The sequence below is a fragment of the Agarivorans sp. D1326 genome (genome assembly GCF_056958115.1).
Map to the genome: position 1 here is coordinate 1 of NZ_JBTWEN010000010.1, position 57,671 is coordinate 57,671.

A 57,671-nucleotide genomic window follows, 5' to 3' on the forward strand; every position below is an offset into this window, starting at 1 on the left:
ACTGCGTTAGAATTTTTGATTGTAGAATAACTACTTATCTAAAGATTCTGTCTTATTCTCGAGTATTTTTCCTGCGCTATTTCTGATCACTGACTTAGTGTGATTGGTATAACTAATCGCGTGGTGCTTGGCGACGATCTTGCTCTAGAAATTTTAGGCTTTCTTCAATTGCCACTTTGGTTTTTTCAACCAATTGTTCCCGTTCTGCATCACTAATTGCACTTAGTACATCCACGTCATGACGAATATAACGTGGTGGTAAACGATTGAGCACTAAGCAACATAAATCTTGCAGAGTATCTAGGTCACAGCGCTTATGGATCTCTAAGGCATGAATTTGTTCACCTAGTAGGAACTCAGTAAAATTATGAATTTCCTCTGATAAGCGCATTATCTTTCCCTCAAGTAAATGTATACATTCAGGTTATATAAGAAAAGCCAGAGTCGCCACTCTCTAGCTGTTTAATCTTATTGATGTTGAACCGGATTCACATTTAAGGCGTCATTATACAAGGCTTCGTATTGCCAAACTGACTCCTTCCAATGGAATCGAGACAGCATTGCGCGATGGCGCATCGCCTGAAACTCTTCCGGATGTTCTAAATAAAGTAACAAGGCCCGGCGCAAAATGTTTAGTAAATCGGCTGGCTCGGGATCATAGAAGATATGCCCGGTGGCGTTTTCTGCATCTTCATCGTAATCACTTACCGTGTCTCTTAGGCCGCCAACGCCACGCACAATTGGCAAGGTGCCATAGGCTAGGCTGTACATTTGGTTTAGGCCACATGGTTCAAACAACGAAGGCATTAAGAAGAAGTCTGCGCCCGCTTCCACTAAATGGGCCATCTCATTGCTATAAGCATGAATAAACCGCAGTTTATCTGGCCATTGCTTTTGCATTGACTCAAGCTCAGCTACGATGCCGCTATCACCAGTGCCTACTATCACCACTTGTACATTGTGACGTAAAAACTGCTGTAGGGCAGGTAGCAACAGGTAAAAGCCTTTTTGCTCGGTTAAGCGACATACCATGCCAAAAATTGGCACGTTTAGCTGGGCTAAATCTGTTTCAACTTGAAGTTCTTGGCGACAAACAGCTTTACCACTCATATCAGCGGCAGAGTAGTTTGTTGGAATATACTTGTCGGTTGCTGGATCCCAGTCGGAGTATTCACAACCGTTTAATATGCCTACCAAATCGCCGCGGCGCTGCTCAAAATAATCACAAAGGCCGTGTGAGCCTAAACGTGTGAGTAATTCCTGAGCGTAATTTGGGCTTACCGCATTGATTTTATCGGCAAAGCGAATGCCAGCTTTAAGCAAGTTAATGCAGTTGTAACCATCAAGTATTTGATCAACTAAGCCATCGGCTAAACCTTCTAAAAGCTGGAACTGGTGCTTCTCAAAAATGCCTTGGAAAGCAGCATTATGGACAGTAAGTACCGATTTGCTGTTACAGAAAAATGGGTGATGAGCAAATTTTTGCTTGAGCAAGTAAGGTATAAGCGCAGTGTGCCAGTCATTACAATGGAAAATGTCTGGTTTAAACTCAAGGGCTTCGGCCACTTGGAATACTGCACGAGAGAAGAAGGTAAAGCGTTCGCCGTTGTCATCGTAGGCAAACTCACCTTCGCTGTACAATTGGTCCCGCTCAAAATAATCATTTTGCTGAATTAAGTAAACGGGCACATCTTCGAGCATCAGCTTGAAGACTGCGTAATCAATATCTTGGCAACCATGGCTAGTTTGAAGGCTAAGGTCGAGAATTTTCTCGGCTTCATCATGACGATTTATAGTTTTATAAAACGGCATAATAATTCTTACGTCTTGGCCATGTTCCTTCAGAGCCAGCGGTAAGGCTTTAGCAACGTCGGCTAAGCCACCTGTTTTAGCTAAGCTTTCTACTTCAGAAGCTACAAACAGAATCTTGACAGGATGGGCTGTCACAGAGCACTCCTTAACGATTAAGGCACCGAAGGGTGCCTTATGTGAAACAATATTAGAGTAATTGCTTATTTGTTTTCAAGGCAATTTGCAGCTTAAAAGCCTACCTTGGCGTTTTTCGGTATCACAACAATCCCTTCTGGGGATACCGTAAAGCGCTTGCGATCTTCCTCGAGGTTCTCACCAATAATGGTGCCCGGTGCAATTTCAGCGTTTTTATCGATGATAGTACGGCGGATCTGACAACCTTCACCAATTCTACAATTACCAATAAGCACCGATTCACTAACTACCGAACCTGGACGTACGTGGCTTCTAAATCCAAACACACTGCGGTTAACCTCTGAGCCCAAAATAAAGCTACCAGCAGAAATTAGTGATTGGCTAACGCTGACCTTTTTGTCGCCAACATCTTTAAATGTGGCCGGTGGTAGCGGTGGGTAGTGGGTATGTAGTGGAAACTTGGGGTTATATAGTGAGAATGGTGGTTCTTCATCTAACAAGTCCATGTGGGCTGCCCAATAAGCATCTAGGGTACCTACATCACGCCAGTAGCCACTTACCGTTTCGCCAGGAATGGTATTTTGGGTGAAGTCATAAGCAAATACTTTTCCTTTAGGGTAAAGCTTTGGAATGATGTCGTGGCCAAAATCGTGGGTTGAGCTGTCTTCTTTGGCATCGTCGTATAAGGCTTCTAATAGGGTTTTACGTTCAAATACGTAGTTACCCATAGAAGCAAGAACGTGGTCAGGGTCGCCAGGAATCGTTTTAGGGTTCACTTTAGGTTTTTCTTCAAAACCTATCATGCGGCCTTCTTCATCTACTTCAATAATGCCAAATTGATCGGCTTGTTCTTTAGGTACTTTAATCGCCGCTACAGTAAGTGCAGCCTCTTTGCGGCGGTGTTCATCTACCATTTGGCGTACGTCCATTTTGTAGATATGGTCGCTACCAAAAATACATACATGCTCAGGTTCGTTAATTTCAATGAAGCGGGCATTTTGGTAAATAGCATCAGCTGTGCCGTCGTACCAACGTTTGCCGACTCGCATCTGCGCAGGAACTGCATCAATAAAGCGATCGGTAATACCTGATAGGTGCCAAGCTTGGCGCAAGTGAATGTTTAACGATTGCGATTTAAACTGAGTTAGCACGTAGATTTTTAAGAAGTCAGAGTTAACAAAGTTATTTAAGGCAAAGTCGATCAGCCTGTAACTTCCTCCAAACGGAACCGCTGGCTTGGTGCGGCTATCGGTGAGTGGATAAAGGCGAGTACCTTCACCACCAGCGAGGATCATTGTAAGAATTCCTGCCATGAGACTTTGTACCTCTGTAATTGTGTCAGTTTCGTGAAATCGTTTTCAAAGTGGCTTGGCTTAGTTTCCAGATATTTACCTTAATGTAAATAGCAGAAACTGGGTTTTAGTAATTCCACATTAAAAAAAAGTTCTTTCTATACACAACAACGCAAAATCTTGAATTTTTTGTTGTCGAGTACACTTTCAAAGCGGGAGAAGTGCTGCTTTATTAGTGCTTCGTATTGTAAGAAACTATTGGCGACTAACCACAGTTCACCGTTGGCGTTTAAGTGCTGTTTTGCCTGAGCAAGAAACGTCTCGGTGGTTTCATATTGGGTATCAATTCCAGCATGAAAAGGTGGATTGCTTACAATAAAATCGAAGCGCTGTTTCACCTCGCTTAAACCATCCGAAGCAATTACCGTTCCAGTGAGTTGATTTTCTTGCAGAGTAGCCTTACTGCTTGCAATGGCATATGCACTCACATCGAGCAGGCTTATGTCTACATTGTGTAACAGGGCCTGGCTTGCACCAATAATGCCCGCACCACACCCAAAGTCGAGCACGCTGCCATGCAAAGTGGGCAGGTGTTCCAATAACAATTGGCTGCCTTCATCGAGTTTTCCATGATTAAATACCCCTGGAAGGGACTTTACTTTAAGTGAAGCATTAGGAAGTGCTACCTCAAAGCTGTTTTGCCATTGGCTAGCATCAAACTGTGGTGCAGCTTGACTGAGCACGCCAAAATAGAGCCCACAACGGCGTGCACTGTCGATTTTATTTACTTTAATACCAAATTCCGCCAGCAGCTTTTCGCAACTTTTTACGCCGCCGCGGTTTTCGCCCACTACAAATATCTCGGCGCCAACTTCAAGCTGCGGCAAAATGCAGGCAAATAAATAGGCGGCTTCTTGTTTGGCTTTAGGCATAAATAGCAGCAAAGCATTGCTGTTGCTGGCTAAACTTGGTGCTGCGCTAAATTGACTGGAGAGCTTGCCGTTTGCTTGCTTCGCAAAATATTGATGGTGGCCAAAATGACTACAACATACCTGCAACGAAGCCACCTGTTCCAACAAGTTCAACGGGTAGTTATCTGCTAACTGGCCAGCCACTACAAGATGTTGTTGAGAGAACAAGTCATCATGGCGAGCAAGAACTTGGCTAGTAGCGTGTGGAGAGGTATTCATAATCTGGCTTGGTTGGGGCGTGGTTGCCCGCAATAATAAAAAGTTTTAAGGGAAAAGGCTATCTCATGAGAACTTATGCGGATTTATTTTTCAGGTTACTTGACTTTTACCGCGTGCTAAGGAAACTAGCTAGCAAGAATTTTGATTGTTAAGGACAACACCTTGTTGCCATTTTCTTTAGAATTGAAGAAATATAAACGGCCCGAATTAAAACGCGGGTGGTTAACGGCTGGGTGTAACTAAATCGAAAAAACGTTTTTGAACCCGGCCACTGTGACCGGGTTTTTTTATTTTTGAAGTAAGTGATGGAGCGGGCATGTTTAAAGGATCGATAGTAGCGTTGGTTACTCCCTTTATTGAAGGTGAAGTAGATTATGCAGCGATTCGCGAGTTAGTTGAGTGGCATATTGGCCAAGGTACTCACGGTATTGTGCCTGTAGGTACAACTGGTGAAAGCCCAACCTTAACTCACGATGAGCATATTGCTGTAGTTAAAGCGGTAGTAGAGCAGGCAAAAGGGCGAGTGCCTGTTATTGCTGGTGCTGGTTCAAACAACCCAATCGAAGCCATCGAATATACTAAGGCTGCTCAACAAGCTGGCGCCGATGCTACCTTGCATGTGGCGGGATATTACAATCGTCCAAATCAAGATGGCTTGTTCCAACACTTTAAAATGCTGCACGATGCCACCGACATCCCCATTGTTTTATACAATATTCCACCACGCGCAGTGGTAGATTTAAGCCCTAGCACTATTGCTAAGCTGGCGCAGTTACCACGCATTGTTGGTGTTAAAGATGCAACTGGCGATTTATCTCGCCCATTGTTTGAGCGCCAATTAATTGAGCAAGACTTTTGTTGGTTAAGTGGTGAAGATGCCACTGCAGTATCTTACAACGTGAGTGGTGGCCAAGGCTGTATTTCGGTTACGGCCAATGTAGCGCCAAAATTGTGTGCTCAAATGCAACAAGCCACCCTAGACGGTGATTACGCTAAAGCCAGTGAGATTCAAGATAAGTTGATTCCTTTGCACCAAGCGATGTTTGCCGAGCCTAGCCCTGCAGGTGCTAAATATGCGATGTCTTTGTTGAATAAATGCCAAGCAGAATGCCGTTTACCGGTAACTGAATTGTCAGAGTCAACCAAGACCCGTATCCGCAATGTGATGCAGAACTTAGAACTCATTTAGTAATAATATAATTATTGATAAGGCCGAGCTTGCTCGGCCTTTTTATTTACTTAGCGTTTATTCAACTACCGCTTTCCCCCGCTTAAGCTAAGCCCCTGATTTAACTCTGCTATACTGATTATCACGCAAACTTCAGGGACGTAGTAGTGGCAGAAATAGATCTGGTGAGTTTTTTTCATGGCATTGTAGAAGCCGATAGTGGGTATTGGTTACTGCAGCCTGATAACGGCCAAGTGTCGGTGCGCTACCCCTGGCAAGATGGTCGTTCTGAGCAGCTTAGCCTAGAGCAATGGTTAGAACGAATTGACGTACGTTGTCGCGCTGCTTTTCAACAAGCCTTACATACCAGTCTGCAAAGCCAACAAGCCTTTTTTTGTCACTATTGCCACAGTGATGATGAGTGGTTACGGATTCACGGAATGCCGGTTGAAATTCAACAGCAGCAGTATTTATTGGCGAGTGTATTACCCTTAACCATGCCAGTGATAAACGACGAAGCTAAACTGCGTGATCCGCAAAGCGGTTTACTTTCTGCCTCGCTGTTTCGAGAACTGCTGATTCAAGCCATGCGCTTAAGCCAGCGTAATCACGAGCCTTTTGCCATTCTCACTTTGCATTACGCCAGCAATGATAGCTCTCTAGTCTGCGCTATTGTTGCTAAAGTTTTGCAAGAACAGTTGCGCCGTTCAGACAGCATTGCCCAGTTTAAAGAAGGTGAATTAATCGCTTTGTTGTATGGCACCAGCAGGGGAGCGGTAAGTACCGTTGCCAGTAAACTCAGTAGTGAGTTACAAAGGCAGCTTGAGGGGGTGGCTTTGGATAGTTTAAAAATGGGCTGGGCTTATTACCCAGAGCATGGTGACAATGTTGATACGTTATTGGCCCATCGATTAGACGCAGTGGAAGCACTGCGCCTTTCTTAGGCCAAGGCAAGAGTGCTCCTAGCTTTATCGCCAGTAGGAGCACATCTCAATGTTTTATTTAGCTTGCTGAACCACGGTAGTACTGCTTTTCAGCATATCTAAATACAGCTCTTGGTAGTCATCGGGAGTGATGATGAAACCATTGGCATCACTAAAGGTGCCACCCTGACCTGTTTCTGCGATGCCTCTACTATCAAGGTATTTAGCCATAAAGTAATCTTGTTGCGAGCTTGCTAATTCGCCATCTATTAAGGCCAGCTCTAGGCCTTCAAGATCTTGAATCGATAGTTCAATAGCGCTGCTCTCTAAAAGCGGTTGCTGCGCTTTTGGCTGGGCATAAATACTTTGATAGAAGGCGCGGTTATTATTGGTTAGTACTTTTATGTGGCTGCGTTGCAGGGCAAAGTCCTCTTCAGAGAAGCTGCCAGCATTGTCGATACAGAACTTAGCGTTATCGAGTGCGGTAGGGCATTGCTGCTGAATATCTACACCAGTTATTGGCGCTAACTCAGGTAAACTTACCTCTAGGTTACTATCTTGCTCATCTATCGCCATTACGCTCTCAAATTGCCAAGAGCTATCATTGCTGATGCCTGAGAATAAACCTAACCAGTGGCTAACCTCATTGTAGTCAGCGGCAATCGTAAACTCATCAACATCATGATAAAGGGTTTGCCATTGATAGCTTTGATTGTTGTGGATTGCCAAGATGGCGCTGCCTTCGTCAAGATCTAGGTTAGCGGCACTTTGCCAATACATTGGCATGAGATCTTGATTGCTCAAACTAGCGGCTACAATCTCATCGTAGTCTTCAGTGTCGTAAACAAAGCTAGGCTCAATAAAGCCATAATAGGCTAGGTCTGTATGTTGGTCGTTATTGCTGGTGTAAAAAGCGGTAACTAGGGTATCTCGGGCGGCGGGAAGCGGTGAGAGTACCGGAATGTGGGAGGCGATCTCTCTGCCCGACACCGCATCCGCAGAATAGCTAGTTTGGTAGTAACTTACGCCACTTTCTTGAAGTACTGTTAATGCGGCTGAATCGGCGGTATCACTGATTGAGCGGTAGTCTTTGCCCTTGTAGCACTCGCTGCCAGTTTGCGCTGAGCGTACATTTAACACCTTGTGGCTTAATAGGTCTTTTTCCACACTAAACATGTATACGTCAGGGTTACCGCTTAAGTTGCTATCAACCTCTTCTAAAGATACATAGCCGTCATCTGGCACTAAGCCACTATCTATAGTCACAATGCCGCTGCTAGGAACATCTATCGCTGGAATAGTGTGTTCTTCAATAATCGAACCATCTGCATTGTGGAACAAAACATTGTATCTAGCGTTAGCGACCGATGCGGTAATTACTCGGCTAGCATCGCTTTCAGAAGTGCCATAAATAATACAGCCCGATTTTACATCGCTCTCTTTTAGAGTATGCAATTGGATTATTTGCCAATTGTACTTAGGGGTACTCGGAGTAGAAGGTGAGCTGTCACCTCCTCCGCAGCCACTTAACACAAGGGTGGCAACCAAACTGGGTAACAAAGCTTTATTCACTTAAAAGTCCTCAAACTGCGAGTCAAAATATTGATATTGCTGTATACAAAGCAATTATCAAGCCTTTTTGATTGTTTTGTGGATTTAAATACTGGTATTTATATATTTTTTAGAATTAGTTGCTGGTTGATGGCTGCTAACTTTGGTACTTAGTTAAGTAAAAGTGTGTTGGATAAGGCATTTCTGCATGATGATTGTTTAGTGGGTCTCATGTTTATTTTATATTTGCTTGATGGTTGTTTAAGGTGTGCTAGATGTTACAAACAAGGATGTATCTATGGGGCTTAGTAGTACTGTGCCCGCTATTTACTAGTGCTAAGCAACTTACAGAGATTAAAGTTGGCGGTTACGATTATCCTCCCTATGTCATTCACGACATATCCACCAACCGTTATAGCGGTGTTACCTTAGATATATTAAGGGCGCTCAATCATCTTCAAGATGAGTATTCGTTTCGCTTTGTATCTACCTCACGCCACCACCGCCATGCTGCGTTCTCACGGCAACGCTTTGAGCTGATCTTATTTGAAAATCTAGAGTGGGGTTGGCAGCAGCTCAATGTACAACAAAGCCTTCCTCTGGTTTTAGATAGAAATTTATTGCTCACTCACCAACAGCATAATTATGAGCAAGATGGCCTGTTTATGCCTGAGCATAATTACAGCGTGGTATTGTTTGATGAATTACATCAGCGTGAGCATTTATCCGATGAAGGGTTCGCAGTAAGTACCTGTTCCCATGTGATGAATTGTATAAAAATGGTGTTAAAGCGCCGGGTAGATTTTGCCATGGTTAACGAAAGCTATTACCTGCCACTTACTCGCCAAAGGCCTAGTTTATTAAGCTCACTTAAGTTGGTCGATAATTTTAGCCCCGTATATAGCTTGCATGCTCTCGTGCGCAGTGAGTCATCGCTAACCATTGAACAGCTAAATGTGTATTTTCAGCAGTTAAGCTTGTCGGGAGAATTGCAGAAAATTATGAATAAGTATCAGTTGGCGCTTGCTAATTAGCGTTTAGGCTCGAGCCAGTAATTGTGGGCCTCGGGCGCCTTTTTCTTCCATATATTGAAAGTATAAACGAATGTGGGTTGCCGATTGGTCCACACTGCGCCCCATTGCTTCTCGAATTGCCTTACGGTTAGCTTGCTTGGCGTCGTCACTGTCACGTAGCTGAGTGGCGGTTAATCCGGGTTGAACATCGTTATTACCAAATACCGCAGTACCTGGATTAGTCATTTGGCGCTGCGCCGTATACTCGGTAATGGTTTGACGTGGCGCGGTGCTCTCGATGCGCTGACGAGCTTGATAGGTAGATTCTAACGAGGCGGCTTGTAGATTGTAATTAACCTGCATATCTGAGCTCTAACCCAAGTGCATAAATGACTATTGGACTTATATCGGCTGAATCAAAACAAACTTTACTGTAATGAAGGCTGAGTAGCTAAAAATCTAGCTACAGGCCAGGTAGTGAGCAATGTGTTGATTGGCCGGCGATTGTTGCAGTTCATCAACGGTAGCAAATTGCTGGGTTTTACCTTGTTCAATAAACGCCACTCGTTGGGCAACTCTCAATGCGTCTTGCCATTGATGCGTGACCATCAACACCGCTAGCTGGTATTGCTCAGCGAGTTGTTTAACTAGTTCTAAACACTCTAAACGTAACATCGGATCGAGCGCACTAAAGGGTTCATCTAACAATAGAATAGGGCGGTGACGAATTAAGCAGCGCGCTAGCGCGGCGCGCTGTTGTTGGCCTCCAGACACTTGGTCGGGGCGTTTATCCAAAATTGCTGAGATGCCAAGGTTTTTGGCAATTTCTGTAACTTGTTGCTGCTGATTAGGGCTTAGCCTTAGCTGTTGGCTAATACCCAAAGCAATGTTCTGCTTGAGGCTTAAGTGATGAAATAAATTATGCTGCTGAAATAGTGACGTTACCGGCCGTTGATTGATCGGCAGTGTTAACAAGTCTTCATTTTGCCAGTTTAAACTGCCCGAGCTAGCCTGAACAAACCCGGAGATAAGCTCCAGTAAGGTGCTTTTCCCGCTGCCGCTGGCACCCAACAAGGCCACCACTTCACCGGGCTTTACTTCTAGAGAGTAACTAAAGTGCTGGTTATGGCGTTGGCACTGTAGCTTAGATATGTTCAGCATTGTCTCGTCCGAGGCTAATATCGAGTAAGTAAAATATAACACCGCATAGCAGTAGCATGATTAGCCCTGTGGCACTGGCTAAAGCGTATTGATAGCTACTTAGTTGTTGAAATAGCAAGAGTGGTAGGGTGGTGACTTCAACACTGCCGATTAGCGCAATAACTCCCATATCCCCCAAAGATAAAACCATGCACAAGCTAATCGCCACACTTAAGGGTTTGCGCATTAAAGGCCAATAAATAAAACGCACTTGGCTAAGTGCTGGCAGGTCTAAACTTTGATTAAGTTTGGCGTATTGCTTTACGCTGTCGTTGAGGGCCGGTTTTAGGCTACGCATATAAAACGGTAAGCTCATTAAGGCGTTAATTAACGCAACTAAGGGCACTGTATAGCGGCTAATGTCGGTGCGGCTAAGCAGTAGAAAAAACAATCCAGTGGTAATCACCATGGCTGGTGCTAATAGCATCACAGACGCAAGTAACTCTTGGCCTTTGTGTCTTTTAGCGCCTTTGTTTTGGCTTAAGTTGCTGCTGTATTGCCACAAAAGAGCGCTGCCCAGTATTAATACCCAAACCACACTTTGCAGCGCAATGTTTAACGACCACAAGCTGCTTTCTATCCACTGTTGCCAAGGTAAGGCTTGCCAGCTAAGCGCTAACAGCGGGCTAAACATGCCTAAGACAACTGAGATTATAAACAGATAGTAGCTGGTAATAATTAGCCGGTGCCAGGTAAGTGACAGGGTGGAATGTTGATGAATGCTAGTTAAGCTTTGTTGGTGGCGAATACTATCTTGTTGTTCTCGCCCCAGTAATAACCAGCCAAGGCTAGTTGCTATAAGCAGTTGTAATAAGGCGCATTGAAGTGCGAATAAGGGATCAAAATCGTAGCGAAGCGCTTGATAGATCGCCACCTCAAGAGTTGTACTTTGCGGTCCACCACCTAGTGCCAGCACAATCGTAAAGCTGCCAAAACACAATAAAAACACTAAGCCAAACAAACCCGCCAAGCGAGAGCGCAACATTGGCCATTCAATTAAGCGCCAATAACTAAACTGGCTGAACCCAAGTTGCTTGCCTTGGCGCCAATAGCTGGCAGGAATGGCTTGGTATTGTAAATGACAATAGCGCGCTATTAGCGGCATGTTTAGAAAGGTGTGTGCGATTAAAATGCCAGGTAGGCCGTATATCTTCCATGAAAAAGGAGCTAAATGTTGCCAAAAACCATTTAAGCCAAAGCTACCAACGCAGCCTAGAACCACCAAAATCACCGGGCATACAAAACATAAGTTTGCTAGGCGCAATTGCCAGTTAAGGCTTCTGGGTTGAAGATAAAACCAAGCGCGAGCGAGCAATATACCGCCAACACAGGCGAGCAATGCCGACAGCAAAGCTTGCCAAAGGCTGAAGCGCAGTACTCGCCATAAATATGGATCGTTAAACGCGCTCCAGCTTAACTCCTTGGTTTGCTCTGCTAGGCCCCAAAAGGCAGCGCAAATTACCAAGGCGAGAAATGCACTGGCGGTATAACCCGCAATGGCCGCCAGTTTCTTCATCATTTATTATTGGCTAACCGTGTTACGCCATTCTTTAGTCCACGCTTTGCGCTGTTGGCTAACAGTCGCTTGGTCAAGGCTTAAGGCTTTTGGTGTTACAAGTGTTGAGAAGGCTTCTGGCAGCTCAGCTTCTGGGTTTACTGGCAGCATCCAGTTGGTGGTGGCAATAACCTGTTGAGCAGGTGCGCTAACCAAGAAAGCCAAAAACTGCTGAGCCAGCTCAACCTGTTGGCTGGTTGCACTTATTGCAGCCACTTCCACTTGGCTCATGTGCCCCTCACTAAACCCTAGCGCTTGGTAGCGGTTTTCTTGCTCGGCTACCATGTGGTAAGCCGGGGAGGTGGTGTAACTTAGTACTAAGTCGGCTTCGCCTTTTAAGAACATGCCGTAAGCTTCGCTCCAGCCTTTGGTTACGGTAACCGTTTTATCTTTTAACTTGCTCCAAGCTTGCTTGGTATCATCACCATATAGCGCTTTTAGCCAAAGCATTAAACCTTGGCCTACAGTGCTAGTTCGCGGATCTTGGTAAAGGATGGTGCCATCAAACTCATTAATCAGTTCTTCCATTGAGCTAGGTTTATTCTTTAACAACTCGGTATTGTAAATAAACGCGAAGTAACCGTAGTCATAAGGCACAAAGTTGTTGTCTTGCCAGTCTATGGCTAACTTAGGAAGGGTTAATTGGTGAGCTTGCACTGCACCAATTGCTTCAGCTTCTGGGATAAGGTTAGTGTCTAAACCTAAAATAACATCAGCCTTATTGCGTTTTCCCTCTAGCTTTAAGCGGTTCAAAATGGCTACGCCATCGTCTAAACCTACCCAGTTAATGCTGCAGTTACATTCAGCTTCAAAGGCTTTGCTTAAGGCTGGGCCTGGTCCCCAGTCAGAGACAAAGCTTTGGTAGGTATAAACTGTTAGCTCGCTGTTTGCTTGGGCATTTAAGCCAAATAGACTAAGAGTACAGCAAGCTAGCCATAGCAATTTTTTCATCTTACACTCCTTGATAATAGATTTAAGACCGCCGCCGGACGTCACCTTGCCTAACTCTCCACTGCCAGAATCGATAGCCACGTATTTACAACAGCATTTGGGCAACATTCTAACAGTAGACCGTTTTGCGGGGGGACATCAGCATTCTTGGTTATTAACAACCGAACACGAACGCTTAGTATTGCGACTCAATCAACAACAGCCTTGTTATGGCTTGGATTATCAACGCGAAAGAGAAGTATTACAACAGCTTAAAGGACAAGCGTGGATTATTGATTTGCACCCGCTAAGTTTTAAGGGGCAATTTCTACTCTATCATTACCAATCTGGTGAAGTACTTAGTCACTTAAACGGTTTTTCTGACGCGCTTTGGCAACAGCTATTGTCGATAATCATTAGCTTGCCACGTTTAGGCCAAGGCTTAGCCAAGTTTGATATGATCCTCTACCTAAGCCGTTATGTGGGGGATATTACCGCCGTTCAAGCGAAGCGTTTTCGACAACTGGCTTTAGCATGGCTTAAGGAGCAGCTTTGGCCAAGCGGGCTAGCCTTTAATCATCATGATTTGCATTTAGACAACCTGCTACTTAGCCCTAAGCAGCAATTGTTTGTACTGGATTGGGAATATGCTGCCAGCTCTATGCAAGGCTGGGATGCTGCCAGTGTTGCGGTACGTTGCCCAGTAAGCAGGCAGCAGCGCCAAGATTTAGTGCTCGCCTCTCAATTAAGCGAAGCTGAATTCACGTTGTTAGAAGCTGCTATTGAGCTACTAGATCTGGCTTGGTACTGGCAATATCAACCCAGTTTAGCTGGGTTAAACCAGCGCACAGAGCGCTGGTTACTCGCTCACATTTAACGCTTTAACTTATTAAAATAATCTTGCCAGCTGATGTGTTCTCTACCTGCTGCTTGCGCATAATGACTAGGGTTATCCGATTTCCCTTCGGCGATGCCTTGATAGATGCCGGCAATAACGGTTCCGATAAAATCGCCGAGCTCTTCAATGCGGTCTTTCCGATAGTCTTCAACGCTCATTGGCTGATAGCTTAAATCGGTATCAAAGGCTTGGTTTAAATAATCGGCCAGCTGGTACTGCGTTAGCGATTGTCCGTGTAAATTGTAAGTTTGCCCATTATGTTTGTCTTCGCTTAGCATTTTTGCGTAGGCGTAGCCTAGCTCGCCACGGCTTGTGTAACCACATTTTCCATCGCCTGCGCAGTTAGTTATTGTGCCTGCTTTTTTGTAATTCTCGATGTATTCAATATCTGGTTCTATGTAGATGCCGTTGCGCCCAATAACCCATGCTAAGCCACTGTCTTTTAGGTCTTGCTCGGTTTGGCGGTTGCTTTGAATTACGGGAGAAAACGCGGTGTTTTCTTCAGCGCCTTGCACACTGGTATAGACAATTTTTTTCACGCCCGCTTTTTTTGCCGCATTAATTACATTGCGGTGTTGGCCAATGCGTTTATCCGGGGCGTCCATGCCAGACACCAACAATAATACGTCTACAGATTGCAGAGATTGTTCCAGTTGTTCAGGCTGATTGTAGTCTCCTGCGCGAACCTCTACGCCTAAATGCTCAGCTTTGCTTGGGGTGCGTGCTAGGGCAATCACATCTTGCTTGGATGTTAAAGCTACAGCGGCTTTTACAATGGCGGCTCCAAGTTGTCCGCTGGCTGCTGTTACGGCTATTTTCATGGTTTGTCTCTCTGTAGGCTATGGCTCTACGCTTAGAAATTCTAGATGAGAATTTAAAAGCTGCTGGTTTAACTCGCGCAACCAAAAGATATTTATAGTTTAACGAGATTTCCGCTAGGCAATGGCTAATGGCAATTAGTGAGCATTATTGGCTTGTTTTACCGTTGATTTAAGTTGCTGCATAAAGGTTTTAAATTGAGGAAAAAACGTAGCAAACAAGGGATGTTTGCGGTTCTGCATCATTAACGGACCTAATAAACGCAACGATACTGCCAGTCTTTTCGCATCATTATTTGCTAGCTCGCTACCTTTAGTTATTTGCTCGACCGCATTGAATAAGTCTTCTCGGTCTTGGTAGTTAAACTGCAAGGTTCTAGCAGTTTGTTGATCGCTAGCTAATTCTTCAATAGTGATTTGATAGTGTTTATCTTTTCTTAATGTAGACATCATATTGTTTCCTATTTTGTTTAGCTTATTTACAGAGCGGTCTGCAGCGGGCAAACGGAGTCTGGCTGTTAGCTTTTTAAAAAGCGTTCCACTCTAGGTTTTATGGTTAATGAAACGGTGATAATTAACACCAGTGCAAAGGGCAGTGCTGTTAATAGTGTTTGTAACCAACTCGCTAAAAAGTCATTGGCATTACTTAAACCTAGGTTGTTTAGTGTGGTGCTAAAGGCCAGCCCAGACTCCATAATTACGGCCATTACCACACCCACCACAATATTGCGTTGCTGTACTTGCATCTTTGGTAAGCATTTCTCGGCAGCTTTGCTGATTGCAGCCATCAGCAGAGAACCAATAGGCATAATCGTGCTAGCTGCTAACAGAAACGCCGATAGCCATTGGCCAAAAAATAACGGGCTATAACCTAGGTTTAGGTAAGTCATTACGCCAGTTAACGAGCCTCCCATCACCGTCATCATTGCCATTACTAGCAATACCTTTTGAAACAAAGGAGGACTTTTGGGTTGAAGTTCTGCAGTTAGTGCAGGGTTCATTTGTGCACTCAAGGCTTTTTCCAAATTTGAATTGGTTGAGTATGTCAACTATATTTAAAGAGGTTGATTTTGTCAACTACATGTTGGGCTTAATTTGTATGGCTTAGCAACAAAGGGTCATTCAGCAGGAGATATTGGCCCAGAGTGGGACTTAGAAGTTTAGGCGGTTTTAGAGGGTTATGGTTAACGGTAGCTGCACAAGAAGCGACAGGTTGAGCGCTTAAGTCATAGCTTCATGCATAAATAAGTGTAAAGAACACATTGGCTTGGTTGTTTCACGAATTGAATAAACTATTTTAGGGTTTTAATCCTAATCGACGGTTCAGCTCTTTATATTCTTCTTGTTGCAATTCATCTCTTATGGTCGCGCGGACGATCCCTATCCACGAAATTCGAGTTTCACGTTTTAGGTGGTCGTAACTGAGCCGCATATATATGCCTGTCATTAAGGAGCAGTCCAAAAGGCTAAAGTTGGGTTGTACAGTTTGAAATAAGGTGCCGCAGAAAAAAGCCGCAACATGATACGCTTGATATAAGAGCTTTGATTTTGATTTTCTCGCACACCATACAAGTAATAGGCTAAGTGTCAGAAGTGTGGCAGCTGAATAAGGTGAGAGTCCGAAGATCGAAGAAAGCAACATGCCAAAAGTAGGAAGGCTAGCTTTAAGTCCCCAATACCTAAAAACTGCTTGAGTATTTCTTCGTTCCAGCTTTTAAGGCCTGATCCTTAATGTCTCTTGATATATTCTTCAAAAATCAATTCCAGGGCTTTATACAATTGCACTAGGTAAAAAGATAATTTAGGTTCAGAAAACTGGCGCAAGGCGCGCCAGTTAGGCATGTTAGCTTACTCTTCTACCAGTACTTCGGCACGCCAATTACCTTCGCCTTCTTCGCCTAAGGTTTCTGCTAAATAGGGCAGTACTTCTTGCATTTCTTTCATCAATGTCCAAGGTGGGTTAATGACGACCATGCCGCTGGCGGTCATGCCAAACTCTTCACTGTCGTGGCGAATACCTAATTCAAACAATTGAATATTGCTAATGCTGCTGTTGATTAGCTGCTTTTCTAGTTTGTCGATACGGTGGCGGTCTACCACTGGATACCAAAGTGCATAAGTACCAGAGGCAAAGCGTTTATGGGCTTCTTTTAAGGTTTTAACTACCGTTTGGTATTCGTCTTTAACTTCGTAAGATGGATCAATTAATACTAAGCCTCGGCGCTCTTTGGGAGGCATTAATCCGATAAGGCTTTGGTGACCATTTTCTTGGCGAATTTTGGCGCGGCGGTCACGCTGGAATAAACTGTTTAACGGCGCTTGTTCACTTGGGTGCAACTCGTGCAAAAATAAGCGATCTTCACGGCGTAGCATCATTTTGGCTATCCACGGTGAACCGGGGTAGTGCTGGCGAGTTTTTTCTGGATGAATTTGATTAACCAGCTTTAGGTAGTTTTTAACCAACTCGGGCAAGTCTTCAGCATCCCAAAGTTTACCTACGCCGTTTTCGTATTCACTCTTTTTCTTCGCCTCAGGGCTATTAAGGCTATAAGCCCCAGCGCCTGCGTGGGTGTCGATGTAACACAAGGGTTTATCTTTTTGAGTAAGGTAAGAAATGATGCGTTGCTGTACCAGGTGTTTAAGTACATCGGCAAAGTTGCCTGCATGATAAGAGTGGCGATAGCTTAACAAAGTGTTGTCTCGACATTGAAGAAATATGAGGGCTCAGCCAAGGCTGGCAATATTGCGCTAGTCTAGGTAGAGACTAGCGCAGATGCAAGTTTATCGGTGTTTAGTCGCTTAGAATAATTGCCGTTTGGGCTCGGGTGTGGCTTTGAGCAGTTTAGCTAAAATAGCTAAACCTTGATCGAGCTGTTGATTAGATTCAGCTTGGCCTAAAGATAAACGCACTGCGTTAGGGCTAGCTTGATTATCTACCACAAAATGCTCTGCAGATGCGACCTCTACACCGTGTTGCTGTGCTGCAGCAACAAACTGGCTGCAGCGCCAGTTAGCGGGTAAGCGTACCCAGCAATGTAGACCGCCTTCTTGGTAACTGTAATCCAAGCCCGCCATATGGTGGTGAAGTAGCTGGGCTCGTTGGCCAATTAAGCGCCGTTGCTCTATTAGGGCTTTGTCGGCAAAACCGGCTTGTATCCACTGAATTGCCACATCAACCAGTAAAGGGCTAATATTCCAAACACTGCCCCTTATGGCGCTATTAAAGGCGGTTTGCAAGTGAGCCGGTGTGTGTAAGTAAGCGAACCTAAGCCCTTTAAAAGCGCCTTTAGAGAAACTGTTTAAGTAAATAACCTGTTGCGGCGCCATTTCAACCATGGCTGGTGGGCGTTGGTCGGGCAGTAAGCCACATACATCATCTTCAATAATAATTACCTGATGCGCACGACAAATATCGATGATTTGCTGACGTCGGGCTTCGGACATTATTGCGGTAGTCGGATTTTGCAGGGTTGGCGTAAGGTATAAAGCTTTGGGATGATACTTTTCGATATGGCTTAGCAGGCTATCTGGGCAAATGCCTTGTTCATCTAAAGCAACACCTTTTAGCTCTATCTTTAATTGTTTAGCAAGGGTGATTAAGCCGGGATAACACAAGGCCTCGCAAATTACCCGTTCACCGACTAACTCAAGGGCGATTAAACATAGATTTAATCCATGCTGGGCACCATAACTAAAAAAAAGTTGTTCAGGTTTAAAGCAACTGCTGCTCTGATTAAGCCAAGCACACACCGATTCACGCTGCGCCACCAAGTTTTGGCTGTGGTCATTGTCTAATAACTGATCGAGCTGCTCTCCTGCTTGAGCATAGTTTTGCAGCAAGGGCACCAACTGCTGCGCACGCGCTTGGGTAAAGGCGGTGTTTTGCCAAAGCTCAATATGCTGATTATTGCCCTTTAAGCTCCCCCATTGCTGCTGATAATTGGTTGGGCTTTTTACATAACTGCCGCTGCCGGTTTTCGATTCTATTAAACCTTGCAGTTCTGCTTGAGCGTAGGCGCGACTAATTGTTCCTACCGTAACAGCGAGGTGCTCTGCCAGTTGTCGCTGAGGAGGTAATTTTTCGCCAGGTTTAAGTTGCTGTTGCTCAATATGAAGGCGGATCTGTTCAACAATTTGAGTCGCTTTGTTATTGCTACTATCTAAGTCTTGCCAAATTGTCATCATGACAATAAACCTTTTGATCTCTTGTTACCGCTATATTAGCGTGAGTAATGAGACTTAACTACGATTTTTTAATCATTTCGGTTGATTGTATCGATACAATTTTAATTTGGGAGGACGGTATGGATATCGCGTTGTTTTCATCTATGGTGTTATTTGCTTTTGTAATGGCAGGTACTCCTGGGCCCAACAATATGCTGTTAACATTTTCGGGTGCTAATTTTGGCTATAAGCGCAGTGTGCCGCAAATGGCAGGTATACCCACTGGCATTGCCACGATGATCTTATTAATGGGCTTGGGGCTTAGCTGGGTATTTCAGCAGTATCCAAGCTTGCAATGGACCTTAAAAATATTAGGAAGTGCTTACTTGCTTTATTTGGCTTTGCGTATTTTGCGTCAAAGTCAGCTAGCTAAGCAGCAGATGGCAAAACCGCTGAGTTTTTTTGAGTCACTTGGTTTTCAATACTTAAACCCTAAAGCGTGGATGATGACCTCTTCGGCCGTGGCCAGTTTTGCCTTACCGGGTGAAGCTTACTGGGAGTCTATTTGGGCTTTAGTTCTTACGTTTTTCTTGGTGAATCCGGTTACTGGTTCAATTTGGGTGAGCTTTGGAAAGTTTATTGCTCGTTGGTTAAGTGCACCTATCGCTCGGCAGCGTTTTAATATCACCATGTCATTTCTAACGGCTGGCTGCGTTGTGCTGCTGTGGGTGTAAGTTATTAAGCGGTGCTTAGCTTATTGCTTAGAACTGCCTTTATTCCTTGTTGTTTGATTCAGATAAGTATTATTGATCTCCATTAATAATAATTATGTAAATAGTTGATATGGTTTTTATCTATAAGCTAACAATGGTGCATAGCAATTAGGCACTAATTAACTAAGTCGAAGAGTTAGTGCCTAGGCATAAGCTTTCGAACAACAAGGAAGTGACGATGAAATGTTTGTTTGGGCTGTTAATGCTGCTTGTTGTAGCACCAATACAGGCGGGTGTATTGCATTACGATGAAGCTATTGATGGTCATTTTAGCTTACAGAACCCTACTAGTTTAACGCTAAAAAAGGGCTTAAATACCATTAAAGGCACGTTTACCACCTCTCCTCTTCGAAAGCTAAACGCCGCCTACGACGATGAGTTAGAGGCTATGGGCTACGACCGATTGCGCCCAGAGGGGTTTGACTATGCTAGCCTCGCTTATGATGATAGCGATATCTTAGATCTGTGGTTGGAGCTTCAAGAACAGCACAAAATTCAATCGGTAAGCTTTTTCATTTTAGCCAGTGAAGCCTTAGTTTATGGGCATACTCATTTTGTTTCTCGATTCACAATTGATGACATTTGGGTGGACATATTTGATGTGCAACAAGCTGAGTTGAGTGATTTAAGTTTGGTTACGGTTAACGACCAAGCTCTACATCTTAGTGCCAGTGGTAAAACCGCAATGGTGTTTCCTGGCTGGCACGAATATATAGGCCAAGAAAGAGTGAGTTACGAGCTCACGTTTAATGTGATTAAAGTGTCTGAACCATTAAGTTTAGGGCTGTTAAGCTGTTGTATGTTTATGCTGTTGTATTCACGAAATAAATCTTGCCGACTAAGGCTTGAACAACTAACAGCATAGTGTGAGGAAAGGTGCTTACACTAAAACGCCTCAAAAAAATCGCCAGTGGTAACACCGCTGAGGTATTTGCCTTATCAAACAAACAGGTACTAAAACTGTATTTTGATGGCTATCCTCCAGACGAAGCCGAAAATGAGCTTAACAAGGCAAAGTTTGCTTATCTACAAGGGATACCCACTCCCAAACCCATCGATTTGCTGCAGTTAGGCTCGCGCCAAGGGCTAGTGTTTGAGCGTTGTAAAGGTCCAAGTTTAGCCGCTTATTTACAGCAACATCCTAAAGACGCTCCTCATTTGGCCTGCGAGTTTGCAAGCCTACATGCCACTATTCATCAATACGATGCTAGTCCATTGCCCATAACACAGCAGCGCCTTAGCGATAAAATATACCGCGCAGATGTTGATCATGATTTGCGACAACAGGCCTTGGAGAAACTAGAAACTTACCCCCAGGAAAACATGCTCTGCCATGGCGATTTTCACCCTGCTAACGTCATTTTATCTGATCAGGGCTTGATGGTGATTGATTGGGTTGATGCCACTAAAGGTCCGGCTTTAGCTGATGTAGCCCGTACCGAGTTGCTAATTGCGACCAGTATGATCGTGGCAGATAGCTTTGAGCAACAGGCTTATGTTGAATTAAAACAGCAATTTGTAGCGGCTTACAAACGGCACTATTTTCAGCTAAGCAAGCGTGATGAACTGCAGCTAGCGCGTTGGCTCCCGTTAGTTGCTATAGGCCGATTATCAGAAAAGCTGACTGGATCTAGCTTTGAGCAAACCTTGGCAATTGCGCGGCAAGGTTTAGTTTAGCCCTTAAGCTGGGCTGAGTTATTGGATAAGTTCATCTTTAATCGATAGCTTCCTCCCCTCATTTTAAGCACGCCGTAGACTAGTTTGGGCAAAGTGCGGGGCTTGTGCACTTATTAATCATATTGTTGGTGTAAAGTAGCGCTAACAGGTGATGAAAACCAGATGTTAGTAAGTTGTTGATTTGCATGTGCGATTTCTGGACACTTTATTTTTTTAATTGTTAATAACATGGACGTGTTAATGCGAAGTCTAATTAGTATTGCTTTGCTTTTGTCATTGTTCGCTTGTGGTGGCGGGGGCTCAGAGCCTGGACCTGCAGAGCCTCAAGAGCCTAATGTAGAAGTAGAGCTAACTGAAACCGCCCGCAAGGGGCAACCTGTAAGCCTAAGAGCGAAAGCAACTGGTTTAGGCACCATTAGTAAAGTTGAATGGCGCCAAGTATCGGGCCCTAGCATTAACTTTGTTCAAAGCGACAGCTTAGAGTTGGAAATTGTTCCAGATAACAACTCCAGCCTTAGCGCTGATACTTACACTTTTGAAGTTGCTATTACTAACGACCAAGATCAAGTGACTCGCCAGCGTTTGAGTTTTGAGGTGCAAAACGCAATGAGCAGCTCTCAAGCCGCGCGATTGTTGCATCAAGCTACCTTAGGACCTAAAGGTAGCGAAATTGACGAGGCAACAGGTATTAGCGAGCAAGAGTGGTTAGCAGAGCAAATGCAGTTGCCAATAACCAAGCACTTACCTCTAGTGGCTAATTACCCAGACCGTGAAGAGCCAAACCAAATTAACCGAATCGATGCATGGTGGAAGGCCTCTCTTAATGCTCCTGACCAGCTGCGACAGCGGGTGGCTTTTGCTTTAAGTGAGATTTTTGTTGTATCTGATAGCAACAATGCCCTGCGCGGCGAGCCCGAAGGCATGGCACATTATCAAGATATTTTGCTGACCCATGCCTTTGGTAATTTTCGTGAGCTGTTGGAAGACGTAACCTTATCACCAGTAATGGGCACCTATTTAAGTCATTTAGGCAACGAAAAAGCTGACGAAGAACTTAATATTCGTCCAGATGAAAACTACGCCCGAGAAGTGATGCAGTTATTTACCATTGGTTTAGCAGAGCTGAATCAAGATGGTAGTGTTAAACGTGATGGTGAAGGCAATACCATTGCCACCTATGGGCAAGAGGAAATTGAAGGTTTTGCGAGAGTTTTCACCGGTTGGACCTTTGGTGCAAGCGCCCGGTGGAAGCGACCAAGCCGTAATTTCACTATCCCTATGGAAGCTTATCCTGATTATCACTCACAAAAAGACAAAACACTGCTAAATGGTGTGGTGCTAGCAGGTGGGCAAACCGCTGAAGATGACATGCGTTATGCACTAGATAATCTTTTTGAGCACCCTAATGTTGCGCCATTTATCTCTAAGCAGCTTATTCAACGTTTAGTGACCTCTAACCCAACGCCACAATACGTAGAGCGTGTAGCGAATATATTTGATGACAATGGCAGTGGAGAGCGCGGTGATTTAGCAGCTGTAGTTAGCGCTATTTTGCTTGATGATGAAGCCAGGCAAAATTCAGGTGTAATAAGTTATTACGGAAAAATTCGCGAGCCTTTATTACGAACCGTTCAGTTCTGGCGTGAACTAGATGCCGCTAGCCCTGCTAATTGGTACTTCACTTGGTCACTAAACGACAGCCACGGACAAACCCCGCTGGGATCGCCATCGGTATTCAATTTCTTTAGACCAGATTATCAACCCGCCGATTTGTTGGAGCTAGATATTGTTGCACCGGAGTTACAAATCGCTAATGACGCAGCATTAATTGGTCAGTTCAATAACCAGTACAGCGGTTTTCTATGGAACATAAAAGAGCTGATTTCTGAGCCAAGTGATAAACGCATTATGCTGAGCCTACAAGCTCACGTGGATATTCTTGAGCAACAGGGTTTAGAAGCGTTGCTCGATTACTACGATACCTTGTTTTATAGCGGCAGCATGAGCAGTGACCAGCGCCAAACTCTGCGCGAAGTGCAAGATATTTGGTCGAGTTGGACCCCTTATCAGCAAGTTGCGTTTTTGTTGTTTACCGTGTCGGTTTCTCCCGACTACATAGTTCAGCTTTAGGAGCCTGAGATGACTTATAAAAACAGGCGAGAGTTTTTATCGCTGTGCTTAAAAGGTGGGGTGTCGATGGCAGCGCTCACCAGTATGCAATTAAAAGCGATGACAAGTTTGGCGACACCCGCGGCCAGCGCCGATGGATTTAAAGCCTTAGTATGTATTTTTTTGAAAGGCGGCAACGACTCTTTCAATATGCTAATCCCTCAGCAAGGTGATCCTTTAGCGGCTTATTTAAACAGTCGCCAAAATCTGGCGGTGAGTGATGCGATTGCGATTGACCCGATTACCGCAGTTGATGGGGGAATTGGTTTAAACCCTGCGTTATCACCCATTGCACCTTTGTTTAATAATCAAAAACTTGCTGTGGTTTCTGGCGTAGGGAGTTTAGTTGCGCCTATTACCTTGGAGCAGTACAAAGCCAAAAGTGCTGCTATACCTAACAATTTGTTTTCACATAACGACCAGCAAGCCACGTGGATGCAAGGTCGCGAAAAAGAAAGCATTAATTATGGTTGGGGCGGGCGCATTTTAGAGCTGCTCAATCAACATGACAACTTTGGTTCAAACATATCTTTATCTGGAAATAACCTCTGGCAAACTGGCCCAAATGCGATTCCTTTTGCCATGAATAAATCGGGTATTACCCGACTGAATGCTTACAACAGTACTTCGCAACGTACTCAAGATTTTAGGCTACAGCTCGAGCAAATGTTTAGCCGCGCTAGCCACCCCTTGGCAAAAAGCTACAGTGATAAATTAGACACCTCGATTAGCAATACCGAACAGCTAAACGAAGCGCTTGGCAGTGCTGAGGAGTTCACCGATGTATTTGGTGATAGCAATTTGTCTAAGCAATTGCTTGCAGTTGCCAAAACCTTATCTGTGCAATCGCAATTTGGGGTAGGGCGACAAGTTTATTTTGTAGGCATGGGCGGTTTTGATACTCACGATGATCAAAATGTTAATCACCCCGCTTTATTGCAGCAGCTTTCTCAAGCCATGGCTGAGTTTGACAGCGCGATGACGAGCTTAGGTTTATCTAATCAAGTGACTACTTTCACCATGTCAGATTTTGGCAGAACCCTAAGTTCTAATGGCGACGGCACTGATCATGGCTGGGCTGGTAATCAACTTGTGATGGGCGGAGCGGTAAATGGTGGCGAGATTTATGGCTCAGTTATCGAGCAAGCATTAGACAGCGCTTATGATGTGGGCGGCGGTCGAATGATCCCACAAGTGGCCAATGAGCAATATTTTGCCAGTTTAGCCCGTTGGTTTGGATTAAGTGATAGTGAGGTGCTCGAGTTATTCCCAAGCCTTAGCAACTTTAACCAAAGCCATTTATCGATGTTTAGCTAAGGGTGTAAACAAGTAACAAAAAAGGCCAGCTTAAAGCTGGCCTTTTAGTATGCATATGAGCTTACTTAGCCTCTGTTGCTTTCTCTTCTTGAGGTAATACCAAGTTAAGAATAATAGCTACAATGCCACACAGACCAACACCTTTAAGGGTGAATTCGCCTACGCCAACGGCCATGCCGCCAATACCAAACACTAGGGTTACAGACACAATCACCAAGTTACGTGGAATAGAGAGATCAACTTGTTTGCTAATTAAGGTGTTTAAACCAATGGCAGCAATAGCACCAAATAACAAACACATAATGCCGCCCATTACCGGTACCGGAATCGACAACAACAAGGCACCGGTTTTACCCACAAAAGCTAGGCCAATGGCAAATACCGCAGCCCAAGTCATAATCACTGGGTTGTAAGTTTTAAGTAGGCTTACTGCACCGGTCACTTCGCCGTAACTTACTACCGGTGGAGCGCCAAAGCTGGCAGCTGTCATAGTGGCTAAACCATCACCCAATAATGAGCGGTGAATACCAGGCTTTTCTACGAAGTTTTTGCCAGTCACATTGGAGATTGCCAGTATGTCACCAAAGTGCTCAATGGTAACAATTAGGCCAATTGGAGCGATGAATAAGATGGCCTGCCAGTTAAACTCTGGTGTTACAAACTCTGGAATCGCAAACCAAGCAGCTTGGCTTACAGAAGTAAAATCTACTAAGCCAAAGAATAAGCTGAGTACATAACCTACCACCACGCCACTAATAATTGGCATAAGTTTAAGCATGCCTTTGGCAAAAATAGATACCACAATGGTGGTGAACAAGGCGGCTAAAGAGATAAGCAATGCGATGTCTTGTTCTACTAATACCGCTGATCCATCACCAGTTTTACCTAGTGCCATGTTTACCGCAACTGGCGCTAAACCTAAGCCAATTACCATAATTACAGGGCCAACTACCACCGGGGGTAAAAAGCGTTCAATCACTTTAACGCCACGTACTTTTACCACGGCACTAATAATAATGAACATTAAGCCTGCAGCCATTAGGCCACTTAAAGTAGCGGGTAAGCCAAATTGTTGCGTGCCCAAAATAATTGGACCAATAAAGGCGAATGAACTTCCTAAGAAAATAGGAATTTGTCGTTTGGTGCAAAACTGAAAGATTAAGGTACCAATACCCGCACCCAACAGCGCAAGGTTGGGGCTTATTCCGGTTAATAGTGGTACTAAGGTGGTAGCGCCAAATGCAACAAGTAACATTTGTGCCCCAAGTAGTGGGGTGTTCATCCGTCATTCTCCCTGAACAAAAAAATTTGCTTAGTGTAATCCGAAGGCTGTTATAAAAAAATGATCAAGGTAGTTACTCTTTAAAAAAGTCTTTGTTTTATTATAGTTGCGTGTTCTTTTAGACTTATGTAGCGGGATAGTTCAAAGTAATACTCTACGCTAGGAGGTAATGTGGCAAAGCAGCAGAAACAAAAAATCTCAGATGAAACGGTAGCAACGGCAGATGCGATAGCAAAAGCTAATCAGCGGCCCGGTCAAACTAAAGAGCAAACCAAATTAATATCGGCAGGTATTCAAAAAGGAATTGAGCAATACAAAAAGCAGCATAAAGCTAAAATGCGTGAAGCCGACAAAGCACGTAAAAAACAAGCTCGTCAACAAAGCGATAAGCAAGTTGATGCACAGGAAAGCCCTCAATCTGCAGGCTCGAACAAGCCTCAGTATTTGCCTTGGGTGCTGCTAGCCTTGTCGTGGATAGGTTTTGCAGCCTATGTTTATAGTTACTCGCCAAATTAGGAGCTAATCATGCGAGGCAAGCACGTTCTTATTCGCCCTTACTTACCAAGTGATGCTGTTGCCCATGCCGAGGCGGTTCGCGAAACGGCTATTAGCGGGTGTCGTTGGCTAGATTGGATGGAAGAAGATTACCCTGAAGAGGAAAGCCGCTCTTGGTTAGCGCTAAGCCAAGCTGCGATTGCCAAGAACATTGCCTTTGATATGGGCATATTTGCTAGCCAAGGTGGGGAGTTTTTGGGCGCTATCGCCATTAATCGTATTGAATGGAATTACCGCGCCGCCAACTTGGGTTATTGGATAAAAGACAGCGCCAGCGGAAAAGGCATCGCCACCGAAGCCGTGCGTTTAATGGCTGATTATGCCTTTAATGCTTTGCAGCTAAACCGACTAGAGTTGGTTATCGCTGAAGAAAATTTTGCCAGCCGCCGCGTTGCAGAAAAAGCCGGCGCTCAGTTTGAATGCTTAGCTCGTGCGCGAGTATTGGATTACGGTAAGCCCTGTCATGCGGCAATTTACTCACTGATTGGCGATGACCTACTACAACCACAAGGTTAGCTATCTACGCTTTTAAGTGATGTGCGACCACGTTGGTTAATAAATTTGAGCATCGATTTCCCCAGCAGCCAGGGGAGATCTTGATTCACGGCCTGATAGCCTAAATGGCTAGCCACATGGTTAGTGAATTGATTCCAACCAACGTTCGCTAAACGCCACGCCACACTTTTTTGCTGAGACGCATCAATAAACAAATGCACAATCGCTCGAAAGCGTGGAGACTCCAAACTGTCTAACCAAGTGAGGCGCAAGCTTTCTCGGCTACTTAAATCTAGGTGTTGAATAAAGTTTTGAGTCAGTCGGCTATTTACCGCTGAAGTTATCGATTGTAAGTTAGGGAAGCAGTCGTTAAGTTCTGCGTCGCTAATACCGCATTGGCTGGCGATGTTCTTCATCTCAATTTGTTGCCAATCACCCTCTAATAGAAAGGCCAATACCTGATCGAGAATGCGTTCTTTAAGTTGCTGCTGAGGTGACAAGTTTGCTGGCGTCATGGCTCGCTTCCTGCGAATTAAGTATGCAAACTTTCCACACACTTAGGGACTATAAAAATCGCTCAGGAAAGTCACTAATAACCATATCCAACCATGGTAACAATGCGGTGATTTCGGTGGGCTCATTTACAGTGTATGTAGACAAACGATAACCCGCCAGTTTGATTTGCTTGGCTTGGGCGACACTCAGCTTTTGATAATTACAATGGCAAGCAACGGCATCAATGTCTGCGAGTTGTTGTCGCCAGTTTTCTGGAGGGGCTTCATAAAGCTGGGCGAGCTCTAATTGCTTGGCATGTTTATGTAAAAACAACAGAATTTGATGATCAAAGCTGGATATCAGCAAATCGCTTAAGGGAAAATTACAGTGCTCAATCTCTTCTAGCACCGCTTCGGCAAGCTGCTGGCGCGGCTGTTGGTGATACTTAAGCTCTAAGTTTAGCTTCAAACCTAATTTTTTTGCGTGTATTAAATATTGGCGCAAGCTAGGGATTTGTTGGCCAATAAACTCTGGCGCAAACTTAACCCCTGCATCGATGGTTAGCAACTGATCTAAGCTGTGCTCAGCCACTTTGCCGCTGCTGTGGGTGCAGCGGTCTAAGTTTTCATCGTGAAATACTATAGCTTGGTGATCGCTTGCCAAAAAGGTATCAAATTCGACCCAGCTTAAACCTAGCTCTGCAGCTCGGTCTAAACCTGCTAAAGTGTTTTCTGGCGCGCTGCCTGCTGCGCCGCGATGCCCTACAATAATCACCATAGATTTACCGTTATTAAGTTATGTAATTCAGTTTAGCCCAGCAGATTAATGCCTGAATAATACAATTTTATGATTCCTCTAACAGACTCGCGCCACAGTGTTTACAGTAGTCTGCATCATGGTCGTGACCTGCGCGCTCACAATGCAAACAACGATGTTCGCGCTGTTCTCTGCGCATCTCGTTTACTAACTCAGCGCCCACAATGCCGGTTGGCACGGTGATAATGGCAAAGCCAGTTATCATTACTAAGGCCGCAAGCGCTTGTCCTAATGGTGTGGCAGGGGATATATCACCATAACCCACGGTGGTAATGGTAACAATCGCCCAGTAGATGCTCTTCGGAATACTGGTAAAGCCGTTTTCGGGCCCTTCAATGGCATACATTAAGGCACCATAAATGGTGGTAATTAAGCAGATACAGAATAAGAACACCAAAATCTTACGCCTTGCCAGCATTAAGGCGCGCAGTAGCACGTTGGCCTCACTCATATAGCGCACTAACTTAAGCACCCGCAAAATTCGTAATATACGCAGTAAACGAAATAGCAGCATAACTTGGGCAGCAGGGTAAAGCAGCGCTAAATAGGTAGGTAGAATAGCCAGTAAATCAACAATGCCATAAAAGCTTTTGGCGTACTCTTTGGGCTGGGGAGAACAGTACAAGCGAGCGATATATTCAAGGGTGAAAAACAAAGTAAATACCACCTCTAAGGCGATAAACCAGGTATGGTAGAGCTGCTCGAACTCACTGACTGAATCTAAGATAACCACACTTACGCTGGTGATAATGGCGACGACTAACAGCAGATCAAAGCGTTTACCGGCTTTGGAGTTATAACCAAAAATTATCTCATAAAGCCGCTGCTGCATTGGGCTTTGTTTGCTTGTTTCGTTAGACACAGATTCATCCTTGATTAGGTTTCTGGCTTAAGTATATCGGTAAAAATTCGCAATGGTAGTTGCTGGGTTTTCTGGTTTTTTGGTTATGCCTCGGCCAGTTTGCAGTTCTCTAATACAAAATCTTTGAAGCGCTGATTGGCGCGAGACATATAGGCGTCGCGACGCCAAGCTAAGCCTAGTTCTAGAAAAAACGGCGGATTAAAGCTTAATGAGTGCAGGGCGTCGCCCGGTTGCACCACCATGCTAAGCAGGGTGGTGATGCCAAAATCTCGTGCCACTATCGATTTAATCAAAGGTATTAAGTTGGTTTGAAAAGAGACCTGCGGCCCCCGCTGCTGCTCACGACTTATTTGCTCTATCACCTTGTGGTGAAAGTAGCCCTCTCTAAATAGCACCAACTCATGGTCTAAAAACTCTTGGTGGCTAATGCTGCTTTGTTGGCTTAGCGGGTTATCTTGGCTACAACAAGCTAGCAGTTCTCCTTTGTAAATTGGTTCGCAATGTAGCTCGGGTGGTACATCGTGGGTGACTACAATGCCTAAATCTAATTCGCCACTCAGTAGCTTTTTTCTCACCAATTCGGTACCTGCATCTATCACCGACAAATTTAGTTGTGGGTAGAGGCTTTTAAAGCCCATGAGTAACGGCGGGAAGAAGTAAGAACCCATCATGCTAGGAATGCCAATGGTTACCATGCCGCTTTCTAAGCCTACTAAGGATTGCATGGCTTGTTTGGCGTCTTCGGCCTGTTTAAGCAATTGTATTGCGTGCTGGTAAAGAATTTTGCCTTCAGCACTTAAGCTTACTTTACGCTCATTGCGTTGTAGCAATTGAATGGAGAGCTGCTGTTCCAACTTTTTTATGGTAGCGCTAATGGCTGGCTGGGCAATGCCCAAGTGTTTAGCCGCGGCGGTAAAACTAGCTAACTCTACTACCGTTACAAATTGTCGCAGTTGTCGCAGTTCCATTTGCATTCCCATAAGTAAAAGTTATCACAGTGATAATACTAATATATTTTATTTATTAGTAGTGCAGGCATAGCATTACCTTATCGCTATTGATTGAGTTGGCTATGCAGTATCAGCAAAACAGTAAGGGCTTTTGGAAAGTAACCGCAGCAGTATCTGCGGCTTCATTGGTTACCTTTTTTAACCTTTACTTGGTGCAACCGCTGTTGCCTATGTTTGCCAGCGAATATCAGGTATCGGCGTTGGCCGCCAGTGCTATGTTATCGGCAGCCATGTTAGGCATGGCTTTGGGATTGTTGTTGTTAGCCTCCTTATCTGATGCCGTGGGGCGGCGCAAGATCCTGCTGTTCTCTATCGCATTAGTCCCTTGTTTAAGTTTACTGATAGGCTTGGCGCACCCCCAATCGTTTTATGCCATTGTAGCTTTGCGTTTTCTGCAGGGTGTCTGTTTGGCTGGCGTTCCTGCGGTAGCGATTGCTTACTTAGCAGAGCAATTAGATCCGCAAGCCTTGATCAAAGCGGTGGGTATTTTTATCGCGGCCAACTCTTTAGGTGGAATTGGTGGGCGTTTACTTGGGGGCTGGAGTGCCGACTTGCTAGGCTCTTGGCAGATGTCGTTTATGGTAGTTGCCTTACTTAGCTTATTTATGGCCTTAGCAGTAGTAATGCTACTGCCAGCAGAACAAGCTAAAACCTTAGGTCGCTGGCGCTTATGTCAAAGTCTCGCTAACTATAAACGGCATATGCGCAACCCGCAGTTAGTATGTGCTTACTTAGTGGGCGGCATCGGTTTTGGGGTGTTCATAAACCAGTTCTCTTACCTCACTTTTATTTTGGCCGAAGCGCCATTTTCGCTGCCAGCTAGCCTTACGTCGTTATTGTTTCTTAGTTACCTAGGCGGCACATTTACTGCGAGCTCGGCCGGGCGAATTGCGCAACGTTACGGCGGTAAAAGTTGCATAGTGCTAGGTTTATTGGTGATGACTATCGCCAGTTTATTAAGTCTGTTTGGCGAACTATGGATGTTGTTATTGGCAATGGTGGTCTCTTCAATGGGCTTCTTTTTCTGCCATGCTCAAGCCAGCGCGTGGGTAAACCAACATGCCACCCAAGCTAAGGCCAGCGCATCAGCTCTTTATACGATTAGTTATTATATTGGCGCAGCAAGTGGCGGCGCATTAATGCAACCCTTCTTTGCAGCTTGGGGCTGGCAGGGCATTGTGTTGGTAAGTATTTGCTCACTGTCGGCGGTGGCATTTATGGCGCAGCGTTATCTTCGTTCAGAACCAGTGAATAGAGCCCTGTATCATAAGGCTCTATAGCTACGTTTTGCTTATTGAAGTAACAATCGTTGTTTTTCTAAATAGATTTCTTCGCTAATTAGCCCGTCCTCATGTAGCGCTTTTAGTTCTTTTAGTTGAACGGTAAGGCTAGGTTCTTGGGTGGTTTTCTTCGAAACCTGATTAATCGCCTGAGGTAAAAGTCGTTTAGTGTCATTTACGATATTTTTAATCCATCCTCTTGGGTTAAATGGCCTATCAACTTCGACTACTGGCTCACTTGGGCTCATGCCCGGTGTTGTATATGTTCGCGACCCTGTTGTATTTATATCTACGTGAGTATCGCTATAATCAATGACTACTTTTGCCTTCGTATTGCGCTTATGAAGGTGGGCTGTGGTTTGGGATTCAAGTTGTTCATCAACGGTCCAGCCTCGCCTGATTAAAGAATCATATAAGGCGACTTTAACAGCCTCACTTGAAGCATTTGGCGCATCTACTTTAAAAGAAGTGGTATATACTTTGGCGTTAACTACAAAGGGAAATAGAACTAACAAAAGTAGCGTGTATATTCGGTGTGACATTTGAACTTTCTTCCTTGATATCTCAAATTTTTGCATAGGATATAATTGTTTATAGGTAACGCAATTACTTTTTCAGCTTAAGGCCATATTTGGGGTTTAAAACTCACAATTTGTTGGTTGTGTTACCGTAATGTTGTTTGGCTTGCCTATTACTGGGTCACCATGGGCGGGAACTACATCTTCAAAATCTAAGGGATATGAAGTTTTTAAACTCACTAGCTTCTAGAGCGGCCGTTTCTAGTTAGCCAAAACCAATGCTGTAGATTTAAATAGTTCACTCTTTCTGTTCAATACTTCTCCAAAAAAGTTAATTTAGCTAACTTTGGCAAATTGAGACTAGAGCTTTAACTTCAAAAAACTGTCACTGAGTTGTCACATTTTGTTCGTCATTTTTATGTTTTTTTGTCATTAAGTTTCGTCAGGCTAGACCAGTTAATGGCGCCGCTGTGTGCGGCATTTTTATGGTCTCAGGGACGAGTAATATGAACCCCAGAAATTTTATGTTAATGGGCCTATGTGCCTTAGGTACTAGCGCGCAAGCGAATGTACTCATTAGTGAATATATAGAAGGTAGTAGCTTTAATAAGGCAATTGAAATTGCGAACTATGGTGATCAAACAGTCGATCTAAGCGCTGGTGATTATCAGCTGCGCTTGTTTTCCAACGGAGCAAGCACTGCCACCAATACCCAAGCGTTAAGTGGCAGTTTAGCGCCAGGCGAAACCTTAGTATTTGTGAACAGCAATGCGGTGATTGGCAATAACGACAATGCCCTAATCCCCCCTGGAGTGGGCATTGAGTCAAGCGTGGTTAACTTTAATGGTGATGATGCAGTTGGCTTGTTTGCCAACGATGTATTGCTTGATCGCGTTGGTCAAATTGGTGTGCGTCAAACCTGGACTGATGGCGGCGCTTCAACGCAAAATCAAACTTTGCGCCGCCTTGATGAAAGCAGCCTTGATAACGACAACAGCCAAGAATTTGTGATTTCATCTCGCTGGTTCAACTACGCAATAAACACTGTTGATGGTCTAGGCTGCATTGGCCAAGGTGCTTGCGATGACGATGGCGGGCCAATTGACCCTCCAATATCAGAAATTGGCCAATGTGGGGATACAAGCACTGCGATTAATAGCATTCGCTCAGCCAATTTATTAGACCAAGAGATATTGGTTGAAGCTGTTGTAGTGGGTGATTTCCAAGGCGATGCTAATAACAATCAATTATCTGGCTTTTTTATACAGCATGCCGATGCTAACTGGGATGCAGACCCTCAAACTTCTGAAGGGATTTTTGTTTACCACTACGCAGATGGCGTTTCGCTAGGCCAACGAGTACGCGTAAAAGCAACTATAGCCACTTATAGCGGTGGTAATCAGCTTAAAGATGTAAGCGGCTTAATTGTGTGTGGCGAAGAAGCGCTACCTAGTGCAACCAGCCTAAACCTACCTTTGGTGGATGCGGATCTTTATCACCTAGAAGGCATGCGTGTGGTGCTGCCGCAAACCTTGCATGCCACGCCTGCCTACACCTTTAATCGTTATGGCGAAACGGTGTTGTCATTAGGTAAGCGCTTTAAATCTACCCAGGTTTACCCAGCCAATACGCCAGAAGCCGAAGCTTTAGCCCTGGCTAATCAGCTTAACCGCTTGGTATTGGATGATGGTTTAAGTTCGCAAAATCCCGATGATATAGCCTACTTCCCTAATTTCTCAGCCTTAAATAGCCTGCGCGCTGGTTCGCAAGTGAGCAATGTTGAAGGCGTTATTAATTACAGTTTCGGCCAGTTTCGGGTGCAGCCTACGGTAGTACCTAACTTTATCGATGCAAACCCAAGAACCACCGAGCCAGAACTAGAGGAGCTAGGTAACTTAACTGTTGCAAGCTTCAACGTGCTTAACTTTTTCACCGATTTAGACATCGACAATGCGACTGATTTTCGTGGGGCGGATACTGCTGAAGAGTTTGAACGTCAGCGGGCTAAATTGGTGTCGGCCTTAGTCGCCATGAATGCCAACGTTGTAGGCTTAATGGAGCTGCAAAATAACGGTTTTGATGAGGCTAGCGCAATTCAAAACTTAGTTGATGCGGTTAATGTTCAGCTGCCCGAGCAACAACATTACGCCGTAGTGAAGCCTTTAAGTGAACGTATTGGTAACGATATGATCACGGTAGGTTTAATCTACCAGCCAAGTGTTGTGCAGGTTTATGGTGATGCGCAGCTAATTAATTCTTATCCCTTTGACGACGTTACTGCTAAGCATCGTGTTCCTTTAGTGCAGCAATTTAGCATGGTAGATGGCGGCGAGCGCTTTTATGTTGCAGTTAACCACTTTAAGTCTAAAGGCAGTAACTGTAATGCCTTAGGCGACCCAGACATGGGAGATGGTCAGGGCAATTGTAATGGTCAACGCACTTTAGCGGCGCAAACACTGAGCCAGTTTTTTGCCGAAAAACAACAGGTATTGTTGCTGGGAGACTTTAACGCGTACGCCAAAGAAGACCCAATGTTAGCCTTTGAAACGGCCGGCTTTACTAACCTAGTACCACTGTTCGAAGCAAACAGTTACTCCTACTACTACGATGAAGAAGCAGGCAGTTTAGACCACGCCTTGGCCGATTCAGCCTTAACATCACGAGTGCTAGATGCCACCGATTGGCATATAAATGCCGACGAACCAACCGGTTTAGATTACAACACCGAGTATAAGTCTGACGCGCAAATTACTAACTTTTATGCGCCACATGCTTATCGCGCATCGGATCATGATCCAGTCATCATTGCTTTAGATATGCGCAGTGAGGGCACTATTAGCACCGCGACTGAACTCACCATTGCCGAAGGCAGTAATGGCTCGTTAACGATAGAGCGTTTAGCCGGTGATTTTGGCGATGTAGTGCTTAAGTACCAAGTAGTTGCGGGTTCAGCCGATGAGCAAGATTTAGCATTGCTAAGTGGCGAACTAACCTGGCTTGACGGTGATATGAGCAGCCGAGAGCTAAACATCGCTGCGTACACCGACGAGCTAGTAGAGGGAGCGGAGCGCGCCTATTTGCAGTTAAGCATAGAGCAAGGCGCGGCCAGTTTAGCCTTGCCGCAAGTTGAGCTGATTATTGAAGACAACACGCCATTAAGTGTTGCCATGCAGTTTGAGCAAATGAACGTTGCTGAGTCTGCTGGCAACATTACCATCCCGCTGGTGTTAAATGGTGAAGCCAGCACTACTGTTAGTGCGTGGGTATTGGTATTGCCATCGTCTGCTAATTGGTTTGACTACCGCGCGCCGTTTTTCCAACGTGTACAATGGAGTGAAGGTGAAAGTGGCGTTAAAACGGTGAGTGCAAAAATCGTTGATGATAAGCGCAAAGAAGGTGACGAACGCTTTAAGGTTTACTTGTTTTCGGCTCGTCCAGCCCAACTAGGTAACATTACTAGCACTTGGGTAAACATTAGCGACAACGATTAAACAGCCAACATTGTAATAGAAAAGGCGAGCTACATGGCTCGCCTTTTTTGTTTTTAATACTTAACCTGAATTCGGGATAAGGAAGTGACGATAACTCTGCTAGCCAGTACTTAATCTAGCTTCATGTTTCTGGCGAGATAGTTTTACTTAGTTCAAGGCGAAGCTGCGCGCCAATAGCTAGTCTATTGCAAGTAGCTTCAACACCGAAATAAGTAAAAATAGCCGCTAGAAACCAGTTTATTATCCTGAGCTCAGGTTACTTACTTTTTGCTGGCAACAATGGCGTAAACAAGTGGCGAGTTATAGTGCTCGTGTTCATAAACAAACTCGCCGGCAGCGCGCTCGGTTAAATCTTCAAAACAATTATATGGGCTGTAATCGTATTCGTTTAGCAGCTCTATGTTTAAGCCTGCGTGAATCAGTGCATTTACTACATCAGATAAGGGGTGACCCCAGGTTAGCATTGGGCTCTCTTCGCCATCGTCGTTTTCGGTATAAGTGCCTTCTTCATCTAAATCTGCTTCATCACGATGAAAGTAACCATAACCACTGACTAAATCATGAACCGGATGAAACTCAGCTAAACAAAGCTTGCCGCCGGGTTTTAAGCTGTTTGCAATTACTTGAGCCCAGCGAGTGATGTCGGGTAGCCAACATAACGCGCCGTAAGACACAAATACCCAGTCATAAGTGGTTTGATTAGTGTCGCCAAAAGCATATACATCGCTACAAATAAACTCGGTCTTTAAGCCTGTTTTTTCTGCCAGTTCTTCAGCGCGCTTAATCGCCTCGCTAGAAAGATCAACAGCGGTAACCTCGGCGCCCAAGCGCGCCCAAGATAAGCTGTCTAAGCCAAAATGGCATTGCAGGTGTAACAGCTTTTTACCATTAACATCGCCCATGAGCTTGCGCTCAATAGACTTGAGCGAACTGTTCCCAGCGAGAAATCCATTTACATCATAAAAATCAGAATCTACGTGAAGCTCGGTACGTTTGTCCCAAGCGGCTTTGTTTAGCGCTAAATAGTCCATGTTGGCCACTGCTCAATTATCATTACTAGGCTAAAAGTTTACCGCAAAGCGTGTGCTTAAAGCAGTACTCGCTGACAAAACTAGACGTTTTAGTGGCTGCTTTGGTGCTCGCGGTGTTTTAGCAACATGTCTTCCAGCAATATTAAACCTAAACACACGCCGTTGGGGCCGGTTACTGCTACTACGGTGTAGGGTTGATTAACAAATTGCTCAAACAGCTGATCGAATGAAGTCTCTAAACTTACTTGCAGAAAATCTTTACTCATTACCTGATGGACGCGTTTATTTAAGGTCATTAAGTCGCGGTTTTGTTCACCTTTGGTATTGAGGTACGGGCTAATGGCGGCGCTTACATCACTTTGTTGCAGCACGCCTAAACAGTGGCTTTGTTCGATCACCAATAAATGTCTGGTTTGATGCCGTTCAAATTTTTCTAGCGCCACGCTGAGCTTTTGGTCGGGGCCAATTTTGGGGAAGTCACGACGCATTATGGTTTGTGCGTTCACTATATTGTCTTGATACAGGTGCTGCGACAGCGGCATATAAACCGGGTCGTTATGGCTGCTTAAGGTTTGTTCTAGGCTACGTGGTTTACTAAAAATATAACCTTGCAGCATATCTACATTTAACTTGGATAATAGGTAGAGTTCTTGTTGGGTTTCTACGCCTTCGGCGATCACCTTACCTCCCATTTTGTGGGTAAGCTTGCACAGCATGTCGATCATCGAGAATTCGTTAGATTCTTCCGTTAAACCAGAAACAAACGAGCGATCAATTTTTACAATGTTTACCGGAATTTGCCGCAGATAAGAGAACGACGAATAGCCTGTTCCAAAATCATCTAAGGCAATGGCAATGTTATGTGCTTTAAGCTTATCTAACCATTCGGAGTGATAATAAGAATCATCAAAATAAGCCGATTCGGTAAGCTCTAAAGTGATTAGGCTTAAATCAATATCACTGGCTTCAAAAATATTTAAGGTATCTGCCAAGCAACAATGGGAAACCCTATCATTAACTACCGAGCGATTAATCGACATGCCAATATTGTTGTTGTGGTAGTGGCGTTGCAGCAGTGGTAAATCGTGTAAGGCTTGTTTGGTAACCGCGGCGTCTATTTGGTCAATCCAGTTGTATTCTTCTGCTATTTCAATTAGTTCTTGCACACTGTATGGGAGCTTGGTGTCTAACTTTACTCGGCATAGCGCTTCAAATTTAACTATTTTTAGCTCAGGTAATGCAACAATGGGTTGGTAATAAGCTTCTACTTGATTAGCCGCTAGGGCTTGTCTTAGTAGGGTGGCTAAGGTGGCTTTTCGGTTAAAGCGCTTAGATAAGCGCCGGTCATAATAATACAAGGAAGAATCGTTGCCTTGGCTGTTAGCAATTAGCGCTTGGCTAGCATGTGCCAACATCTGCGAAGGCGAAGACGCATCTATCTGTAACACCGAGGCTCCGCCATGTACGGTAGCCGACAGGCCAATATCTTCATAACTATTGTGGCCTTCTAATGCAGCGAGGGCGCTTTTTAAGGTTTGTTCAATGTCTTCCATTTGCTTGGGCACAACCCAATAAGCCGCAAACATTTTTTCATTAAGTATGCCTAAATGCCCTCGTTGGCTTAGCTGACTAAAGCGCTGCGCCACCAACCATTGGCGGGTTATTGTGCTGGTGGCTTGTGCAAGGCTAACGCTAAATACTAAGCCAACTATGGTGACCTCGTTGCTAAGCTGCTTGTAGTCGGCATTTAGCTTTTTGTTAAATGCGTTTTTGTCTGGTACATGCACTTTTGAGTTGGCGTTAGGATCGTCTTCGTCCCATAAATCGGTAGAGGTATCTAAGCGGTGGCTAGATGAGACATAAACATGGTCTTCATTAGGTAGATCAATACGTTGAATGCGCGCTTCGTGAGCGTATACCTCACCTTGTTTGGTTTTTGCTAATAGTTCGCCGGTCCAAATTTTTTTCTCGTCTACGTGGCCCCACAGTTTTTGATAAAACGGTTTGGTGTAGCGGCCACTTTTAAGTATCGATGCGGGTTGGCCCAGCAACTCATGTTCTGGGTAGCCCGTGTTATTACACATAGCCTCGTTCACCATCAATATGGTGTGATTGATGTCGGCAATCATTAAGCCTTCATGAGCTTGAGCAAAAACCCGTTTTAAAAATGCGAGTTCCTGCTGTTTGGTAAGAAAGTACTGTTTTAACTCAATGGTGCCAGTAATCACCTTGTCATTTTTGGGTAGGGGATTAATGACAATCTCAGCAATGTAGCGATGTTGGTAGGCATTTAATATAGCGGTTTGAATAATCGGTTTACCCGTATCGATGACTTGGCGAATATGCTTTTTAAGTAACGATAATTGGGTTTTCTCAAAGGCTGCAAATAGCTGCGAAAGGGTGAGCACCGATTGACTAGGGTAACCCAGCATCGCAATAAGTTGATGAGGGCATGTAAAGTCGTTGTTTTGTAAATTAATAGACCAAGCCTGTGGGGCAAAATCTTTAACTTTTTGGAATGAAGATTCATCAACGACCATTATTCGCCCCTAGCGACTGATTACTTGTCATTACCAACAATTAGATTACTCATTTAAACTTTAGCAAACACTGAGAAAGGCTACTGACAAATTACTACCTTATTTTTGATGGTTTGCTTTAGCTCAATTTTTGAGCTTGATTACTCCCCAAGTGTTCATTCTCTCGCCTCAATAAGCTGTAAGTAATACTGAAAGGTGCTGGTTAAAGCTTTTTTGGTTTTGCCGTTAATCTACACCCATCAACGCAACAGATACTGATTAAGAAAGGTGAACATTATGAACAAGACTCTTATCGCACTTACTATCGCAGCTTCTACCTTCGGCATTATGCAAACAGCTAAGGCGTGCACAACTGCTGCTTACCACAATGGCGAAGCACAAGTGACCATGCGCACCATGGACTGGAACGGCTACGACAACGCCACGGTAGTAGGCAAAGGTCGCGGCATAGAGACTAGCTACAGCAAAACCGACGGCGTAAGCAGCAAAGCAAAATATGCAGCCATTAAAATTGAATCATTTGCTCATGGTACTGTTGCCGAGGGCATAAATGAAAAAGGCTTAGAAGCGCGCATCTTGTATTTAGGTACGGCAGCGGGAACGCAGTTTCAAGACGACACTGCCGAGGTGCCTAACGTAGATGCAGGGCAAGTACCAAACTACGTATTAGATAACTTCGCTACGGTAGCCGAAGCGCTTGATGGCTTAAAAGCCGTAGAGGTAATACCTACCGGTATTACTGGCATACCAGGTCATGAAGAAGAAGCTATTTACCCGCCAGTACATTTTCAATTGGTAGATGCATCCGGCGATGTGGCAGTTGTGGAATACATTGGCGGCGAAATGAAAGTATATAACGAGCACGGTGCCAGCTACATGAGCAACGACCCAGCTTTTGACTTTCACTTAAACCTAGATAAAGAACAGGTAGAGCCTAATGCCACTATTCGTGCAGCCGACCGTCGCTTGCGCGCCAAACTAAGCACCGAAGACTTATACCAACGCAACGTTACCGATAGCCAGCAAGCGCTTATCTCAATGAAAGCCACCCAAGCGGCTGCGTTCTCTGGCTACAACCAGCAAGACCCATATGCTGACAACGCAACCTTTCCAACGCTTTGGACAGTATTCACCGACCGCACTAACAAAACTATGATGTTAGATCGCGCTCATACCTTTGCGGTAGAAAGCTACAGCTTTGATATGTTTGATACCGGCGTAGCAGAGCGAGTAGTACTAGGTGAGAACCCAATGCCAAACGCAACGTTTACTAATGACTCAAGCAATTAAGTGTTGTGAAACAAAGTTTAACTTATAACGGGCTGCGGCCCGTTTTTTGTTGGTTTCGTTTGTCTACAAAGGGTGATGGTTTCGCCTTTCGGCGACTTCATTAAGCTTTGGCGGCTAAAGCTTAACGAAGCAAAAAGAAAGGTCGCCCGCATTATCATATTTCCTCGTTACTCAATGTCGCAAGTCCAATCTTCGCATGAATACGCCATTGCTAGTGTTTTTAGCTGGAGTGTTTTATTTCGCCTTTCGGCGACGTCATTTTTCTTTGGCGACCAAAGCTTAACGAAGCAAAAAGAAAGGTCGCCCGCATTATCTTATTTCCTCGTTACTCAGTGCCAAGCGCGCCTGCGCAACTCGCTACGCTCAAACAGTGCTCGGCTTAATCGCTTGGTACTTGCGTGACTCGGCGATAATGAAGGGGAGCTGACAATAGACTACAGTGGTTAGTTTCGCCTGTCGGCGACGTCATTTTCTTTGAACAGCCAAAGAAAACGAAGCAAAAGAAAGGCTGCCCTGCATTATCTTATTTCCTCGTTACTCAGTGCCAAACGTGCCTGCGCAACTCGCTACGCTCAAACATTGCTCGGCTTAATCGCTTGGTACTTGCGTGACTCGGCGATAATGAAAGGGAGAGAAGAGCAAACATGAGAAAACTCAATTATTGAGTTTGTTGTTATTTTTGTAAGTGTTGTTAGGGTATGATTGTTTTAGATTTTTGAAGGTTGCTAGCTCTTATTTTTATAGTGCCCAGATAGCCAAATTTGCAAGGTAGCAATAATAAAGTGTTAAGTTCAAAGGAAGAAGGGATGCTTAGAAAATTGTTTAACGGAGTAGTTTTTGGTACGGGATTTGGTATAGCTTTCGTGGCTATCTGGGTTATCGCTATATATTTCATTCTACCTAGCGTTTTGGAAAGTAGGTTTGAAAAAGAAATTGTAGAATCAAACAAACATATAGTTGATGAAGCCCCTTTACTAAGCAACTCAGGAAGGTTTCTAGGCTCTAGTGGATCCTATTCAGGTGGTTTTTTAGATAACAAAAGTGGGGAGCTATCTAGCGGGCAAGGAGTTATTGAAGGGGAGGCTTTGGTAAATGGTCAGCCACTAAAAGGTTTTAAGTTACGCTTGGCATTAAACGGCAGTGTCTTGAGTCAATGGGCTGTTACGGATGAGAATGGCATTTATCGTGTAAGCGTTCCTTATGGAGAATATCGAATTGATGGTTACGAGCTAGATTATTTAGTAGCTAATAAAGTACTTCCTAACAAAATAGAACATCCAGAAAACAGGAATTCCACAAACCAATTTCAGGTTGTCGAAGGTCAAAAAGGTAGCGGGCTTAAATTCAGGTTTGTTGATCCAATTGTCAAAAAATCAGATAAAAGCCAATACTCCAAAAATGAAAAAGTGACTCTAAAATGGGAACCTTATCCAGAAGCCGCCGAGTATACGGTGCAAGTATATGAAAAGGCTGATGCTAATTCTTGGAAAAGTTCAAACTTATTCATTTGGCCAATGAGGCCTAAAGTTGCCTTAACGGAATTGGATTTGAGTCAGTATGAGATTGAGCTAAAGCCCGGCTATTTCTATGCTTTTGAAGTTGAGGCTAGAAATAGTAAAGGAAGTCTCCTTTCTAATACAAACAGAGAACACTTTGAGTTTGATTTCGAAATTGTTGAGTAAAAGTGTCTATAAAATAAGGTGCAGCGCAGCCGACACCTTATTCGGGTGTTGATCAAGCCTGCCGCGCCTCCTATTGTAATTATCGGCGTAGATGTTGAAGGAGCCATGGTTTAGTTTTTAGGGTGGCTCATGCCTGAATTCAGTGTTTTGTCCTAAGGAGAATTTGTGCGATTAGCAGCCATATCAGATATTCACAGCAATGTTTATGCATTGGATGCCGTTTTAGCCGATATTCGAAAGCGGGGCGCAGATGTCGTTGTTAATCTCGGTGATATTCTCTATGGACCAATAGCTCCCAGGTCTACCTTTGAGCTTCTTATGGAGAACGATCTTGTTACTGTACGTGGCAACCAAGATCGGCAGATATATGAAGCCAGCTCAGTTGAGGTCGCGTCAAACCCTACAATGCAGTTCATCCTTGCTGATCTTGGTGTTGAGCCGCTTAAATGGATGAGGAATTTGCCTTTCAATCTGCAACTCAATGAGCATGTTTTTCTTTGCCATGGCACGCCCAATGATGACTTAACTTACCTTTTAGAGAACATTGATAGTGGTCGAGCAATTGTTCGTTCGGATAACGAAATAGTTAGCTTACTCGACACTATTCAATCTGACGTTGTTATTTGTGGTCATACTCATACACCACGGGCCGTTAAAACCAGTACAAAACAGCTTATTGTAAACCCAGGGAGTGTTGGCCTACCTGCTTATACCGACGATGAACCGGTTGTTCATTCAATGGAAAGTTTCTCCCATCATGCGACTTATGCGATCGTTGAAAATAATAAAGAAGGCTGGTCGGTGCAGCACATAAAAGTTGATTACGCATATGATAAGGCGGCTCGTGAAGCCAAGAAAAGAAATAGACTGGATTGGGTGCATTTCTTAACCACGGGGCGGGGCTTATAACCCACAAGTTATAAACGCCCCAAGCATGCAAATGCATGCTTTTATCTTGTTTAACTCACTTGCCCCTCGCCACCTTTTGGCAGCGCTACACTAATCGCGCAGCATATCGCTAACATCGCAAAACTCACCCATAAACAGGCAGCAAGTCCGGCCATTTGAAATACTACGCCCGACAGTACTGTACCCACTAATCTGCCCATGGCATTGGCCATGTAGTAAAAGCCTACGTCCATGGATACGCCGTCTTCGCTGGCGTAACTCACCACTAAGTAAGAGTGCAGTGAGGAGTTAATGGCAAAGGCGATGCCAAATAGCATTAAACCGACAATTATGGTGGCCTGTGGCTGCCAGCCAAGTTGCACTAAGTAAGCGAGGATGCCGGTAATAATGCTAAGCAATAGTGCCCAGATTAAGGCTGCACCTCGTCCCGGCACTTTGCCCGATTGGCTGCCAGTTATTTTGGGAGCCAAGCCTTGCACTACGCCATAGGCGATGACCCACGCGGCCATAAAGGTGCCGGTTTCGATGTGTGACCAGTTTAAGCTGGCACCTAAATATACTGGCAGGGCAACTACAAACCATACGTCGCGGGCAGCAAACAAGAATAAACGGGCTGCTGCTAAAATATTGATTTGTGGGCTTTTAGAAAATATTTGCGAAAACTTAGGTTTGCTCTTGGCTTTGCCTAAGTCTTTTTCCAGCAGTTTTAAGCTTAATAGCAGCACCACAAACAATACCGCCGCCATAGCCAGCATCGATAGCTGAAAGCCAATTAAGTTAAGCAGCGCACCACCTAGAAAAAAGCCAAAGCCTTTTAGGGCGTTTTTTGAGCCGGTAAGAATGGCCACCCATTTGTACAAGCTATGTTGTTGGTCACCGCTCACTAAGCCCTTAATCGAGCTTTTAGCGCTCATTTTATTTAGATCTTTAGCTATGCCCGACAAGGCTTGCGCTGCCATAACTAAGGGAATAGATAAAAACTCAGAGGGCAAACCCAATGCCAACAAGGCAACGATTTGCATGGCCAAGCCAATGTTCATGGTGTGGTTAAGACCAATACGCGCCCCTAACCAGCCACCAATTAAATTGGTCACTACCCCAAAAAACTCGTAAAACAAGAACAGCATGGCAATCGCAATCGCCGAGTAACCTAGCTGGTGAAAATACAGCACCACCAACATGCGCAATGCGCCGTCGGTAATGGTGAAGTTCCAATAGTTAAAAGTAACTAATAGGTATTGTTTAAGTTGTTGAGGTAGTGCTTTTATCATGTTTGCCTAGGGCCTGTTGATCTTTGGTGTTGAAATTTTGTTCGAGATAAGCGGGCTTTAATCGCGGCGAGCGCTTTGAAGCCTAGTGGGCTAAGCGAGAAGTGCTCAACAAAGAGTAAAGTTCGCTTATCTGAACCCTTCGGGCAGCATTTGTTAGCCATTTATTCAGCGTTAGCGAGTGGTTATTAAGCCAACTTAACTTCACACTCACTGCCTTGCCTAAATGGCGAATAAATTGCTGCAAAAACCATCAGCAAAGTTCTACTGGTCCTAGCCTTTATCTGCTAAACCAACTTTGCGAATAAGCTCGCTGGTGCGGGTTGCATAGCCCATCTCATTGTCGTACCAGGCGTACACTTTAAGCATGCGTTTGCCCACCATCATGGTGGATTGTGCATCTACAATGCTAGAGCGTTGGTCACCTTTGTAGTCAATAGAAACAAGCGGTTTTTCTTCGTAACCCAAAATACCTTTTAGCTCGCCTTCGGCTGCTTGTTTAAATAAGCTGTTTACTTCTTCAGCGGTAGTATCACGCTCTAGAGTGAATACCATATCAGTAAGAGACGCATTGGCTAAGGGTACGCGTACAGCGTGGCCGTTTAGCTTGCCGTCTAGCTCTGGAAAAATGTCGCAAATTGCTTTAGCGCTGCCGGTAGTGGTAGGTATTAACGACATGCCACAAGCGCGAGCGCGGCGTAAGTCTTTATGCGGTGCATCCAAAATGGTCTGGGTATTGGTCAAATCATGAATAGTGGTCATGCAGCCAGACTCAATACCCAAGTGCTGTTGAATCACTTTAATTACTGGTGCCAAACAGTTAGTGGTGCAAGATGCGGCGGTAACAATTTGGTGTTGGCTAGCATCAAAAATATCGTCGTTCACACCCACAACAATGTTGGCTACACCGTCTTCTTTAACCGGCGCAGATACCACAACACGTTTCACGCCTTGGGCTAGGTAAGGTGCTAATTTGGCTTTAGAGCGGTGAACGCCGGTAGACTCAAGTACCACATCACAGCCCGACCAATCTACTTTGCTTAAGTCTTTTTCTTGGTAGCACTTAATGGTTTTGTTGTTGATAACAATGCCATCGGCGTTGTGCTCAACACCGTGGTGCCAGCGCCCCTGTACAGAATCAAACTCGAGCAAGTGGCCTAGTGTTTCGGCATTGCCTGCCACATCGTTAATCATTACAAACTCTAACTCTGGCCAGTCGTAAGCTGCGCGCAGGGCAAGGCGGCCAATACGGCCAAAGCCGTTAATTCCTACTTTAATGGTCATTACTAAGTCTCTTATTTGGCAAATTGTTGAATATAAGTTTGTTGAGCAGGCACGCTGAATGCGTTAGGGCGCACTGCTTTAATTTTTGCGATGGCATCGTCTAGATCAAAACCTAGCGCTAGCATAATGCGAGCAGCTAGCAAGCCAGTACGGCCGCTGCCACCTTTACAATGAATGGTTAAGTTCATGCCATTGTTTAGTAGCTGTAAAAAACGCGGCAGCACGCTTTGAAATTGCTCTTCCCAAGCTTCGTCTGGCACAGTGTCGTCTGCTAAAGGCAGGTGGAACCACTGCATGTCGTGGGTGACAGAAGTTTTCGGTAAATCACTTAGGTCGTTATCGGCCAGTTCTTGCTCGGTCATTAAGGTGATGAGTGCCGGGCTATTTTTGTAGCAAAGCTGTTGTAGTGAGGTAGAGAGATCTACCCCTTTAGTTCCTGGGCAAGGAGTTAACAGTAGTTGCGCTGTGTCACTAACATCAACGGCAAAAATAGGATGTGAAGACATAAAAGTACCTTAATCTTGATTAACTAATTGGGGATTAGCCTGCTGCCTAATGCGTGCTAGCGGCTGGTTTATATAACTGGGGTTGGCTACTCGCGTAGTTGATAGCGTTTGCGCCACCCATTCTGGTAATAAGGGATTTAGGTGATAAAACACCTGCTGGCCTTGGCGCGTGGTAGACAGCAACTGACATTCGCGCAGTAAGGCTAGGTGGCGCGATACCTTTGGTTGACTTACTTCTAGAGCAGTACAAAGCTGATTAACGCTCAAGCGCTGCTCATCTTCTATCAGCATCAAAATTTGTAAGCGAGTATTGTCGCTAAACTGCTTAAATACATCGATAGCTTCGATTTGCAGTGCGGCTTGTGGGTTGTGATTAAAACGCACAAATTCGGCTAAACGCAGTTCTAGTTCGCTAAATACCTGTTCGAATAAGGCCATGCCTTGTTGGCTAGCGGGATCGGGCAAATTCCAATGCAAAATCGCTTCGCCATTTGGCAGTAAGGCGCATTCTTGTTTAGCGCTGTCACACAAAGTAATGATGAAATTAAATAAAGCAGGGCGCTGAGTTTGTTGTTGAATATCTTGCTCAAGTTCTGTAATGGTTTTGCTGCGAAGGCCGCTGCTAGATAGACCTTGAGCCTGTAAATGTTTAATGGTGCGAGGGTCGATGCCTTTAGGCTGAGTGCCCGCACTATAAGCCACAAAGTGCTCGGTGTAACGCTGGTTAACCAAGGCTTCGGCTAACTGAGAGCGAGCAGCATTTGCGGTACATAAAAACAACACAGATAACATTGCAGCAACCAAATATATGTAAAAACATATATACGATATTTCATATATTAAGTTTGGGCAAGTAAATTTTTCATCATGAGAAAAACTTAGTTTAACTGACAAATTAATACGGTGTTTTACAAGGGATTTGCTAAGTTTTAAGAACTAGCTAAATTTGGCTAAGGCTAAAACAACATATCGGGTTTAAATGGGAAGGAGTTTTTATGTTAGGTGAAGATCATTCTTTGGCAAAAGAGTTTCCAGAACTGCTAGATAAGATTACTGCCTTAACGGGCAGCGATGAGAAGTTTGCCGCAGACACCAAGCGCTACAATGCCTTAGATAAAGAGATTCGTGTGTTGGAGCTGCGTGGCGGCCCGATAGATGACGAGGCGATGCACCAGTTAAAACATGATAGGGCAGAGCTTAAAGACTCCCTGTATCACCGCCTTAAGTAAACACATTTTAGTTTGTCTCACACCAACTTATTCGTTGAAATTTAGAAGGCCGCTTTTGCGGCCTTTCTGCTATTTAGTCAAGTAAACCCACTAAGCGCTTGGCTTGCTCCGATTTTAACGAGAAGTCGCTGCCCGCAAATTGCTGTCCTTCTGGTCCACACAAAAACGCGACTGCTTTGGCAGCCCATTGGGCTGGAATATGGCTATTCCAATCGAGTTTACTCACCGCGTTAATTTGTGAATCACGGATGCTTGCCATCATGTCGGTAGCGACTGTACCTGGTGACAAACCCACTATACGGATGTGGTGTTCAGCCACTTCTAGTTGTGCCACTTCGGTGAGTTTTTGACTGGCGGCTTTGCTCGAACAGTAGTGGCTCCAGCCCCAGAGGGCGCTATTTGCTGCGCCAGAACTAAGATTAACAATAACTCCAGACTTAGCCTTAATCATGTGTGGCAATACTGCTCGCATGCCGTGATATACCCCTTTGTAATTAATGTCGGCTGCTAAGCCCCATAAACTTGGATCGCTTTCTACCAATGTTGTTAAAGGCTCAATCACCCCGGCATTGTTAATTAGAAAGTCGATTTGTCCGTGCTGTGACAAGCAGTAGTCGACCGCATTAAGCACCGAGCTATATTGGCTTACATCGCAGGCGATGGCATCGGCAATTTTGCCCTGTTGCTTTATGAATCGCGCTTGTTTTTCAATTTCTTGCTCATTGCGTGCTGCCAGTACCACTTTGGCACCAAGGCTTGCGAGTACTTGAGCTGTCGCTAGGCCTATGCCACGGCTCGCGCCCATGATGAGGGCGGTTTTCCCTGAAAAGTGTGTAGTGTTTTGCATCAACCAATCTCCCTAAGCTCTCTTGTTAGTGAGATTAAGTTGATCTAAATGCACAATAAACTAGGCTGTATGCAAATCATTAATGCGGATTTTGCACCAATGGACATTGTTAAGCTGAAGATTTTTGTGGCGGTTTATCGGGCTAAAAGCTTTGCTGTAGTGGCAAAGCAGCGCAATGTAGCAGCGTCTTCTATTTCTCGAACCATTGCCAGTTTAGAAGAGGAATTGGGCTTGCGTTTGTTCCAGCGAACCACTCGAACACTTAATCCAACCCAAGCTGCCGAGCGCTATTATTTGCGTATGGAACCCTTGTTAGAAGAGTTTGATTTAGCTCAGCAAGAGGCCTTAGGCGAAACTTTGCAGCCCTCGGGGTTACTACGAGTGAGCGCATCCAGCTCCTTTGGCCAATTGGTATTAGCACCTCTACTGGGTAAGTTTCAGCAAGCCTATCCCAAGATACAATTGGAGTTGGATTTGTCCGACTCCAGAGTTGATCTTATTGCTCAGCAATTTGATCTGGTGTTGCGCCACGGGGCACTTAACGATAGTAGCTTGGTGGCTCGTAAGCTAATGGATGTTAATTATTTACTGGTGGCGAGTTCGGCTTACTTCAAGCGGAGCGCTAAGATTGAACAACCTTGCGATGTTAGTAACCATAACCTTGTAGGTTTTACTTATCGCGAGCTAAATAAGCAGTGGTTATTTAGCCAAGGTAAAACTAGCCAAAAGATTGCAATCACCCCTTCGCTTAGTTTATCGAGTGCTGCCGCAATCAAAGAGTGTGTGAACCATGACATGGGCTTAGCGTTGCTGGCCGATTGGACGGTTCGCGAGGATCTTAAGTCTGGCAAATTAGTGCAGGTACTTAGCGATTGGCAAGTGACAGGAGCAAATAGCGATAGTGCAATATGGTTGCTTTATCCATCTCGTGCTTTTATGCCAAACAAGGTGGCGGTATTTAGTCAGTTTTTGCTAGATAACTTGCAATCAGTTTGAGTTAAGTATTCGCGCTTAGATAAATTCTAAGTTTTCCTTCGTGTTCAGCCGCTTGCTTGGTTATATTAGCCAGCAAATAAGTAAGAGAATCAAACATGGCTAAAAAGTACTACGTTGTATGGCAAGGGCGAGACACCGGCATTTTTAACGATTGGCCCACCTGTAAGCGCAGCATTGATAAGTTTGCTGGCGCGCGTTACAAGTCTTTCCCCACTTTAGCTGAGGCTGAAGCGGCTTTTGGCGGTAAGGCCAGTGCTAGTGTAAAAGCCTCTGGTGCTGCGCCTGCACGTAAACGAGCGTCGGGGCAAACGGTTAAAACCTATACCGCTGCGGAAATCAATAAATTAGCCGCAGAAGTGAAAATTTATACCGACGGTGGTTGCGAGCCAAACCCAGGAGAGGCTGGTTCGGGTTTAGCCTTGTATCGCAACGAAGAGTTGGCCGAGCTTTGGTATGGCTTATATAACCCCATGGGCACCAACAATACCGCAGAGCTAAACGCCCTTAATCAAGCAATGATTATGGCCCAGCAAGAGCTGGAAAAAGGTTTGCGTGTGGCAATTTTGTGTGACTCTAAATACTCCATTCAATGTATTACTCAATGGGCTGCAGGGTGGCAGAAGAAGGGGTGGAAGAAATCTGGTGGTGAGATTAAGAATCTGGAGTTGATTCAGGAAATGTTTGAACGCTACCAACAGCTTAAAGACAAACTGCAAATATTGCATGTAAATGGCCATGTTGGGGTAGAGGGTAACGAGCTAGCTGATCGGATGTCGATAGTGGCCATTGCCGAGAAGAAACAAGCTTTTGTTGCTTACAGCAAGGCCTTAAATATTCCCGCTATTTTGGCGCTACGGGCAGGTTAGTAAATGGAAAGTCAAACCGCAGAAAGTAGCCCAAGTGAACAGCGCTTAATAAAATTGTCTGATATCGCGAACGCTGCTCATTTAAGAATTCAGCAAGATTTTGCGCAAATCGATCCGGTGATAGGCATTAGTCGTAACATGCGTAAAAATGGCGTGCCGGCTGATGTGATGACCATCGATTGCTTAAAAACCAGCAAGCGAATTATTGTGATTTTACATGATCAAAATCCAGAGCAAGTGCTGTATAAATTTGCTTTTAAAGGGCAAGACCCTGCGGGTGATTTTAGCCAAATCGCTTTTGCCGAGTTTAACCAACAAGTACTTTACGATTGGATAAAATCTTACTTTTCTCCAGCTGTAAACTAAGCATAGAAACCAGAGCTAAGGCTCTGGTTTTGTGTTTTATATCTTGTTAGCCATTGTTGTAAATAAGGCGGTTGGTTTAATTGCTTCCCCATTTCGCGCTTTGCATCTGTTCGTTTAAGAATTGAGGTTTAAACAGCTGGAAAGAGATGCTTGCTGCTATTCCAATAAAGCCCAATTTCGGGACATCTTGCACCATGCTTGTGCGCTATTTTGTTTCAGCACTCAAAATTCGGCTTTTTCTGCCAATTTATCGATTTTTTATACTCCTTAAGTAATAGGTTTTTGCGGGATTTTATTGGTTCGCCTTTTGCTTTGTATCTAAGCATAAATGCGGGCAATAAAAGCCCAGCAAAGAATAAGGTGAGGAGTTTACGTGGTGTCTCAACAACAATGGATTAAGACCACCTGCCCATATTGTGGAACGGGCTGTGGCGTTGAAGCAAAAGTAGCAAGTAATGGAGCGGTAGAAGTGCGCGGTGATGCGAGCCATCCGGCCAACCGAGGCTTGTTATGTTCTAAAGGCTCTGCACTGGGTGAAACGGTGATTAAACAAGGCCGTTTAGAGCATGCCTATATTAAAGGCCATCAAGAATCTTTAGATAAAGCATTAAGTTATGTAGCCTCTCGCTTCAGTCAAACCATTGCTGAACATGGCCCTGAGTCGGTGGCATTTTATGTGTCTGGACAACTGTTAACTGAAGACTACTACGTTGCTAATAAACTGATTAAAGGCTTTATTGGTTGTTCAAACATCGATTCGAATTCTCGTTTATGTATGTCGTCAGCGGTTGCTGGCCATAAACGCGCCTTTGGTGAAGACATTGTACCTGGTAGCTATGAAGATTTAGAACATGCCCAGCTGGTGACCTTAGTAGGGTCTAACTTGGCGTGGTGTCACCCAATTGTTTACCAACGTTTAAAGCGCGCTAAGCAAGCTAATCCAAACTTAAAAGTCGTAGTGATTGACCCACGTAGAACCGATAGCTGCGATATTGCAGATTTACACCTGCCACTAAATGGCGGTAGCGATGTAGCGCTGTTCAATGGCTTATTAGCGTATTTAAGTGAGCATGGAAAATTAGATAGTGATTACATCGCCCAGTTTACCGAGGGCTTTGAAGCTGCAGTGGCAAGTGCTGTAGAAGACGCTGGTGATCTAGCTGCCTTAGCTAAAACCTGTGGCTTAGAGCCTGAAGCGCTACTTCGTTTCTTCCAGTTATTTGCTAATAACGAGCGTTGTGTGACCGTGTTTAGCCAAGGCGTAAATCAAAGTAGCCAAGGTGTAGACAAGGTTAATGCGATTATTAACAGCCACTTAGCTGCAGGTAAGTTAGGTAAGCTTGGTGCTAGCGCATTTTCTATTACCGGTCAGCCTAATGCTATGGGCGGGCGCGAAGTGGGCGCCTTATCTAACCTATTAGCCGGTCATTTAGACTACAAACCTGAGCATTTAGAAGCCTTAGCGGGCTTTTGGAATACTTCCAACTTAAGCCAAAAGCCTGGCCATAAAGCCGTTGATTTATTTGATAAAGTTGCCAAAGGCGAGATTAAAGCTATTTGGATTATGGGCACGAACCCGGCGGTAAGTTTGCCTGAGTCTGCAAAAATACGCGAAGCGCTGTTGTCATGCCCAATGGTAGTGGTGTCAGACTGTATTGCCGAAACCGATACAACCCGTTATGCCGATGTACTGTTACCGGCAGCAGGCTGGGGAGAGCGTGATGGCACAGTGACTAACTCGGAGCGAATGTTGTCTCGCCAGCGCGCCTTTGTAGAGGCGCAAGGTGATACTAAGCCGGATTGGTATTTATTAAGCCAAGTGGCGCAAAAAATGGGGTTTGCTGAAGCATTTTCTTACACCAGCTCTGCCGAGATATTTAGTGAGCACGCAGCGTTATCTGGCCTGCTAGCAGAAAGTGGTGAGCGCTTATTTAACATTAGTGAGTTGTCGGGCAAAGACCAGCAAGCCTTTGATGCCATTGAGCCGCAGCGTTGGCCTGTAAGCAAACAGGGTAGCGATAATCGTAGTTTGTTCAGTGATGGTCGTTTCTCTACCGCTTCTGGTAAGGCACAACTTATTGCGGTGACAAACCAAGCAACCCAGCAAGTTACTAGCGATGCTTTTCCTTTGGTATTAAACACTGGTCGTATGCGAGACCAGTGGCACACCATGACACGCACCGGTTTGGCTGCGCAGTTATCGAGTCATAGCTCTGAGCCGTTGTTGGAAGTGAACCCACAAGATGCAGCTAACCAAGGTTTGTGTGATAACAGCATAGTGAGCTTATCTAGCAATGTTGGTCAGCTAAAAGTGCGAATTCAAGTCAGTGAAGGGCAAAAAGCCGGCCACGTATTTATGCCTATTCATTGGACCGAACAATATTCAAGTGATGGCTTAGTGAGCCAAGTGGTTGATAGCTCTGTGGATCCTCTTTCTGGTCAGCCTGAGTCAAAGTATACGCCGGTTAAATTAGCGGCTTGGGAATATGCCAGTGAGGCGGTTTTGCTTACTGCTAAGCCTTTAACAAAAGCGCAATGCCAAGCCTTACCTGCGGATTATTGGGTGAAACAAGGTTTGGCCGATGGCTTTTTATATCGCTTGGCCGATGGCAATAGCCCAGTTGAACTAGCAGCCAAGCTAAAGGGCTTTTTAATGTCGCAAACCAAGCTGCAAAGCTTAGATTTTGCGGATCCTATCAAACAGAACTTCCGCAGCGCTTTGGTGATTGAGGGCGAGCTGTTCTCTAGCTTTAGCGTGGCGGCTAAAGGCGAGCTTAATGCTAGCTCTTGGTTGGAGTCGTTGTTGCAGCAACCAATGTCTGACAACATTCGCCGTGGCGTGCTGGCTGGCACCAGCCCAGCTCCTGATCTAGGTAAAATAGTCTGTTCTTGTCATCAGGTTCGGGAGCAGACTATTAGTGATGTGATTAGCGAACATGCTTGCGAAAGTGCAGAACAGGTTGGCAAGCACTGTAAAGCCGGAACCAACTGTGGATCTTGTGTTCCTGAGATAAAACGAATGATTAAAACTGTAACCATAGAGTAGCTAAGGTTTTTATGGCGTACTTTGTGCATTAAGCTAGTGATTAATTTTAGGCTATGTACTGGTAGTATTGATATGGACAACACAAGCGTTGACTAAGAACCCTTCAAAAGTGGTGAGCTTACATCAAGCTTTATTGGCAGCTAAGCGGACACAACTTAACCCGCTTAGCTACTTTCCACATTATCAACCGATTGTTTATTTACCCACTGGGGAAATAGCCGGTTACGAAGCTTTGGCGCGCCGAAATAATCCCGCTGGAGAGCCTACCAGCGCAGGGGAGCTGTTTGCCGATCATCAGTATTCTTTGAGCAATCGTCGCCAAGTAGACCGTTATGTTAGGCAACAAGCTTTAGAGCAGTTTGCAAAATCTCAGCAAGAGGGTTTTCTTACCTTAAACATTGTGCCCGACTGGGTCGACATGCTACCTGAAGATATTTGCACCCCCACCATTTCGATGATCGAAAAAATTGGCATTGACCCTAGCAGGGTAGTGATGGAAATCACCGAGGCCAGCGGCAATATCGATAATTTGCAGCGAGTGGTGAAAGAATACCATCAAGCTGGCTTGAAAGTGGCGATTGACGACTTTGGCGCAGGGGCTTCACAAATCGATCGAATTATCGCACTTGAACCAGACATCATTAAGTTAGATATGCGTTTGTTTAAAGACGCTACCAAAGGAGGCTTGCCCGCAGATGTGGTCTTGTCCATTTCTGAACTGGTACAGCGTGCGGGCTGTGAATTGATTTGTGAAGGCGTGGAAACTGAGCAAGAGTTTCACTTTGGTGTAGAGTGCGGAGCGCGATACATGCAGGGCTGGTTGTTTTATAAAGCTGAGAAAGAGTTTCTATCTGCTCAATCGAGCCAAGCTAAAGTTAAAACCCTATTAGCTAGTTATTTAAAGCGTAAGAGTCAGCGCTCTTTAGCAACGGTAAAACACAATGTTTCGGTAAAAACCACGGTGCTGGCACTTAAACACCAATTGCAAAATGGTGGCAATGCCTTAAGTCTTGAGCAGCAGCTAGCGAGTGTGGGCATATTGCGATACTTTTTGTGCCGTATTGATGGCACTCAAGTCTCTCCTAACTTTGAAGTGACCGGCTTAGGTATCGAAGAGGATGACAACTTTGTCGGCTTTAACTGGAGCTTTAGACCCTATTTTCACGCCTTAATCGCCTTGGATTCGGTAAAGCCACAACAACTAATTTTGTCGAAAATCTATCGAGATTCTAGCAGTAAAGAAATGTGTAAAACCTTTAGTACCTACTTAACTAAAGACTTGGTGTTGTTAGTGGATTGTAAGGTGGCAGACGATACTTTGTTGGTAGAATAAAGGGCTAGCAAGCTAGCCCCTTTTGAATCAACTTAGCATTTCACAAGAGACTAAAATAACGCCGCCGGCCGATACGGTAAAACGGCGCTTATCTTCGGCTTCATCATAGCCAATTACGGTGCCATCTGGTACGACACAGTCTTCAGCAATAATTGCCTTTCGAATCTTACATTTTTTGCCAATACTGCAGCCATTAAGCGCAATTACCTGCTCTAGCTCAGAGTGCTCTTCGACCCGCACATCTAAAGATAACAACGAGCGATGCACTTTAGCCCCCGATACTATGGTGCCTGCTGAAAGCAAAGAGTCGGTGGCATAGCCTCTGCGGTTTTCTTCATTAAATACAAACTTAGCGCCGGGGCGTTGTTTTTGATCGGTAATAATTGGCCAATCACGATCGTATAAGTCTAGCTCTGGGTTAGGGTCAACCAAGTCCATGTTTGCTGCAAAGTACTCATCAATATCACCCACATCACGCCAGTAAGCGGTACGTCCTGGGTGGCCTTTGTCAGCAAACACGTAGCCGTAAACCTTGCGGTTTTTTAGCATACTAGGAATAACATTGTGGCCAAAGTCGTGAGAGTAGCCTGGTTTTAATAAACCCTTACGCAGCTCATCGTCTAATACGTCCATGTTGAAGATGTATATGCCCATAGACACGAGCGCTTTTTCAGGGTTGTTGGGGTCAGATTTAGGGTGGTCGGGTTTTTCTTCAAAGTCGACGATTCTACCTTGATCATCCAAGCCCATTACGCCAAAAGAGGAGGCTTGAGATAAGGGTTTACGAATACAAGCTACGGTAACATCGGCATCGTTCTCTGCATGGAAGTTAATCATACGAGAGTAGTCCATTTTGTAGATATGGTCGCCACCTAGAATCAGCACCCGGTCATAATGTTCATGGTCAATGATATCGAGGTTTTGATATACCGCGTCAGCCGTTCCACGATACCAGTTTTCACCGGTTCGTTGTTGAGCTGGAATAATTGATACTCGCTCGTTTAAGGCGGGGTTAAGAATTTGCCAGCCTGACTGTAGGTGCATGATCAAATCATGCGCCATGTATTGCGTAAGCACCCCAATGTTTCGCACCCCTGAATTGATACAGTTTGATAGGGTGAAATCAATAATTCTATATTTGCCACCAAAAGAAACAGCTGGCTTGGCAACCTTGTTGGTTAACTCTTTTAAACGAGTGCCTTTTCCTCCAGCAAGAACCAAAGCAACTGAACGTCTCACTAAGCGATTACTGGAAGTGTGGGAATAGCGGTTTTCGGACATATCGAAAATTTCCTCGTGGGCGTAATAGAAAGCCTATGATAGCGTTTTCATGCTGAATGTAACTGTCATTTATGACAGTTTTGGCTTAAATCTTTTATTCGCTAAGTAAAAAAAAGATGATTTTTCTAAAAAGTGATCTTAAACGGCTAGTAGGCCTGAATAAGTGGGCATTACTACTATTTTAAAGCTGCTCAATTAGTGGGCTGTTAAATTTTTGTTATCAGTGTTGAGCCCAATTATTCTTGTAAAAACTGTCGAAAATAGCTGCTTGATATAATTTGTAACACAAAATGGCTATTTTCACTGGTTTAGCCAGTTAGTTCATTCCGAATGCTTTACTTTTTGATCGTTTAACTGCTTCAGACCTGCGTTAAATTTGTCGCGAAGCTCTGGGTCATGAAAGCCCAATAGCCGCGGTGATTCTGGAAAAATAAGGTGCTTGGTCACTGGCGCTGTAGGACGTTGCTTGGCAATAAGTTGCTGATTTAAATAGTGGAATATCCGCTTATCTAAAACAATCACATCCACTTGTCCTCGGTATAAACGCTCTAATTGGGCACTTTGGTTAGCTACCTCGGTATAGAATTTAGCTTGCTCAGTTGCTTTGGCAAAGTGTTCACCAAGGTACTTTTTGGCATTTTGAAAAGCCATTAAGCGAAACTTAGTTAAGTCATCAATGGATTGGATGTTTAGCTGACGAACAGACAGGCTAATAGCAACATTTTGATAGAAGATAACCGGTTCAGATAGGTGAGCGTGTGTGCCGTTGTTGGGGGCATTTACAATGGCGTCTACGGCATTTTGTTCTAGCATCCGTTCTGCGCGTAAATTAGAAGTGAAAATAACCTGCTTTACTTGATAGCCAGCATTGCTAAAAGCCTGCTTAATAATATCTAGCTGAATGCCAGACTGCTGATCCTTGATGATGTATGGCGGAATGGATTTGCTGGTGGCCAAGGTAATGGTTTGGGCTTGGGTGAAGCCCATGTAGCTGACAAAGAGAATTAATAAAGCAGTAAGCCAAATAGGCTTTGGGTGTTTATTCATTGGTATACCAAGTCGCCGTTCTATCTAAATTATGGCAGATAGAACGACTTTTTGATTACCCATTGGCGGATATTTTATTGCTTACAGATTTCCAGCAAAGCAAGGCATCTAGCTTAGAACCGGAGATTCTTGCTTTTTAGTCGACAGTAATTGTTTCCAGTGAGCTACCCGCATTGGTAACTCTGGTGAGGGATGGTCATGGTCCACCAACGACAGTAGCTCGCTCATTGGCACTGGCTTTTTACCTTTTAAAAATACTCCTCGCACTAAGATGGTGGCGTACAACGTATTGTTGCCAATAAAGCGGTGTTCAAAATACCAATACTTTTCATCCCAGCCTAATAGCTTGCTGTGAAGTTCCACCTTGGCCATAGGCTTAATCGGGCGAATATAAGTCACCGACTGTGCATTCACTACGCCTAACCAGCGCTTTTTAAGTGCCACCGAGCCCAGTTTGGTTTTTAACATCATATCGATGCGCCCTAAATCACCAAAGCTAAAGTAGCGAGAGTTAGTAAGGTGCATGTTGGCATCGCAATCAAAGGGTAAGGCTCGTAGCTTAATAACAAAATCTCCCGTGGGATCTAGGTGAGTTTTGGCACTAAACCAATGGCGGATAAACATGCTTAATAGGCGGAAGTAGTGATTCATAATTTACTTTGTGGTTTTTTACAAGTTTTTAACATGAGAGGTCGGATGAGTAAAGGGTAGAAAATCAAAAGTCTTCAAAGCAGTTACTTTGAAGACTTTATATTCAATAG

At 44.6% G+C, this 57,671-nt stretch carries 52 protein-coding genes; 22 read left to right on the plus strand and 30 right to left on the minus strand.

Annotated elements, in window-relative coordinates; genetic code table 11:
• Positions 1 to 112: 112 nt before the first annotated feature.
• From ACYFDN_RS17360 to rsmC, 4 genes are all read right to left on the minus strand, one after another.
• Positions 113 to 391: a late competence development ComFB family protein gene (locus tag ACYFDN_RS17360; RefSeq protein WP_016402924.1), complete on the minus strand. Its 279-nt coding sequence runs from the start codon at positions 389 to 391 to the stop codon at positions 113 to 115.
• 77 nt (positions 392 to 468) lie between these two features.
• Complete coding sequence (glgA, locus tag ACYFDN_RS17365) at positions 469 to 1,947, minus strand: glycogen synthase GlgA (protein ID WP_483512091.1); 1,479 nt, start codon at positions 1,945 to 1,947, stop codon at positions 469 to 471.
• Positions 1,948 to 2,039: 92 nt separating this feature from the next.
• Positions 2,040 to 3,281 (minus strand): glucose-1-phosphate adenylyltransferase, encoded by a 1,242-nt coding sequence (gene glgC / locus ACYFDN_RS17370; protein ID WP_256471422.1) that lies wholly within the window; start codon positions 3,279 to 3,281, stop codon positions 2,040 to 2,042.
• 116 nt (positions 3,282 to 3,397) lie between these two features.
• Positions 3,398 to 4,429: a 16S rRNA (guanine(1207)-N(2))-methyltransferase RsmC gene (rsmC, locus tag ACYFDN_RS17375; RefSeq protein WP_483512092.1), complete on the minus strand. Its 1,032-nt coding sequence runs from the start codon at positions 4,427 to 4,429 to the stop codon at positions 3,398 to 3,400.
• Between the two features lie 316 nt (positions 4,430 to 4,745).
• Between rsmC and dapA the strand changes: the two genes are divergently transcribed.
• Both dapA and ACYFDN_RS17385 read left to right on the plus strand, forming a co-directional pair.
• Positions 4,746 to 5,618, plus strand: coding sequence for a 4-hydroxy-tetrahydrodipicolinate synthase (gene dapA, locus ACYFDN_RS17380; protein ID WP_152781926.1), 873 nt, complete (start codon positions 4,746 to 4,748; stop codon positions 5,616 to 5,618).
• 146 nt (positions 5,619 to 5,764) lie between these two features.
• On the plus strand, positions 5,765 to 6,541 hold the full coding sequence (locus ACYFDN_RS17385) for a GGDEF domain-containing protein (RefSeq protein WP_016402919.1): 777 nt from the start codon (positions 5,765 to 5,767) through the stop codon (positions 6,539 to 6,541).
• 54 nt (positions 6,542 to 6,595) lie between these two features.
• Here ACYFDN_RS17385 and ACYFDN_RS17390 read toward each other — a convergent pair whose 3' ends face one another.
• On the minus strand, positions 6,596 to 8,092 hold the full coding sequence (locus ACYFDN_RS17390; RefSeq protein ID WP_483512094.1) for a hypothetical protein: 1,497 nt from the start codon (positions 8,090 to 8,092) through the stop codon (positions 6,596 to 6,598).
• 254 nt (positions 8,093 to 8,346) lie between these two features.
• Between ACYFDN_RS17390 and ACYFDN_RS17395 the strand changes: the two genes are divergently transcribed.
• Positions 8,347 to 9,105, plus strand: a complete 759-nt coding sequence (locus tag ACYFDN_RS17395; RefSeq protein ID WP_483512095.1) for a hypothetical protein — start codon at positions 8,347 to 8,349, stop codon at positions 9,103 to 9,105.
• Positions 9,106 to 9,108: 3 nt separating this feature from the next.
• Here ACYFDN_RS17395 and ACYFDN_RS17400 read toward each other — a convergent pair whose 3' ends face one another.
• The 4 genes from ACYFDN_RS17400 to thiB all read right to left on the minus strand — a co-directional run bounded on the left by ACYFDN_RS17400 (position 9,109) and on the right by thiB (position 12,790).
• Positions 9,109 to 9,447 (minus strand): hypothetical protein, encoded by a 339-nt coding sequence (locus ACYFDN_RS17400; RefSeq protein WP_483512097.1) that lies wholly within the window; start codon positions 9,445 to 9,447, stop codon positions 9,109 to 9,111.
• 96 nt (positions 9,448 to 9,543) lie between these two features.
• Positions 9,544 to 10,245 (minus strand): thiamine ABC transporter ATP-binding protein, encoded by a 702-nt coding sequence (thiQ, locus tag ACYFDN_RS17405; RefSeq protein ID WP_483512098.1) that lies wholly within the window; start codon positions 10,243 to 10,245, stop codon positions 9,544 to 9,546.
• The gene (locus ACYFDN_RS17410; protein ID WP_483512099.1) at positions 10,229 to 11,803 is read right to left on the minus strand and encodes an ABC transporter permease family protein; all 1,575 of its coding nucleotides are present in this window, start codon (positions 11,801 to 11,803) and stop codon (positions 10,229 to 10,231) included. Before ACYFDN_RS17410 ends, thiQ begins: the two co-directional genes overlap by 17 nt.
• A 3-nt stretch (positions 11,804 to 11,806) precedes the next feature.
• Complete coding sequence (gene thiB, locus ACYFDN_RS17415) at positions 11,807 to 12,790, minus strand: thiamine ABC transporter substrate binding subunit (RefSeq protein WP_338624661.1); 984 nt, start codon at positions 12,788 to 12,790, stop codon at positions 11,807 to 11,809.
• A gap of 46 nt (positions 12,791 to 12,836) precedes the next feature.
• Between thiB and ACYFDN_RS17420 the strand changes: the two genes are divergently transcribed.
• Entirely contained in the window at positions 12,837 to 13,646 is an 810-nt protein-coding gene (locus tag ACYFDN_RS17420) for a phosphotransferase (protein WP_483512100.1), read from the plus strand.
• Here ACYFDN_RS17420 and ACYFDN_RS17425 read toward each other — a convergent pair.
• The 5 genes from ACYFDN_RS17425 to ACYFDN_RS17445 form a co-directional block, all read right to left on the minus strand.
• On the minus strand, positions 13,643 to 14,488 hold the full coding sequence (locus tag ACYFDN_RS17425; protein ID WP_483512101.1) for an SDR family oxidoreductase: 846 nt from the start codon (positions 14,486 to 14,488) through the stop codon (positions 13,643 to 13,645). The genes ACYFDN_RS17420 and ACYFDN_RS17425 overlap by 4 nt on opposite strands.
• Before the next feature lie 135 nt (positions 14,489 to 14,623).
• Complete coding sequence (locus ACYFDN_RS17430; RefSeq protein ID WP_152781908.1) at positions 14,624 to 14,938, minus strand: DUF3861 domain-containing protein; 315 nt, start codon at positions 14,936 to 14,938, stop codon at positions 14,624 to 14,626.
• A gap of 65 nt (positions 14,939 to 15,003) precedes the next feature.
• Positions 15,004 to 15,498: a DUF2798 domain-containing protein gene (locus ACYFDN_RS17435; RefSeq protein WP_483512102.1), complete on the minus strand. Its 495-nt coding sequence runs from the start codon at positions 15,496 to 15,498 to the stop codon at positions 15,004 to 15,006.
• Between the two features lie 835 nt (positions 15,499 to 16,333).
• Positions 16,334 to 17,176 carry a 23S rRNA (adenine(2030)-N(6))-methyltransferase RlmJ gene (locus tag ACYFDN_RS17440; RefSeq protein WP_483512103.1) on the minus strand — a complete coding sequence of 281 codons (843 nt, stop codon included), beginning with the start codon at positions 17,174 to 17,176 and terminating at the stop codon, positions 16,334 to 16,336.
• A 108-nt stretch (positions 17,177 to 17,284) separates the two neighbouring features.
• Positions 17,285 to 18,670: an aminotransferase-like domain-containing protein gene (locus ACYFDN_RS17445; RefSeq protein WP_483512104.1), complete on the minus strand. Its 1,386-nt coding sequence runs from the start codon at positions 18,668 to 18,670 to the stop codon at positions 17,285 to 17,287.
• Between the two features lie 119 nt (positions 18,671 to 18,789).
• On the opposite strand from ACYFDN_RS17445, the gene ACYFDN_RS17450 reads away from it, so the two are divergent.
• The 5 genes from ACYFDN_RS17450 to ACYFDN_RS17470 all read left to right on the plus strand — a co-directional run bounded on the left by ACYFDN_RS17450 (position 18,790) and on the right by ACYFDN_RS17470 (position 24,585).
• Positions 18,790 to 19,383 (plus strand): LysE family translocator, encoded by a 594-nt coding sequence (locus ACYFDN_RS17450; protein ID WP_016403820.1) that lies wholly within the window; start codon positions 18,790 to 18,792, stop codon positions 19,381 to 19,383.
• A 217-nt stretch (positions 19,384 to 19,600) separates the two neighbouring features.
• Positions 19,601 to 20,287: a hypothetical protein gene (locus tag ACYFDN_RS17455; protein WP_483512105.1), complete on the plus strand. Its 687-nt coding sequence runs from the start codon at positions 19,601 to 19,603 to the stop codon at positions 20,285 to 20,287.
• Positions 20,288 to 20,298: 11 nt separating this feature from the next.
• Positions 20,299 to 21,099 carry an aminoglycoside phosphotransferase family protein gene (locus ACYFDN_RS17460; protein ID WP_483512106.1) on the plus strand — a complete coding sequence of 267 codons (801 nt, stop codon included), beginning with the start codon at positions 20,299 to 20,301 and terminating at the stop codon, positions 21,097 to 21,099.
• A 240-nt stretch (positions 21,100 to 21,339) separates the two neighbouring features.
• Positions 21,340 to 23,229: a DUF1800 domain-containing protein gene (locus ACYFDN_RS17465; RefSeq protein ID WP_483512107.1), complete on the plus strand. Its 1,890-nt coding sequence runs from the start codon at positions 21,340 to 21,342 to the stop codon at positions 23,227 to 23,229.
• Positions 23,230 to 23,238: 9 nt separating this feature from the next.
• A complete protein-coding gene (locus ACYFDN_RS17470; protein ID WP_483512108.1) occupies positions 23,239 to 24,585 on the plus strand; it encodes a DUF1501 domain-containing protein in 1,347 nt (448 codons plus the stop codon).
• A gap of 61 nt (positions 24,586 to 24,646) precedes the next feature.
• Here the strand turns inward: ACYFDN_RS17470 and ACYFDN_RS17475 are convergent, their stop codons facing one another.
• Positions 24,647 to 25,867, minus strand: a complete 1,221-nt coding sequence (locus ACYFDN_RS17475) for a uracil-xanthine permease family protein (protein ID WP_152781891.1) — start codon at positions 25,865 to 25,867, stop codon at positions 24,647 to 24,649.
• A 171-nt stretch (positions 25,868 to 26,038) separates the two neighbouring features.
• Between ACYFDN_RS17475 and ACYFDN_RS17480 the strand changes: the two genes are divergently transcribed.
• Both ACYFDN_RS17480 and ACYFDN_RS17485 read left to right on the plus strand, forming a co-directional pair.
• Positions 26,039 to 26,383, plus strand: a complete 345-nt coding sequence (locus tag ACYFDN_RS17480) for a DUF2956 domain-containing protein (RefSeq protein WP_483512109.1) — start codon at positions 26,039 to 26,041, stop codon at positions 26,381 to 26,383.
• A 9-nt stretch (positions 26,384 to 26,392) separates the two neighbouring features.
• Positions 26,393 to 26,938: a GNAT family N-acetyltransferase gene (locus tag ACYFDN_RS17485; RefSeq protein WP_338624690.1), complete on the plus strand. Its 546-nt coding sequence runs from the start codon at positions 26,393 to 26,395 to the stop codon at positions 26,936 to 26,938.
• On the opposite strand, the gene ACYFDN_RS17490 is transcribed toward ACYFDN_RS17485, so the two are convergent.
• The 4 genes from ACYFDN_RS17490 to ACYFDN_RS17505 all read right to left on the minus strand — a co-directional run bounded on the left by ACYFDN_RS17490 (position 26,935) and on the right by ACYFDN_RS17505 (position 30,058).
• On the minus strand, positions 26,935 to 27,432 hold the full coding sequence (locus ACYFDN_RS17490) for a TetR/AcrR family transcriptional regulator (protein WP_016403810.1): 498 nt from the start codon (positions 27,430 to 27,432) through the stop codon (positions 26,935 to 26,937). The two genes, ACYFDN_RS17485 and ACYFDN_RS17490, sit on opposite strands and share 4 nt — an antisense overlap.
• 49 nt (positions 27,433 to 27,481) lie before the next feature.
• A complete protein-coding gene (locus ACYFDN_RS17495) occupies positions 27,482 to 28,189 on the minus strand; it encodes a glycerophosphodiester phosphodiesterase family protein (protein WP_483512110.1) in 708 nt (235 codons plus the stop codon).
• A gap of 67 nt (positions 28,190 to 28,256) precedes the next feature.
• On the minus strand, positions 28,257 to 29,090 hold the full coding sequence (locus tag ACYFDN_RS17500; RefSeq protein ID WP_483512111.1) for an ion transporter: 834 nt from the start codon (positions 29,088 to 29,090) through the stop codon (positions 28,257 to 28,259).
• An 83-nt stretch (positions 29,091 to 29,173) separates the two neighbouring features.
• Entirely contained in the window at positions 29,174 to 30,058 is an 885-nt protein-coding gene (locus ACYFDN_RS17505) for a LysR family transcriptional regulator (RefSeq protein WP_483512113.1), read from the minus strand.
• 104 nt (positions 30,059 to 30,162) lie between these two features.
• Here ACYFDN_RS17505 and ACYFDN_RS17510 point away from each other — a divergent pair, with 104 nt between their 5' ends.
• Entirely contained in the window at positions 30,163 to 31,380 is a 1,218-nt protein-coding gene (locus ACYFDN_RS17510; protein WP_483512114.1) for an MFS transporter, read from the plus strand.
• A gap of 11 nt (positions 31,381 to 31,391) precedes the next feature.
• On the opposite strand, the gene ACYFDN_RS17515 is transcribed toward ACYFDN_RS17510, so the two are convergent.
• Positions 31,392 to 31,922 carry an SHOCT domain-containing protein gene (locus ACYFDN_RS17515; protein WP_483512115.1) on the minus strand — a complete coding sequence of 177 codons (531 nt, stop codon included), beginning with the start codon at positions 31,920 to 31,922 and terminating at the stop codon, positions 31,392 to 31,394.
• A gap of 482 nt (positions 31,923 to 32,404) precedes the next feature.
• Here ACYFDN_RS17515 and ACYFDN_RS17520 point away from each other — a divergent pair, with 482 nt between their 5' ends.
• Complete coding sequence (locus ACYFDN_RS17520; protein ID WP_483512116.1) at positions 32,405 to 35,389, plus strand: ExeM/NucH family extracellular endonuclease; 2,985 nt, start codon at positions 32,405 to 32,407, stop codon at positions 35,387 to 35,389.
• A gap of 260 nt (positions 35,390 to 35,649) precedes the next feature.
• On the opposite strand, the gene ACYFDN_RS17525 is transcribed toward ACYFDN_RS17520, so the two are convergent.
• On the minus strand, positions 35,650 to 36,420 hold the full coding sequence (locus ACYFDN_RS17525; protein ID WP_483512117.1) for a class I SAM-dependent methyltransferase: 771 nt from the start codon (positions 36,418 to 36,420) through the stop codon (positions 35,650 to 35,652).
• A gap of 89 nt (positions 36,421 to 36,509) precedes the next feature.
• Positions 36,510 to 38,960, minus strand: coding sequence for an EAL domain-containing protein (locus ACYFDN_RS17530; RefSeq protein WP_483512118.1), 2,451 nt, complete (start codon positions 38,958 to 38,960; stop codon positions 36,510 to 36,512).
• Positions 38,961 to 39,236: 276 nt separating this feature from the next.
• Here ACYFDN_RS17530 and ACYFDN_RS17535 point away from each other — a divergent pair, with 276 nt between their 5' ends.
• The 3 genes from ACYFDN_RS17535 (at position 39,237) to ACYFDN_RS17545 (ending at position 42,841) form a co-directional block, all read left to right on the plus strand.
• The gene (locus tag ACYFDN_RS17535) at positions 39,237 to 40,250 is read left to right on the plus strand and encodes a linear amide C-N hydrolase (protein ID WP_483512119.1); all 1,014 of its coding nucleotides are present in this window, start codon (positions 39,237 to 39,239) and stop codon (positions 40,248 to 40,250) included.
• Between the two features lie 806 nt (positions 40,251 to 41,056).
• A complete protein-coding gene (locus ACYFDN_RS17540) occupies positions 41,057 to 41,932 on the plus strand; it encodes a carboxypeptidase-like regulatory domain-containing protein (RefSeq protein ID WP_221074440.1) in 876 nt (291 codons plus the stop codon).
• 165 nt (positions 41,933 to 42,097) lie between these two features.
• A complete protein-coding gene (locus ACYFDN_RS17545) occupies positions 42,098 to 42,841 on the plus strand; it encodes a metallophosphoesterase family protein (protein WP_483512120.1) in 744 nt (247 codons plus the stop codon).
• Between the two features lie 50 nt (positions 42,842 to 42,891).
• Here the strand turns inward: ACYFDN_RS17545 and arsJ are convergent, their stop codons facing one another.
• The 4 genes from arsJ to ACYFDN_RS17565 all read right to left on the minus strand — a co-directional run bounded on the left by arsJ (position 42,892) and on the right by ACYFDN_RS17565 (position 46,691).
• Entirely contained in the window at positions 42,892 to 44,112 is a 1,221-nt protein-coding gene (gene arsJ, locus ACYFDN_RS17550; RefSeq protein ID WP_483512121.1) for an organoarsenical effux MFS transporter ArsJ, read from the minus strand.
• Positions 44,113 to 44,382: 270 nt separating this feature from the next.
• Positions 44,383 to 45,393, minus strand: a complete 1,011-nt coding sequence (locus tag ACYFDN_RS17555) for an ArsJ-associated glyceraldehyde-3-phosphate dehydrogenase (protein ID WP_338624718.1) — start codon at positions 45,391 to 45,393, stop codon at positions 44,383 to 44,385.
• A gap of 11 nt (positions 45,394 to 45,404) precedes the next feature.
• Positions 45,405 to 45,899, minus strand: a complete 495-nt coding sequence (locus tag ACYFDN_RS17560) for a phosphatase domain-containing protein (RefSeq protein WP_483512122.1) — start codon at positions 45,897 to 45,899, stop codon at positions 45,405 to 45,407.
• A 9-nt stretch (positions 45,900 to 45,908) separates the two neighbouring features.
• Positions 45,909 to 46,691, minus strand: a complete 783-nt coding sequence (locus ACYFDN_RS17565) for a metalloregulator ArsR/SmtB family transcription factor (RefSeq protein WP_483512123.1) — start codon at positions 46,689 to 46,691, stop codon at positions 45,909 to 45,911.
• Positions 46,692 to 46,894: 203 nt separating this feature from the next.
• Between ACYFDN_RS17565 and ACYFDN_RS17570 the strand changes: the two genes are divergently transcribed.
• Positions 46,895 to 47,128 (plus strand): HP1242/YdcH family protein, encoded by a 234-nt coding sequence (locus tag ACYFDN_RS17570; protein ID WP_016403794.1) that lies wholly within the window; start codon positions 46,895 to 46,897, stop codon positions 47,126 to 47,128.
• Between the two features lie 73 nt (positions 47,129 to 47,201).
• On the opposite strand, the gene ACYFDN_RS17575 is transcribed toward ACYFDN_RS17570, so the two are convergent.
• Positions 47,202 to 47,975 carry an SDR family oxidoreductase gene (locus ACYFDN_RS17575; RefSeq protein WP_483512124.1) on the minus strand — a complete coding sequence of 258 codons (774 nt, stop codon included), beginning with the start codon at positions 47,973 to 47,975 and terminating at the stop codon, positions 47,202 to 47,204.
• Positions 47,976 to 48,023: 48 nt separating this feature from the next.
• Between ACYFDN_RS17575 and ACYFDN_RS17580 the strand changes: the two genes are divergently transcribed.
• The 5 genes from ACYFDN_RS17580 to ACYFDN_RS17600 all read left to right on the plus strand — a co-directional run bounded on the left by ACYFDN_RS17580 (position 48,024) and on the right by ACYFDN_RS17600 (position 54,582).
• Positions 48,024 to 48,971, plus strand: coding sequence for a LysR family transcriptional regulator (locus ACYFDN_RS17580; protein WP_483512125.1), 948 nt, complete (start codon positions 48,024 to 48,026; stop codon positions 48,969 to 48,971).
• A 95-nt stretch (positions 48,972 to 49,066) separates the two neighbouring features.
• Positions 49,067 to 49,837: a ribonuclease H1 domain-containing protein gene (locus ACYFDN_RS17585; protein WP_483512126.1), complete on the plus strand. Its 771-nt coding sequence runs from the start codon at positions 49,067 to 49,069 to the stop codon at positions 49,835 to 49,837.
• A gap of 3 nt (positions 49,838 to 49,840) precedes the next feature.
• Positions 49,841 to 50,203, plus strand: coding sequence for a hypothetical protein (locus ACYFDN_RS17590; protein ID WP_483512127.1), 363 nt, complete (start codon positions 49,841 to 49,843; stop codon positions 50,201 to 50,203).
• A 376-nt stretch (positions 50,204 to 50,579) separates the two neighbouring features.
• On the plus strand, positions 50,580 to 53,249 hold the full coding sequence (locus ACYFDN_RS17595) for a nitrate reductase (RefSeq protein ID WP_483512128.1): 2,670 nt from the start codon (positions 50,580 to 50,582) through the stop codon (positions 53,247 to 53,249).
• Positions 53,250 to 53,337: 88 nt separating this feature from the next.
• Complete coding sequence (locus ACYFDN_RS17600) at positions 53,338 to 54,582, plus strand: EAL domain-containing protein (protein ID WP_016402642.1); 1,245 nt, start codon at positions 53,338 to 53,340, stop codon at positions 54,580 to 54,582.
• Positions 54,583 to 54,609: 27 nt separating this feature from the next.
• Here ACYFDN_RS17600 and glgC (ACYFDN_RS17605) read toward each other — a convergent pair whose 3' ends face one another.
• The 3 genes from glgC (ACYFDN_RS17605) to ACYFDN_RS17615 form a co-directional block, all read right to left on the minus strand.
• Complete coding sequence (gene glgC / locus ACYFDN_RS17605; RefSeq protein ID WP_016402643.1) at positions 54,610 to 55,863, minus strand: glucose-1-phosphate adenylyltransferase; 1,254 nt, start codon at positions 55,861 to 55,863, stop codon at positions 54,610 to 54,612.
• 321 nt (positions 55,864 to 56,184) lie between these two features.
• Positions 56,185 to 56,910: a substrate-binding periplasmic protein gene (locus tag ACYFDN_RS17610; RefSeq protein WP_472588921.1), complete on the minus strand. Its 726-nt coding sequence runs from the start codon at positions 56,908 to 56,910 to the stop codon at positions 56,185 to 56,187.
• 108 nt (positions 56,911 to 57,018) lie between these two features.
• Entirely contained in the window at positions 57,019 to 57,561 is a 543-nt protein-coding gene (locus tag ACYFDN_RS17615; protein WP_016402645.1) for an acyl-CoA thioesterase, read from the minus strand.
• Positions 57,562 to 57,671: the final 110 nt, after the last annotated feature.

Coding starts and splice junctions, on each gene's coding strand:
- ACYFDN_RS17360 (WP_016402924.1), bottom strand. CDS start 391: ATGCGCTTATCAGAGGAAATTCATAATTTTACTGAGTTCCTACTAGGT.
- rsmC (WP_483512092.1), bottom strand. CDS start 4,429: ATGAATACCTCTCCACACGCTACTAGCCAAGTTCTTGCTCGCCATGAT.
- dapA (WP_152781926.1), top strand. CDS start 4,746: ATGTTTAAAGGATCGATAGTAGCGTTGGTTACTCCCTTTATTGAAGGT.
- ACYFDN_RS17395 (WP_483512095.1), top strand. CDS start 8,347: ATGTTACAAACAAGGATGTATCTATGGGGCTTAGTAGTACTGTGCCCG.
- ACYFDN_RS17400 (WP_483512097.1), bottom strand. CDS start 9,447: ATGCAGGTTAATTACAATCTACAAGCCGCCTCGTTAGAATCTACCTAT.
- thiQ (WP_483512098.1), bottom strand. CDS start 10,245: ATGCTGAACATATCTAAGCTACAGTGCCAACGCCATAACCAGCACTTT.
- ACYFDN_RS17410 (WP_483512099.1), bottom strand. CDS start 11,803: ATGATGAAGAAACTGGCGGCCATTGCGGGTTATACCGCCAGTGCATTT.
- thiB (WP_338624661.1), bottom strand. CDS start 12,790: ATGAAAAAATTGCTATGGCTAGCTTGCTGTACTCTTAGTCTATTTGGC.
- ACYFDN_RS17425 (WP_483512101.1), bottom strand. CDS start 14,488: ATGAAAATAGCCGTAACAGCAGCCAGCGGACAACTTGGAGCCGCCATT.
- ACYFDN_RS17430 (WP_152781908.1), bottom strand. CDS start 14,938: ATGATGTCTACATTAAGAAAAGATAAACACTATCAAATCACTATTGAA.
- ACYFDN_RS17445 (WP_483512104.1), bottom strand. CDS start 18,670: ATGATGACAATTTGGCAAGACTTAGATAGTAGCAATAACAAAGCGACT.
- ACYFDN_RS17450 (WP_016403820.1), top strand. CDS start 18,790: ATGGATATCGCGTTGTTTTCATCTATGGTGTTATTTGCTTTTGTAATG.
- ACYFDN_RS17455 (WP_483512105.1), top strand. CDS start 19,601: ATGAAATGTTTGTTTGGGCTGTTAATGCTGCTTGTTGTAGCACCAATA.
- ACYFDN_RS17465 (WP_483512107.1), top strand. CDS start 21,340: ATGCGAAGTCTAATTAGTATTGCTTTGCTTTTGTCATTGTTCGCTTGT.
- ACYFDN_RS17470 (WP_483512108.1), top strand. CDS start 23,239: ATGACTTATAAAAACAGGCGAGAGTTTTTATCGCTGTGCTTAAAAGGT.
- ACYFDN_RS17475 (WP_152781891.1), bottom strand. CDS start 25,867: ATGAACACCCCACTACTTGGGGCACAAATGTTACTTGTTGCATTTGGC.
- ACYFDN_RS17485 (WP_338624690.1), top strand. CDS start 26,393: ATGCGAGGCAAGCACGTTCTTATTCGCCCTTACTTACCAAGTGATGCT.
- ACYFDN_RS17490 (WP_016403810.1), bottom strand. CDS start 27,432: ATGACGCCAGCAAACTTGTCACCTCAGCAGCAACTTAAAGAACGCATT.
- ACYFDN_RS17495 (WP_483512110.1), bottom strand. CDS start 28,189: ATGGTGATTATTGTAGGGCATCGCGGCGCAGCAGGCAGCGCGCCAGAA.
- ACYFDN_RS17505 (WP_483512113.1), bottom strand. CDS start 30,058: ATGGAACTGCGACAACTGCGACAATTTGTAACGGTAGTAGAGTTAGCT.
- ACYFDN_RS17510 (WP_483512114.1), top strand. CDS start 30,163: ATGCAGTATCAGCAAAACAGTAAGGGCTTTTGGAAAGTAACCGCAGCA.
- ACYFDN_RS17515 (WP_483512115.1), bottom strand. CDS start 31,922: ATGTCACACCGAATATACACGCTACTTTTGTTAGTTCTATTTCCCTTT.
- ACYFDN_RS17520 (WP_483512116.1), top strand. CDS start 32,405: ATGAACCCCAGAAATTTTATGTTAATGGGCCTATGTGCCTTAGGTACT.
- ACYFDN_RS17525 (WP_483512117.1), bottom strand. CDS start 36,420: ATGGACTATTTAGCGCTAAACAAAGCCGCTTGGGACAAACGTACCGAG.
- ACYFDN_RS17530 (WP_483512118.1), bottom strand. CDS start 38,960: ATGGTCGTTGATGAATCTTCATTCCAAAAAGTTAAAGATTTTGCCCCA.
- ACYFDN_RS17535 (WP_483512119.1), top strand. CDS start 39,237: ATGAACAAGACTCTTATCGCACTTACTATCGCAGCTTCTACCTTCGGC.
- ACYFDN_RS17540 (WP_221074440.1), top strand. CDS start 41,057: ATGCTTAGAAAATTGTTTAACGGAGTAGTTTTTGGTACGGGATTTGGT.
- arsJ (WP_483512121.1), bottom strand. CDS start 44,112: ATGATAAAAGCACTACCTCAACAACTTAAACAATACCTATTAGTTACT.
- ACYFDN_RS17555 (WP_338624718.1), bottom strand. CDS start 45,393: ATGACCATTAAAGTAGGAATTAACGGCTTTGGCCGTATTGGCCGCCTT.
- ACYFDN_RS17560 (WP_483512122.1), bottom strand. CDS start 45,899: ATGTCTTCACATCCTATTTTTGCCGTTGATGTTAGTGACACAGCGCAA.
- ACYFDN_RS17565 (WP_483512123.1), bottom strand. CDS start 46,691: ATGTTATCTGTGTTGTTTTTATGTACCGCAAATGCTGCTCGCTCTCAG.
- ACYFDN_RS17570 (WP_016403794.1), top strand. CDS start 46,895: ATGTTAGGTGAAGATCATTCTTTGGCAAAAGAGTTTCCAGAACTGCTA.
- ACYFDN_RS17575 (WP_483512124.1), bottom strand. CDS start 47,975: ATGCAAAACACTACACACTTTTCAGGGAAAACCGCCCTCATCATGGGC.
- ACYFDN_RS17580 (WP_483512125.1), top strand. CDS start 48,024: ATGCACAATAAACTAGGCTGTATGCAAATCATTAATGCGGATTTTGCA.
- ACYFDN_RS17585 (WP_483512126.1), top strand. CDS start 49,067: ATGGCTAAAAAGTACTACGTTGTATGGCAAGGGCGAGACACCGGCATT.
- ACYFDN_RS17590 (WP_483512127.1), top strand. CDS start 49,841: ATGGAAAGTCAAACCGCAGAAAGTAGCCCAAGTGAACAGCGCTTAATA.
- glgC (WP_016402643.1), bottom strand. CDS start 55,863: ATGTCCGAAAACCGCTATTCCCACACTTCCAGTAATCGCTTAGTGAGA.
- ACYFDN_RS17610 (WP_472588921.1), bottom strand. CDS start 56,910: ATGAATAAACACCCAAAGCCTATTTGGCTTACTGCTTTATTAATTCTC.
- ACYFDN_RS17615 (WP_016402645.1), bottom strand. CDS start 57,561: ATGAATCACTACTTCCGCCTATTAAGCATGTTTATCCGCCATTGGTTT.